The 57,671-nt window shown below is 47.4% G+C and carries 52 protein-coding genes and 1 other annotated feature (1 of these 53 running past the window's edge); of the genes, 37 read left to right on the top strand and 15 right to left on the bottom strand.

Annotated features, from left to right (window positions below; translation table 11 throughout):
- From RBB45_RS22985 to RBB45_RS22965, 5 genes are all read left to right on the top strand, one after another.
- Nucleotides 1-1,243: the 3' portion of a GntP family permease gene (locus RBB45_RS22985; protein WP_022544298.1), read on the top strand. Its footprint begins 77 nt before the window's first position; only the last 1,243 of its 1,320 coding nucleotides appear in the window; its start codon lies beyond the left edge, outside the window; the stop codon is at nucleotides 1,241-1,243.
- A 63-nt stretch (nucleotides 1,244-1,306) separates the two neighbouring features.
- Complete coding sequence (locus RBB45_RS22980) at nucleotides 1,307-2,083, top strand: 3-hydroxybutyrate dehydrogenase (protein WP_253618206.1); 777 nt, start codon at nucleotides 1,307-1,309, stop codon at nucleotides 2,081-2,083.
- A gap of 177 nt (nucleotides 2,084-2,260) precedes the next feature.
- Nucleotides 2,261-2,479: a binding site (T-box leader), on the top strand.
- A gap of 99 nt (nucleotides 2,480-2,578) precedes the next feature.
- Nucleotides 2,579-4,996, top strand: a complete 2,418-nt coding sequence (gene leuS / locus RBB45_RS22975) for a leucine--tRNA ligase (RefSeq protein WP_306010397.1) — start codon at nucleotides 2,579-2,581, stop codon at nucleotides 4,994-4,996.
- 163 nt (nucleotides 4,997-5,159) lie between these two features.
- Entirely contained in the window at nucleotides 5,160-5,465 is a 306-nt protein-coding gene (locus tag RBB45_RS22970; protein ID WP_009795252.1) for a rhodanese-like domain-containing protein, read from the top strand.
- Nucleotides 5,466-5,562: 97 nt separating this feature from the next.
- Nucleotides 5,563-5,745 carry a sporulation protein Cse60 gene (locus RBB45_RS22965; RefSeq protein WP_009795251.1) on the top strand — a complete coding sequence of 61 codons (183 nt, stop codon included), beginning with the start codon at nucleotides 5,563-5,565 and terminating at the stop codon, nucleotides 5,743-5,745.
- 17 nt (nucleotides 5,746-5,762) lie between these two features.
- Here the strand turns inward: RBB45_RS22965 and RBB45_RS22960 are convergent, their stop codons facing one another.
- The gene (locus RBB45_RS22960; RefSeq protein WP_306010396.1) at nucleotides 5,763-7,022 is read right to left on the bottom strand and encodes a BaiN/RdsA family NAD(P)/FAD-dependent oxidoreductase; all 1,260 of its coding nucleotides are present in this window, start codon (nucleotides 7,020-7,022) and stop codon (nucleotides 5,763-5,765) included.
- A gap of 285 nt (nucleotides 7,023-7,307) precedes the next feature.
- Between RBB45_RS22960 and RBB45_RS22955 the strand changes: the two genes are divergently transcribed.
- Nucleotides 7,308-8,924, top strand: coding sequence for a putative polysaccharide biosynthesis protein (locus RBB45_RS22955; protein WP_009795249.1), 1,617 nt, complete (start codon nucleotides 7,308-7,310; stop codon nucleotides 8,922-8,924).
- A 65-nt stretch (nucleotides 8,925-8,989) separates the two neighbouring features.
- On the opposite strand, the gene RBB45_RS22950 is transcribed toward RBB45_RS22955, so the two are convergent.
- Nucleotides 8,990-9,235, bottom strand: coding sequence for a hypothetical protein (locus tag RBB45_RS22950; RefSeq protein WP_022544295.1), 246 nt, complete (start codon nucleotides 9,233-9,235; stop codon nucleotides 8,990-8,992).
- A gap of 99 nt (nucleotides 9,236-9,334) precedes the next feature.
- Here RBB45_RS22950 and RBB45_RS22945 point away from each other — a divergent pair, with 99 nt between their 5' ends.
- Entirely contained in the window at nucleotides 9,335-10,054 is a 720-nt protein-coding gene (locus RBB45_RS22945) for a pseudouridine synthase (RefSeq protein ID WP_306010395.1), read from the top strand.
- A gap of 65 nt (nucleotides 10,055-10,119) precedes the next feature.
- On the opposite strand, the gene RBB45_RS22940 is transcribed toward RBB45_RS22945, so the two are convergent.
- Nucleotides 10,120-10,341: a DeoR family transcriptional regulator gene (locus RBB45_RS22940; protein ID WP_009795247.1), complete on the bottom strand. Its 222-nt coding sequence runs from the start codon at nucleotides 10,339-10,341 to the stop codon at nucleotides 10,120-10,122.
- A 433-nt stretch (nucleotides 10,342-10,774) separates the two neighbouring features.
- On the opposite strand from RBB45_RS22940, the gene RBB45_RS22935 reads away from it, so the two are divergent.
- From RBB45_RS22935 to dat, 6 genes are all read left to right on the top strand, one after another.
- On the top strand, nucleotides 10,775-12,070 hold the full coding sequence (locus tag RBB45_RS22935) for a M48 family metallopeptidase (protein WP_306010394.1): 1,296 nt from the start codon (nucleotides 10,775-10,777) through the stop codon (nucleotides 12,068-12,070).
- A gap of 134 nt (nucleotides 12,071-12,204) precedes the next feature.
- Complete coding sequence (locus RBB45_RS22930; protein WP_022544293.1) at nucleotides 12,205-12,933, top strand: MOSC domain-containing protein; 729 nt, start codon at nucleotides 12,205-12,207, stop codon at nucleotides 12,931-12,933.
- A 51-nt stretch (nucleotides 12,934-12,984) separates the two neighbouring features.
- The gene (locus tag RBB45_RS22925) at nucleotides 12,985-13,698 is read left to right on the top strand and encodes an ABC transporter ATP-binding protein (protein ID WP_009795244.1); all 714 of its coding nucleotides are present in this window, start codon (nucleotides 12,985-12,987) and stop codon (nucleotides 13,696-13,698) included.
- Nucleotides 13,691-14,878: an ABC transporter permease gene (locus RBB45_RS22920; RefSeq protein WP_224952400.1), complete on the top strand. Its 1,188-nt coding sequence runs from the start codon at nucleotides 13,691-13,693 to the stop codon at nucleotides 14,876-14,878. The genes RBB45_RS22925 and RBB45_RS22920 overlap by 8 nt, the downstream gene beginning before the upstream one ends.
- Nucleotides 14,879-14,982: 104 nt before the next feature.
- Nucleotides 14,983-16,401 (top strand): dipeptidase PepV, encoded by a 1,419-nt coding sequence (gene pepV, locus RBB45_RS22915; RefSeq protein WP_224952399.1) that lies wholly within the window; start codon nucleotides 14,983-14,985, stop codon nucleotides 16,399-16,401.
- 38 nt (nucleotides 16,402-16,439) lie between these two features.
- Nucleotides 16,440-17,315 (top strand): D-amino-acid transaminase, encoded by an 876-nt coding sequence (dat, locus tag RBB45_RS22910; RefSeq protein WP_101550551.1) that lies wholly within the window; start codon nucleotides 16,440-16,442, stop codon nucleotides 17,313-17,315.
- 79 nt (nucleotides 17,316-17,394) lie between these two features.
- Here dat and cysK read toward each other — a convergent pair whose 3' ends face one another.
- Nucleotides 17,395-18,327, bottom strand: coding sequence for a cysteine synthase A (gene cysK / locus RBB45_RS22905; RefSeq protein ID WP_009795240.1), 933 nt, complete (start codon nucleotides 18,325-18,327; stop codon nucleotides 17,395-17,397).
- Between the two features lie 229 nt (nucleotides 18,328-18,556).
- On the opposite strand from cysK, the gene thpR reads away from it, so the two are divergent.
- The 4 genes from thpR to RBB45_RS22885 all read left to right on the top strand — a co-directional run bounded on the left by thpR (nucleotide 18,557) and on the right by RBB45_RS22885 (nucleotide 23,582).
- Entirely contained in the window at nucleotides 18,557-19,114 is a 558-nt protein-coding gene (gene thpR / locus RBB45_RS22900) for an RNA 2',3'-cyclic phosphodiesterase (RefSeq protein WP_224952398.1), read from the top strand.
- 29 nt (nucleotides 19,115-19,143) lie between these two features.
- The gene (locus RBB45_RS22895; protein WP_306010393.1) at nucleotides 19,144-20,097 is read left to right on the top strand and encodes an NERD domain-containing protein; all 954 of its coding nucleotides are present in this window, start codon (nucleotides 19,144-19,146) and stop codon (nucleotides 20,095-20,097) included.
- Nucleotides 20,098-20,294: 197 nt separating this feature from the next.
- On the top strand, nucleotides 20,295-22,436 hold the full coding sequence (gene pulA / locus RBB45_RS22890; RefSeq protein WP_224952396.1) for a type I pullulanase: 2,142 nt from the start codon (nucleotides 20,295-20,297) through the stop codon (nucleotides 22,434-22,436).
- A gap of 366 nt (nucleotides 22,437-22,802) precedes the next feature.
- Nucleotides 22,803-23,582 carry a phosphotransferase family protein gene (locus RBB45_RS22885; RefSeq protein WP_009795234.1) on the top strand — a complete coding sequence of 260 codons (780 nt, stop codon included), beginning with the start codon at nucleotides 22,803-22,805 and terminating at the stop codon, nucleotides 23,580-23,582.
- On the opposite strand, the gene RBB45_RS22880 is transcribed toward RBB45_RS22885, so the two are convergent.
- Both RBB45_RS22880 and RBB45_RS22875 read right to left on the bottom strand, forming a co-directional pair.
- On the bottom strand, nucleotides 23,579-23,857 hold the full coding sequence (locus RBB45_RS22880; RefSeq protein WP_094769895.1) for a YtzH-like family protein: 279 nt from the start codon (nucleotides 23,855-23,857) through the stop codon (nucleotides 23,579-23,581). The genes RBB45_RS22885 and RBB45_RS22880 overlap by 4 nt on opposite strands.
- Before the next feature lie 112 nt (nucleotides 23,858-23,969).
- Complete coding sequence (locus tag RBB45_RS22875; protein WP_009795231.1) at nucleotides 23,970-24,149, bottom strand: hypothetical protein; 180 nt, start codon at nucleotides 24,147-24,149, stop codon at nucleotides 23,970-23,972.
- 283 nt (nucleotides 24,150-24,432) lie between these two features.
- Between RBB45_RS22875 and trmB the strand changes: the two genes are divergently transcribed.
- Together trmB and RBB45_RS22865 are read left to right on the top strand one after the other, a co-directional pair.
- Nucleotides 24,433-25,071, top strand: a complete 639-nt coding sequence (gene trmB / locus RBB45_RS22870) for a tRNA (guanosine(46)-N7)-methyltransferase TrmB (protein WP_022544290.1) — start codon at nucleotides 24,433-24,435, stop codon at nucleotides 25,069-25,071.
- A 458-nt stretch (nucleotides 25,072-25,529) separates the two neighbouring features.
- Nucleotides 25,530-26,369 carry a YtnP family quorum-quenching lactonase gene (locus RBB45_RS22865; protein ID WP_094766871.1) on the top strand — a complete coding sequence of 280 codons (840 nt, stop codon included), beginning with the start codon at nucleotides 25,530-25,532 and terminating at the stop codon, nucleotides 26,367-26,369.
- A gap of 49 nt (nucleotides 26,370-26,418) precedes the next feature.
- Here the strand turns inward: RBB45_RS22865 and RBB45_RS22860 are convergent, their stop codons facing one another.
- Nucleotides 26,419-26,733, bottom strand: coding sequence for a PepSY domain-containing protein (locus RBB45_RS22860; RefSeq protein ID WP_009795384.1), 315 nt, complete (start codon nucleotides 26,731-26,733; stop codon nucleotides 26,419-26,421).
- 212 nt (nucleotides 26,734-26,945) lie between these two features.
- On the opposite strand from RBB45_RS22860, the gene RBB45_RS22855 reads away from it, so the two are divergent.
- Together RBB45_RS22855 and RBB45_RS22850 are read left to right on the top strand one after the other, a co-directional pair.
- A complete protein-coding gene (locus tag RBB45_RS22855) occupies nucleotides 26,946-28,019 on the top strand; it encodes a M42 family metallopeptidase (RefSeq protein WP_009795383.1) in 1,074 nt (357 codons plus the stop codon).
- 95 nt (nucleotides 28,020-28,114) lie between these two features.
- Nucleotides 28,115-28,639: a DUF84 family protein gene (locus RBB45_RS22850; RefSeq protein ID WP_148951082.1), complete on the top strand. Its 525-nt coding sequence runs from the start codon at nucleotides 28,115-28,117 to the stop codon at nucleotides 28,637-28,639.
- A 41-nt stretch (nucleotides 28,640-28,680) separates the two neighbouring features.
- Here the strand turns inward: RBB45_RS22850 and RBB45_RS22845 are convergent, their stop codons facing one another.
- Nucleotides 28,681-29,127 carry a YtoQ family protein gene (locus tag RBB45_RS22845; protein WP_094766874.1) on the bottom strand — a complete coding sequence of 149 codons (447 nt, stop codon included), beginning with the start codon at nucleotides 29,125-29,127 and terminating at the stop codon, nucleotides 28,681-28,683.
- Between the two features lie 160 nt (nucleotides 29,128-29,287).
- Between RBB45_RS22845 and RBB45_RS22840 the strand changes: the two genes are divergently transcribed.
- The 8 genes from RBB45_RS22840 to murC all read left to right on the top strand — a co-directional run bounded on the left by RBB45_RS22840 (nucleotide 29,288) and on the right by murC (nucleotide 39,293).
- Entirely contained in the window at nucleotides 29,288-29,797 is a 510-nt protein-coding gene (locus RBB45_RS22840; RefSeq protein WP_094767241.1) for a hypothetical protein, read from the top strand.
- 201 nt (nucleotides 29,798-29,998) lie between these two features.
- Nucleotides 29,999-31,042, top strand: coding sequence for a PTS sugar transporter subunit IIC (locus RBB45_RS22835; RefSeq protein WP_148951081.1), 1,044 nt, complete (start codon nucleotides 29,999-30,001; stop codon nucleotides 31,040-31,042).
- Complete coding sequence (locus RBB45_RS22830) at nucleotides 31,029-31,346, top strand: thioredoxin family protein (RefSeq protein ID WP_009795378.1); 318 nt, start codon at nucleotides 31,029-31,031, stop codon at nucleotides 31,344-31,346. Before RBB45_RS22835 ends, RBB45_RS22830 begins: the two co-directional genes overlap by 14 nt.
- An 89-nt stretch (nucleotides 31,347-31,435) precedes the next feature.
- Nucleotides 31,436-32,236 (top strand): DUF1444 domain-containing protein, encoded by an 801-nt coding sequence (locus RBB45_RS22825; protein WP_009795377.1) that lies wholly within the window; start codon nucleotides 31,436-31,438, stop codon nucleotides 32,234-32,236.
- Nucleotides 32,237-32,585: 349 nt separating this feature from the next.
- A complete protein-coding gene (locus RBB45_RS22820) occupies nucleotides 32,586-35,906 on the top strand; it encodes a DNA translocase FtsK (RefSeq protein WP_224951680.1) in 3,321 nt (1,106 codons plus the stop codon).
- Nucleotides 35,907-35,986: 80 nt separating this feature from the next.
- Nucleotides 35,987-37,087, top strand: a complete 1,101-nt coding sequence (locus tag RBB45_RS22815; protein WP_009795375.1) for a nicotinate phosphoribosyltransferase — start codon at nucleotides 35,987-35,989, stop codon at nucleotides 37,085-37,087.
- 40 nt (nucleotides 37,088-37,127) lie between these two features.
- Entirely contained in the window at nucleotides 37,128-37,763 is a 636-nt protein-coding gene (locus tag RBB45_RS22810; protein ID WP_224951678.1) for a hypothetical protein, read from the top strand.
- Nucleotides 37,764-37,997: 234 nt separating this feature from the next.
- Complete coding sequence (murC, locus tag RBB45_RS22805) at nucleotides 37,998-39,293, top strand: UDP-N-acetylmuramate--L-alanine ligase (protein WP_009795373.1); 1,296 nt, start codon at nucleotides 37,998-38,000, stop codon at nucleotides 39,291-39,293.
- Nucleotides 39,294-39,618: 325 nt separating this feature from the next.
- Here the strand turns inward: murC and RBB45_RS22800 are convergent, their stop codons facing one another.
- Nucleotides 39,619-40,734, bottom strand: coding sequence for an aminopeptidase (locus tag RBB45_RS22800; protein WP_101550547.1), 1,116 nt, complete (start codon nucleotides 40,732-40,734; stop codon nucleotides 39,619-39,621).
- 418 nt (nucleotides 40,735-41,152) lie between these two features.
- Between RBB45_RS22800 and RBB45_RS22795 the strand changes: the two genes are divergently transcribed.
- The 3 genes from RBB45_RS22795 (at nucleotide 41,153) to ytxJ (ending at nucleotide 42,587) form a co-directional block, all read left to right on the top strand.
- On the top strand, nucleotides 41,153-41,668 hold the full coding sequence (locus RBB45_RS22795) for a DUF948 domain-containing protein (RefSeq protein ID WP_224951677.1): 516 nt from the start codon (nucleotides 41,153-41,155) through the stop codon (nucleotides 41,666-41,668).
- Between the two features lie 22 nt (nucleotides 41,669-41,690).
- The gene (locus tag RBB45_RS22790; protein WP_009795369.1) at nucleotides 41,691-42,191 is read left to right on the top strand and encodes a YtxH domain-containing protein; all 501 of its coding nucleotides are present in this window, start codon (nucleotides 41,691-41,693) and stop codon (nucleotides 42,189-42,191) included.
- Between the two features lie 66 nt (nucleotides 42,192-42,257).
- Nucleotides 42,258-42,587: a bacillithiol system redox-active protein YtxJ gene (gene ytxJ / locus RBB45_RS22785; RefSeq protein ID WP_009795368.1), complete on the top strand. Its 330-nt coding sequence runs from the start codon at nucleotides 42,258-42,260 to the stop codon at nucleotides 42,585-42,587.
- A gap of 40 nt (nucleotides 42,588-42,627) precedes the next feature.
- Here the strand turns inward: ytxJ and RBB45_RS22780 are convergent, their stop codons facing one another.
- On the bottom strand, nucleotides 42,628-44,787 hold the full coding sequence (locus tag RBB45_RS22780) for a cell division protein FtsA (RefSeq protein WP_306010392.1): 2,160 nt from the start codon (nucleotides 44,785-44,787) through the stop codon (nucleotides 42,628-42,630).
- Between the two features lie 245 nt (nucleotides 44,788-45,032).
- On the opposite strand from RBB45_RS22780, the gene RBB45_RS22775 reads away from it, so the two are divergent.
- From RBB45_RS22775 to motS, 4 genes are all read left to right on the top strand, one after another.
- Nucleotides 45,033-46,109 carry a bifunctional 3-deoxy-7-phosphoheptulonate synthase/chorismate mutase gene (locus RBB45_RS22775; RefSeq protein WP_224951687.1) on the top strand — a complete coding sequence of 359 codons (1,077 nt, stop codon included), beginning with the start codon at nucleotides 45,033-45,035 and terminating at the stop codon, nucleotides 46,107-46,109.
- 543 nt (nucleotides 46,110-46,652) lie between these two features.
- A complete protein-coding gene (gene ccpA / locus RBB45_RS22770) occupies nucleotides 46,653-47,651 on the top strand; it encodes a catabolite control protein A (RefSeq protein WP_009795364.1) in 999 nt (332 codons plus the stop codon).
- 106 nt (nucleotides 47,652-47,757) lie between these two features.
- On the top strand, nucleotides 47,758-48,576 hold the full coding sequence (motP, locus tag RBB45_RS22765) for a flagellar motor protein MotP (RefSeq protein WP_224951674.1): 819 nt from the start codon (nucleotides 47,758-47,760) through the stop codon (nucleotides 48,574-48,576).
- Nucleotides 48,566-49,306 carry a flagellar motor protein MotS gene (motS, locus tag RBB45_RS22760; protein WP_101550541.1) on the top strand — a complete coding sequence of 247 codons (741 nt, stop codon included), beginning with the start codon at nucleotides 48,566-48,568 and terminating at the stop codon, nucleotides 49,304-49,306. The genes motP and motS overlap by 11 nt, the downstream gene beginning before the upstream one ends.
- A 58-nt stretch (nucleotides 49,307-49,364) precedes the next feature.
- Here motS and RBB45_RS22755 read toward each other — a convergent pair whose 3' ends face one another.
- From RBB45_RS22755 to RBB45_RS22740, 4 genes are all read right to left on the bottom strand, one after another.
- Nucleotides 49,365-49,829, bottom strand: coding sequence for a hypothetical protein (locus tag RBB45_RS22755; RefSeq protein WP_371931656.1), 465 nt, complete (start codon nucleotides 49,827-49,829; stop codon nucleotides 49,365-49,367).
- Nucleotides 49,830-49,933: 104 nt separating this feature from the next.
- On the bottom strand, nucleotides 49,934-51,106 hold the full coding sequence (locus tag RBB45_RS22750) for an acetoin utilization protein AcuC (RefSeq protein WP_129613911.1): 1,173 nt from the start codon (nucleotides 51,104-51,106) through the stop codon (nucleotides 49,934-49,936).
- The gene (locus RBB45_RS22745; protein ID WP_009795359.1) at nucleotides 51,103-51,750 is read right to left on the bottom strand and encodes an acetoin utilization AcuB family protein; all 648 of its coding nucleotides are present in this window, start codon (nucleotides 51,748-51,750) and stop codon (nucleotides 51,103-51,105) included. The genes RBB45_RS22750 and RBB45_RS22745 overlap by 4 nt, the downstream gene beginning before the upstream one ends.
- Before the next feature lie 36 nt (nucleotides 51,751-51,786).
- Nucleotides 51,787-52,419: a GNAT family N-acetyltransferase gene (locus tag RBB45_RS22740; protein ID WP_094766884.1), complete on the bottom strand. Its 633-nt coding sequence runs from the start codon at nucleotides 52,417-52,419 to the stop codon at nucleotides 51,787-51,789.
- A 248-nt stretch (nucleotides 52,420-52,667) separates the two neighbouring features.
- Here RBB45_RS22740 and acsA point away from each other — a divergent pair, with 248 nt between their 5' ends.
- On the top strand, nucleotides 52,668-54,386 hold the full coding sequence (acsA, locus tag RBB45_RS22735) for an acetate--CoA ligase (RefSeq protein WP_224951673.1): 1,719 nt from the start codon (nucleotides 52,668-52,670) through the stop codon (nucleotides 54,384-54,386).
- Between the two features lie 40 nt (nucleotides 54,387-54,426).
- Here acsA and RBB45_RS22730 read toward each other — a convergent pair whose 3' ends face one another.
- Nucleotides 54,427-57,306, bottom strand: coding sequence for a transglycosylase domain-containing protein (locus RBB45_RS22730; protein WP_224951672.1), 2,880 nt, complete (start codon nucleotides 57,304-57,306; stop codon nucleotides 54,427-54,429).
- Nucleotides 57,307-57,671 lie beyond the last annotated feature (365 nt).

Raw genomic sequence — 57,671 nt, 5'->3', positions numbered from 1 at the left:
TGTCGGGCCGCTTTCAGCTCTGTTTGTTGCCGTGTTGAGCGGGATGCCATTATTTCCGCAGCTGGCGGGCGAGGGGGAGGCCAACCTGGTAGGAAATTATATGTCGGGCTTTTCAGGGTTTGTAACATCCTGGTATCTGATGTTCCTGCTTGGCGCCATTTTTGGAAAAGTCATGGAAGACAGCGGTGCAGCCGACAGTGTCGCTGAATTGATTGTTGGAAAGCTGGGAATGAAATACGCTGTCCTTGCAATAGTAGCTTCTTGTGCAGTTTTGACTTATGGTGGCGTGAGTTTGTTCGTTGTAGCTTTCTCCGTTTATCCGATGGCATTGAGCCTTTTTAAGCAGGCCAATCTTCCGCGCCGCTTCATTCCGGCCGCCCTTGCATTTGGGTCGGTCACCTTCACTATGACTTCTGCGGGATCTCCTGAAATCCAGAACTGGATCCCGATCGAACACTTGGGGACATCCCCGTATGCAGGCTGGGAGGTCAGCCTTATTGTCGCAGTCTTTATGATGATCTTCGGCTACTGGTGGCTGAAAAGGATCATTACAAAAGCCGTCAGCAAGGGTGAATCCTTTATTTCCAGGGAAACAGATCCGGTGGCCGAGAAAAAAGAACTTCCGCATCCTGTAATGGGAGTCCTGCCTTTGGCAGTCGTGCTGGTCATTGCCTTTATTTTTCATGACTCACTCGCACAATCCGCACTTATCATTGCTTTATTGGGAGGAGTCATCGCTACTTATCTGCTGAACAGGAAGTACTTCAGGAATTTCTGGAATGCTGTTTCCGAGGGGACGCTTGGAGCGCTTATTGCCATCGGCAATACCGCCGCGGTCGTAGGATTCGGCGGGGTGGCCAAGGCAGTGCCTGCGTTCCAGACTGCGGTCGACTTTATGACAGATATCCCCGGAAGCCCTTTGATCGGAGGAGCAATCGCGGTCAGTGTTATCGCCGGGATGACTGGCTCCGCATCCGGAGGCCAGGTAATCGCCCTGCCGCTGATTGCGCCGCACTATATGGATATGGGAGTCAACCCAGAAGCACTGCACCGTGTAGCGGCCATTTCATCAGGTGCTCTGGATTCCCTGCCGCATAACGGCTATGTGGTTACCACAGTCAGATCCATCTGCGGAGAGACCCACCAGGATGCGTATGGAGCTGTCGGCATTGTGACCGTCATCGTACCTCTGCTCGGCCTGGCATTGGCGATCCTCTTATTCTCGCTTGGACTGGGCATATAACATTTTTCGGAAAGGAAGAGATTTATCCAATCCCTTCCTTTCCTTTATGGAAGGAGAAAAGAAATGGTGCAAGGAAGAACAGTTCTTATCACCGGGGCTGCCCAGGGGATAGGGTATGAGATAGGAAAAAACTTTGCCAGGCAAGGAGCCAATCTTGTCCTGACAGATATTCAGGAAGAACAGGTTGAAAAAGCTGCAGAGCAGCTGAGGGCAGAAGGGTTCAGGGCAGTGGGCCTGAGATGCGATGTGACACTTGAAGAAGAAATCAAAAAGTCCATCCATTCTGCGGTTGAAGAATTTGGGGGATTAGATGTACTAATCAATAATGCGGGACTTCAGCATGTATCCATGATTGAAGATTTTCCGACAGAAACATTTGAGTTTATGCTTAAGGTCATGCTGACGGCTCCTTTCACTGCCATCAAACATAGTCTGCCGATTATGAAAAAACAGGGCTTTGGAAGGATCATCAATATGGCCTCGATCAATGGCCTGGTCGGGTTTGCAGGGAAGGCTGCCTACAACAGCGCCAAGCATGGGGTCATCGGGCTGACAAAAGTAGCTGCCCTTGAAGCTGCGCCCTATGGAATCACCGTGAACAGCATCTGCCCGGGCTATGTGGATACCCCGCTTGTCCGAAATCAGCTGAAGGACCTGGCAGTTACAAGAAAAGTCCCGCTGGAAAAGGTACTCGAAGAAGTACTTTATCCTCTGGTTCCCCAGAAAAGGCTTTTATCAGTAGAAGAAGTTGCCGCCTATGCCCTTTTCCTGGCAGGAAAAGATGCGAGAGGCATAACGGGGCAGGCCGTTGTTATTGACGGGGGATACACAGTGCAATGAAAAGATGCAGACAGCCGGGAAGGCTGCTGCGTCTTTTATTTGCCATCACAAAGAATAGTGAAGCTGTTTGCACGAGAGCACAGCCTTTGCATACATTGAAAAGTATAACTTTTCTAATTGAAGAGCATACTTGCATACAAAGGAGAATTTTAATACAATAGCTTTATATATTTTAAAGTAAAAACTATGATGAGGAATAGTAATGATGTAGTTCCGCTCATTAGAGAGCTGGCGGGAGGTGCAAGCCAGCCGGGACTGTCATGAACTCGCCTTGGAGTTGCAGGTGTGAACCACAGTAATGCCTGCCGTTTTCCGCGTTAAGGATGAATGAAGAGAGCGGCAATGCCGCTAATGTGGGTGGTACCGCGGGAGAATACATATCCTCTCGTCCCTGTTTTGGGATGAGGGGTTTTTTTATGGTCTTTTTCGCTGTAAAGCAGACCGGCAAAACCTTTCCCCAAAAGAAAAATTCATATTATGCAGGAGGAAAGCACAATGAGCTTCAATCACAGGGAGATTGAAAAGAAATGGCAAAAGTCTTGGGAAGCCAATAAAACATTTAAAATGGGCGAGGAAAAGGGAAAAAGCAATTTTTATGCGCTTGATATGTTCCCGTATCCTTCAGGCGCCGGACTTCATGTCGGGCATCCGGAAGGATATACAGCGACAGATATTCTGTCCCGTGTAAAAAGGATGCAGGGCTATAATGTACTCCATCCAATGGGCTGGGATGCTTTCGGGCTTCCGGCAGAACAATATGCCCTGGACACAGGCAATGATCCGGCAGAATTCACGAAGAAAAATATCGATACATTCCGCCGCCAGATCAAATCGCTTGGATTTTCATATGACTGGGACCGGGAACTCAGCACGACGGACCCGGAATATTATAAGTGGACACAATGGATTTTCACTAAGCTGTATGAAAAAGGGCTTGCCTATATTGACGAAGTGGCTGTCAACTGGTGCCCGGCACTTGGAACAGTCCTGGCTAATGAGGAAGTAATCGACGGCAAGAGTGAGCGCGGAGGGCACCCGGTAGAGCGCCGCCCGATGAAGCAGTGGATGCTGAAAATCACGGCTTACGGCGACAGGCTGCTTGAGGATCTGGAAGAGCTTGACTGGCCCGAAAGCCTGAAGGACATGCAAAGGAACTGGATCGGCCGTTCTGAAGGCGCAGAAGTGACCTTCAGCATTGAGAACCATGAAGGGACATTCACCGTCTTTACAACCCGTCCTGATACACTCTTTGGGGCGACTTATGCGGTGCTTGCACCAGAGCATTCACTTGTTGAAAGCATTACGGCTGAAGACCGGGTTGAGGCGGTCGAAGCATATTTAGAAAAAGTGAAGAGCAAAAGCGATCTGGAACGTACGGATCTGGCAAAAGAAAAAACAGGGGTCTTTACCGGCGCTTACGCCATCAACCCTGTAAACGGCGATAAAATGCCGATCTGGATTGCCGACTATGTGCTTGCAAGCTATGGAACCGGCGCCATCATGGCCGTTCCTGCGCATGATGAGCGCGACTATGAGTTTGCAAAAGAGTTCAGCCTGCCGATCAAGGAAGTTGTGGCAGGCGGAGATATCGAAAAAGAAGCGTATACAGGCGACGGGGAGCATGTGAACTCCGGATTCCTTGACGGCCTTCAGAAGGAAGAGGCCATTTCCAAAGCGATTGAGTGGCTTGAAGAAAAGGGGATCGGGACGAAGAAAGTAACTTACCGCCTCCGCGACTGGCTGTTCAGCCGCCAGCGCTATTGGGGAGAGCCGATTCCGATCATCCATTGGGAAGACGGCACAATGACTGCTGTACCGGAATCAGAGCTGCCACTGATGCTTCCGAAAACAACAGAAATCAGACCATCCGGAACAGGAGAATCACCGCTCGCCAATATTGATGAGTGGGTCAATGTGACAGATCCTGAAACAGGCAAAAAAGGGCGCCGCGAGACCAATACAATGCCGCAATGGGCGGGAAGCTGCTGGTATTATCTGCGCTATATCGATCCTAAAAACGAAAATGCGATCGCTGATGCCGACCTGCTGAAAGAATGGCTTCCGGTTGATATTTATATCGGCGGTGCCGAGCATGCGGTTCTGCACTTGCTGTATGCACGCTTCTGGCATAAGTTCCTGTATGATATCGGTGTGGTTTCTACCAAGGAGCCGTTCCAGAAGCTGTTCAACCAGGGGATGATCCTTGGAGAGAACAATGAAAAAATGAGCAAATCAAAAGGCAATGTAGTGAATCCGGATGAAATCGTCGAGTCACATGGGGCCGACACACTGCGCCTGTATGAAATGTTCATGGGGCCGCTCGAAGCCTCTGTTGCCTGGTCAACAAACGGTTTGGACGGAGCCCGCCGCTTCCTTGACCGTGTTTGGAGGCTGCTGATTGACACTGATGGAAACCTGCACAGCAGAATAAAGGATGCAGAGCCGGAATCAAGCCTTGAAAAAGCCTACCATCAGACAGTTAAAAAGGTAACAGAAGACTATGAGGGGCTGCGGTTCAATACAGCCATTTCACAGCTGATGGTATTCATCAATGAAGCTTATAAAGCAGAGACACTGCCGGTAAGCTATATTGAAGGTTTTGTTAAAATGCTGTCGCCGATTGCCCCTCATATCGCAGAAGAGCTTTGGGAGAAGCTTGGCCACAGCGGCACTATCTCTTATGAAGCTTGGCCTGCTTATGATGAAGCCAAGTTGGTCGATGATGAAGTTGAAATCGTCATCCAGGTCAACGGCAAGGTTAAAGCGAAGCTAATGGTGCCTGCTGATGCGGGACGTGAAGCCTTGGAGCAGATTGCGATGGATGATGATAAAATCCAGGAGCAGATTGATGGCAAAACAATCCGCAAGGTCATTGCCGTCCCAGGAAAGCTTGTTAATATTGTAGCCAACTAAAGCAAGGAATCCCCTGTTTCAGCGAGAAACGGGGGATTTTTTAAGGCAGGGAAGATGATTGCGATAGAAACTGTCATCAATGGAACCAGTTTTTTGCCTTATTTTACTTCCTTTGTTTATACTAATCATATTGGGTAGACGAATTAATGAGAGGGTGTCATAGATGGAAAATATTGAAATTATCACAACAGAAGAGCTGGAACAGTTGCTGAAGGAAGGCAAGAAGCTCGAGCTTGTAGACGTAAGGGAAGACGAAGAAGTGGAGCAGGGCATGATTCCCGGCGCCAAGCATATCAGGATGGGAGATATTCCTGCCAATATGGACTATTTTGATGATGAGAAAGAATATATTTTTATCTGCCGCTCCGGCCGCCGCAGTGAGAACGTCTGCTATTACATGCAGGACCAGGGCTATAAAGTCCGCAATATGGCTGGCGGAATGCTCGAATGGAAAGGCGAAACGAAGTAAAGAAGAAAGCTGCCTGTCGCAGGCAGCTTTTTATCATGGTTATAGTTTCTGAATATTTCGTCCATACTCTTAAAAAAGCAATTGAGGAGGGACAAAGTTGATTAAAGTGAAGCTCTTTGACCATGAGCATGAAAAAGATCTTGAAAAGGATATGAACCATTTCCTGGAACGGATTGATGAAAACAGGCTGATCGATATTAAATATAATGTTGCAGCCATCCAGGAAGAGGAAGAAGAACAAATTTACTGCTTTTCCGCCATGGTTGTTTACCGGTCCTGAACAGATGGGCCGTTTTTTTAATAGGACGCAGCTTCTGCTGCATTGGAACCGGCAAGCCTGCCTGTCACCAGCGCTGAGGTGATGTTATAGCCGCCGGTATAACCGTGGATATCCAGGATTTCACCGCAAAAGTAGAGGCCGGGCATCAGCTTGGAGGCCATTGTCTGCGGTTCGATTTCTTTTGTGGATACACCGCCGCCAGTGACGAATGCTTTTTCAATCGGAAGGGTGCCATCGGCTTTAAATTGAAATGCCTTGCAGCTTTTTACAAACAGGCGGATCTTTTCATGCGAAATGGTCCCGCCCTGAGCAGATGGATCGATTTCATTCCAATCGAGCAGGAACAGCAGGTAGCGTTCCGGCAAAAGTCCTTTCAGGATGTTTTTAATGCTCTTTTTTGGATCAGCCTTTATCATGGAGGACACTTCCTGGAATAACGGCTCTTCCTTCCGGTCCGGAACAGCATCAAGGCTTAATACGACTTGTTTAAGATCCCACTTCTTCATCGCTTTCACCACATACTGCGAACATCTCAGGACGGCAGGGCCGCTTACGCCGAAATGGGTGAAGAGCATGTCCATCTTATGGGTGATAAGGGGCTTGCCTTTAGGATTCAGGACACTTAGAGCTGCATCCCTGAGAGCGAGCCCCTGCAGAACTTTATTTTTTATAAATGGCTCAGAAGAAGTGACAGGCACCTCTGTTGGGAACAGATCGGTGATCGTGTGTCCGGCTTTTTCCGCCCATGCGTAGCCATCCCCTGTAGAACCGGTATGCGGGACTGACTTGCCTCCCACCGCAATAACCAGCGACCTGGCATCATACTTTGCTCCATTTTTCAGAAATACTGTATGCCCATTCTCCCCATAAGAAATATCCTCCACCGGTGAATTGGTTTTCACCTCGACACGGAGCTCCTTCATTTTTGAAAGGAGCGCATCAACGACCGACTGGGCCTTGTCTGTGACAGGGAACATCCTGCCATGGTCTTCCTCTTTCAGCTGGATGCCCATATCCTCGAAGAAGCTGATGATATCTTCGTTGCTGAAAATAGAAAATGCGCTGTATAAGAACCTGCCGTTGCCGGGAATATGCTTTATGATCTCATCGATGGGCAGGCGGTTCGTAACATTGCAGCGGCCTCCGCCTGAAATGGCGAGCTTTCTGCCAAGTTTGTTTCCCTTGTCGATAAGAAGGACTTTCATTCTCTTTTCTGCCGCCGCAATCGAAGCCATCAGGCCTGATGGACCGCCTCCAATTACAATTACATCGTACATTTTTTCACCAACTTTATTTACTTTTTGCTTTTTTAACATTAGTACAAACGGAAGGGAAAGGCAAATTTATTCAGGGGGAACACGTCTAATCTGGCGGGGCCTGCCCGATCTGCGTATTTTTCTGGTGGGACGCCCGGCAATCTAGTAGCTTTGGGGGCGAAAGAAGGGTAAACTACTAATAGTGTGTTTACATTTCGACAGAAACTGATAAAATTGGCGGTCTTGCGGCATGATGCCGGCCGCATGGATGAATGAAGCAAGATTTTCTTTTTAGGAAGGGATTATATGTCATCTAAGCTTTTAAGAGGTACCTTTATTTTAACCCTCGGAACCATTATTTCAAAGGTTCTGGGCCTGTTTTATGTGATACCGTTCTACCGGATTGTAGGGGACCATGGAAGTGCTTTATACCAGTACTCCTATGTTCCGTATACGATTTTTATCAGCATTGCTACAGCGGGGATCCCCCTTGCTGTTTCCAAGTTTATCGCCAAGTATAATGCCCTTGAAGAGTATGCTGTCGGCAGAAAGCTTTTTAAGTCCGGCCTTGTCGTCATGCTCTGCAGCGGGATTTTCTCATTTTTAATTCTTTATTTTTCGGCCCCGGTCCTTGCAGAATTATTCATTCCTGACTCTGATCTGGACTCCAGTGTCAGTGATGTTATTACTGTCATCAGGGCAGTAAGCTTTGCTTTGATTGTTGTCCCGTTCATGAGTTTAATCAGAGGATTCTTCCAGGGCCATCAATCGATGGGACCGTCTGCCGTGTCACAGGTTGTTGAACAGATTGTCCGCATTGTCTTTTTGCTTGCCGGTGCCTATATTGTCCTGAACTGGATGGGCGGAAGCCTGGTCAAAGCTGTCAGCGTGGCAACTTTTGCTGCATTCATAGGAGCAATTGGCAGCCTTGCGGTACTGTTCTGGTACTGGTATAAACGGAAATCCCATTTGGATGACCTCCTCCTTCAAGACAAAGGGACGATGGATATTTCCCTGAAGGATATGTATAAAGAAATTCTCATATATGCTGCACCATTTATCTTTGTCGGCCTTGCCAACCCCTTGTTTCAAATCATTGACCAGCTCACATTCAACAGGGCGATGGCAGAAATTGGCCTTGCCGGGCAGGCTGAGTCATCACTGGCGGTGCTGAACTTTCAGGCGCATAAGCTGGTGATCATCCCAGTGTCGCTGGCAACGGCCTTTTCACTGACGCTTGTCCCTGCCATAACGAAGGCGTTCACAGATAATGACCGTATGAGCCTGAACAAGCAGCTGAACCAGACATTCCAGGTGCTCCTTTTTCTTACATTGCCTGCCGCAGCGGGGCTTTCACTGCTGGCTGAGCCGGTTTTCACTGTCTTTTACGAGCATAAGGAATTGGGTACAGAGGTTTTGAGAACGTATGCCCCGGTGGCGATGCTGTTTTCCTTGTTCTCCGTTACAGCGGCGATCCTGCAGGGCATCAATGAACAGAGATTCACGATTCTGAGCCTGCTTGTCGGTCTGCTCGTCAAGCTGAGCCTGAATATTCCGCTCATCAAGCTGATGGAAACACAGGGAGCAGTATTGGCTACAACCCTTGGATACACTGCAGCCATACTGATCAATTTATATGTCATCAGGACCTATGCAGAATATCCATTCCGCCTGGTCGTCAGAAGGAGCCTGCTGATCATCCTGTTCACGGCATTCATGTTTGCAGGAACTGCAGTATCCTATAAACTGCTGACATTATTCCTGTCTCCGGCTTCTACCATCCAGTCGCTGATCATCATTTTCATTTGTGCAGGCATTGGAGCAGCCATCTATTTTTACTTGGCCTTCAGAACAAGGCTTGTTTATTTCCTATTTGGACAAAGAGTGGAGAAAATCAAACAGAAGCTCCGCCTCCGCTTTTAATAAAGCCAAACGAAAGGCCGCCGCAGCACGAAGCGGGGCCTTTCATTTTTTTCCGTGAAGGGGTGCTAGAGCTCCGGATTATAGTAGATTGGGGCGGATCCGCCGAGCCCGAGCCTGCGCTCAATGCGGTTCAGCCTCCTGTTGAACCGGCTGCATTGTTTGTTAAGCTGCTCGACGGTGCGTTCAAGCTCGATGACGCGCTGCAGAATCTGGGCATCTCCCTGGGATAAAAAAGAAGGAGATGTACGGAAGACAGGGTGCAGGGGATAAGGGCAGACGGGAAAATAGTGAATAAGAAGCGCTCCTTTCATTTTGTAAAAAGTTCTACTATACTCAGGTAAATAACCAGATAGTGCAGTCTATGATAAAAGCAGTGGTCCCGGGACTGAAATTTTTAAGGAGGAAGAAGGATGAGAATTGATAAAGTGCTGGCCAATCTTGGATACGGCAGCAGGAAAGAGGTAAAAAAGCTGCTTAAGGACGGTTCGGTGACCGTCAATGATGAAAAGATCAAAGATGCCAAGCAGCATGTCGATCCTGAAAAAGATCTGATCCGTATAAACGGAGAAACCGTCGAATACAGGGAATTTATTTATTTGATGATGAACAAGCCGCCGGGCGTCATTTCAGCAACAGAAGATAACAGAGATGAAACGGTCATTGATCTCCTTGAGGCAGAGGATCTGATCTTTGAACCTTTTCCGGTCGGAAGGCTTGATAAGGATACGGAGGGTCTGCTTTTGATTACGAATGATGGCCAGCTGGCCCACCGCCTGCTCTCCCCAAAGAAGCATGTGCCGAAAACGTATTTTGCAGTCATAGACCAGGAAGTGACGGAAGAAGATGTCACTGCCTTCCGCAAAGGAGTCATCCTGGATGACGGCTATGCGACAAAGCCGGGAGAGCTCAATATCCTGAAGTCCGGAGAACGGTCTGATATCAAATTGACGATCACAGAGGGAAAGTTTCACCAAGTCAAAAGAATGTTTGAAGCTGTAGGGAAGAAAGTAGTATATCTGCAGAGGCTTTCGATGGGGCCGCTGCGGCTTGATGAGACGCTCGAGCTTGGTGAGTACAGGGAGCTGACAGAGGAAGAGCTGCAGTCTCTGATGGAATATGAAGTGAAGTAACAAAAAAATCGCCTGATAAGGGCGATTTTTTTGTTTATGGATCCCCCGAGCCCGGGAGACTGTATTTACGATGATAATTTAACTTTTCTTTGCGTCGTCGTCCATTTTCCTCTGCTCGGACTGATGACTAAATCATTATAGGCCAGGACATTCAAATCTCGTTGTATGGTGCGAGGAGTAATACCAAATTCCTCTACAAGCTCCTGAGTTGTTACAGTTCCGCGCTTACAAATAAACATGTAGACGGCTTTAATGCGGTTTAACATCCGGTTAGTCGAAGGTTTCAAAGAACCACTCCCTATCCTTTTTTCAAACCTTTGGCAAATTCCTGCAACCGACAGCTTCGATGAAGAAACATGTCTTCAAGGTATGTAGTTTTCTTTTCCCCAGACAACTCCTTTTCTAATCATTAAAGAATGTTCTAGATGTCATACTTCTACAATAATTGTACTCTTTCTTGCTTGATAATGCTACTTTAATACTTGAATTTACAAAAGATTAACACATTTTGGTTGGAATTGGCTCCATTTCCATACTGGTGCCTGCCTGATCAGAAACTTGCATGATGCCTGGCTCTCTTTACATCTCTATGCATTTAAGTATCTGCATATGTGTTTACCAGCTTTTTTTTAATGGGCCTATTTACCTGTATTCCCAAATGGGGAAATTCATTATAATCAATGAGTAATTTATGCAGATAACCGAAGGGGATGGAATTATTTGAATCATTCGTTGCGTGAACAGCTCGTACACAGAAAAGAAAGTCTCTATTTTGCTTTTGTCATTTTATTCGGCATCCTTACGTATTTGCTATTATCTATAACTATTATTGGCATTATCATGCTGGCCATTTTGCTGACTGCCACCATCATTCTCCACGGGCTGATGATGGCCGGAATCCGCAGGAACGGTGTAAAGCTTGGGAAAAAGCAATTCCCAGAGCTGTATGGAAAGGCGGTTTCAGTGGCCGGGCAGATGGGGCTTGCGAAAGTCCCGGATATTTATATTGTGGAATCCGAAGGGGTTCTCAATGCTTTTGCAGCCAGGTTTTTCAGAAAAAATATGGTGGTGCTGTATTCTGGTATTTTTGAATTGATTGAGCAGAAAGCGGAGAAGGAGGTATTGTTTGTACTGGCACACGAGTTTGCCCATCTGAAACGAAGGCATGTGATAGTCAGCTTCCTCCTGCTGCCTGCTCTGTGGGTGCCATTTTTGGGAAATGCGTATTTAAGAGCTTGCGAGTATACCTGTGACCGCTATGCTGCCTACTATACTGAGTCTTATGAAGCTTCCAGGAATGCGCTGACAATGCTTGCCATCGGGAAAGAATTATATAAGAAGGTCGACCAGGAAACCTATATGGAACAGATCGAGTCGGAGCAGGGCATTTTCATATGGCTGAATGAGAAGCTTTCCACTCATCCGCATCTTCCGAAAAGGCTGCATGCACTGGCACAGTTTTTTGCCCCGGAAACGGCACTGGTGCTTAAAGAGAAGCGAAGTACTGTCTGGATTGGTTCTATCGCAGCTGTGCTCTTTCTGGCCCTTGCCGGAACAGGGCTATGGTTTGGCTTAAAAGGAATCGAAAATCTTGATATGCTCTCAGATATGCCAATTGATGGACCAGTAGAAGAAGTGGAAGGAATTACGCCTCTGATGGAGGCTGCAGAGACAAGTGACCTCGCCTCTATTGAAAACCAGATTGGGAATGGAGCTGACATTAATGCTGCTGACAGTGAAGGCTCAACTGCCCTGCACTGGGCCGTGTACAGCGGACAGGCCGATGCCGCCCGGCTCCTGGCAGAACACGGAGCTGATCCAAATACAGTGGATGCCTATGACACAACGCCTTTAATGAGCGCGGTTTTTGCAGATGATGCCAGTATGGCTGAATTGCTTCTGGAATATGGGGCAGATCCGTTATATACAGATGCAGAGGGCCTTACAGCCTATGATTACGCTCAGGAATACGGAAACCCTGAAGTATTGGAAGTGCTTAAGCCTTATTATGAATAAGAAATGAACGCTGCTGAAGAGTTCAGCAGCGTTTTTTGGTGCTTACCATGAGTTTATCGAGTAAGCGTTGTCTGCCGTCTGAACAAACACCGTGCTATAATATGGAAAAAAACAGCGGGAAAGGGGAGAGAGATATGAAGGTGGGAACGATTAAAGAAATCATCAGGCACCCTGTCAAATCCTTTGGCGGTGAAAGTGTGGCAGAGACGCGGCTGATGTCTTACGGATTATATGGAGACAGGAGCCATGCTTTCCTGGACACGTCGAGGCCCGGGAAATTTCTGACCATTACCCAGGCTCCCGAGATGGCCACATTTTCAGCGCGTTTTGCAGGAAAGGAACAGGATAACATGTTTCCGGCAGTCATCATCAGAATGCCTGACGGAAGTAGCGCCAAATGGGGCGATCCCCGCGTAGCAGGTTATTTAGAAAGCCTCACAGGCAAAAAAACTGAGCAGATTCAATACTCGCCAAAGAGTATACCTTTAGGTCCAATAGAAGAGGAGCATCTGCAGCTCGTTTCCGCCGCTTCATTGAGAAAGCTCGGTGAAATGCGGGGCAGAGAAGTTGATCACCGGCGCTTCCGGGCCAATATTATCCTTGATATTGAAGGATCTGTTCCCTTTGCAGAAGAAAGCTGGTTTGGGAAAAAGCTGATCATCGGCAGCGGAGGATCCGCTATCATGATTAAGCGTCATTGTGAAAGATGCCAGATCATCACAGTCGATCCGGAGGATGCCGGTAAGGATGCCGCCCTTCTGAAAATGGTTGCCAAAGAAAGGAGCAATCATTTCGGCGTCTATGCTTCAGTGGTGCGTACAGGTCCGATCCGAACAGGTGATGCAATCTATCTTGCAGATTGACCAAGGAAACTTTTTCCTTCTCTTCGCCGTATATATATCGGGGGGAAAACAATGAAACTATTAACAGCGCAAATAAAACAGGCGGGATACAGCAAAGAGGCTCCATATCTGCAGGATATTCAATTTGAAGTCCATTCAGGAGAGCTGATCGGCCTGATCGGGGCGAATGGTGCGGGAAAGAGCACTACGATCAAAACGATCCTTGGCCTGATGGATTATACAGAAGGAGAAACCGTTTTTAAAGAGGGGATCAAATATTCTTATGTTCCCGAGCGGCCCATCTTTTATGACGAGCTTACATTATGGGAGCATCTCGACTTCATCGCTGCAGTAGAAGGGCTCAGCGATCAGGAATACAGGAAGCAGGCGGAAGAGCTGCTGGAGCTGTATAAGCTGGCAGACTATGCACATGATTATCCCCATACATATTCAAAAGGGATGCAGCAGAAGGCCATGCTGGTCCTCTCTCTGATCATCAACCCTTCTGTATATATCATTGATGAGCCTTTCATCGGCCTGGATCCGAATGCAACAAGGCTTTTCCTGGAATCAGTCGAAAAGGAGCGCCAAAAGGGTGCAGGCATTTTGATGTCGACCCATGTTCTGGACACTGCCGAAAAGGTTTGCGACAGGTTTATAATCATTAATAAAGGCAGGGTCGCGGCATCAGGGACCATGGATGAAATCAGGCAGCAATGCGGCCTGCCGGGCGGGTCGCTGTTCGATTGCTTCCACATGTATTCAGAGGAGCATGTAAATGATTAGCAGCAGGCTCCTTTTTAAAAGGCTTTCGGCAGAATGGAAATATCAGTACAGCGTCTTCAGATCAATTGCGGACTGGACCATCATCCTTTATCTGGCGGTTCCTGCAGCAGTCATCTCCTTTTTCATATACAGATCCTGGTGGACAGAAATGCCCGGGTGGATTTTAATGGTGCCGGCAGCTTTCCTGTTCCTTCCAGGCTATATTGCCTCATGGGGCGGCCATTACCGAACCTTTATCCAGGAGGCAGATAAGGTATTTCTAATTAAAAACCGGAAGCTTTATTTCGGTCTTAAAAAAGGAGCTTTTTTCTATTCTCTTCTGGCTGGAGCATGCCAGGCAGCCTTCATAGCCATTCTGCTGCTTCCCTTTTTAATAGGGCACTACGGCTTTACAATGCTATATGCCGTTTCTTATTTCCTGTTTTTCTTTTCCTGCAGAGTATTTATTATGTGGCTGAAGCAAAATCTGAGGAAGATAGAAGGGAAGCTTTTAAGGATACTATTCAGTCTTGCAAGCTTTGTGCTGTTAAGCTGGATGGTCCAGCTGGTTTTTGCCCTGTGGCTCGGGGGAAATCTGCTGGCCTTTAATATGTCGGCTATTCTGCTGCTTGCCCTGGGAAGCTTCCTATACAATAGGAATCTGTCCAAAACACATACCTTTGATACTGAAGCGGCATTTGAGAGGGAGGAACGAGTCAAATATACAGGCTTAATTTTCCAGCTTTCCTATGAGGTAGAGATGCCTTCGCCTTCCGCAGTAAGAAAAAAGCCTTTTTTGTTCAGGCAATCAAAAAGGATCTTTAAAAAAAGGACGGTCTCTGCCGGATTTCTGGAAGTTTTCATTAAAGTATTCCTGCGCAACCCGTCTTATTGGGGAAACTATTTAAAAATCATATCACCTGCAGTGGCAGCGATCGTCATCATTCCGCCTATCTGGTTAAAAACACTTATAGCCATCGGCTTCCTCATCATGATGTTTTCCTGGCTGCAGATGGTTTGGGGAAAAATCACGATCTCCCACCCCCTCACAAAAAAATACGGTGAAAGAGATGCGTATTTTTCGGCAAGGACCAAAGCGGTATGGGCTCTCTTTCTTCTGTCCATCATTCTTGTTATACTGGCGGCAGCGGGAGGACTTTGGCTGACAGGCCAGATGCCTGCTGGCAGCCTTTCTCTTTGATTTAAGGTTTTCCATTGAAATGATTTATAATGGAAGAGCGAAATTGGTTTAATTATTCCGGATGCAGCCGGTCTGCTTTTGGAATGTACATAAGGAGGATTTGTATGAAAAACATTGATTGGCAGAAAGAAATAGAAGAACGTGAGCAGGCTTTCCTGGCTGATACCCAGAAGCTTCTGCAAATCAGGAGCATTCTTGATGAAGAGAATGCGACTGAAGATGCCCCTCTGGGAAAAGAAGTCAAAGAAGCACTTGATTTTATGCTGGAGCTGGGCAGCAAGGACGGATTCTCCGTGAAAAACACCGGCAATCTTGCTGGACATATTGAGTTTGGGAGTGGAGAAGAAATCGTCGGGATTCTTTGCCACGTCGATGTTGTTCCTGAAGGTGACGGATGGACAAGCGATCCTTTTGCTGCAGAAATAAGGGATGGAAAGATTTTTGCACGCGGGGCGCTGGATGATAAAGGGCCTACAATGGCCGCTTATTATGCTATGAAAATAGTCAAGGAGCTTGGGCTGCCGCTGAGCAAAAAAGTGCGGATGATCGTCGGGACGGACGAAGAGAGCAACTGGCGCTGTGTGGACCATTATTTCAAGCACGAGCAGATGCCTGATATCGGCTTCGCCCCAGATGCTGATTTTCCGATCATCTATGCAGAAAAAGGAATTTCCGACTTTGACCTTGTTCAGGAAAGCACAGCAGAAAATCAGGATGGCGATGTCAAGGCAGAAGTTGCTTCATTCCAGTCCGGCCGAAGATACAACATGGTCCCTGACTATGCCAAAGCATCCCTGCTTGTCCATCATGAACAGACAGAGGTGCTGCAGCGTTTTGTAGATTTCCAGAAGCAGCATGACCTGAAAGGCAGCTATCATGTGGATAATGGTGAGTTGATTCTTGAGGTTGAAGGAATTTCTGCACATGGGATGGAGCCTGATAACGGGAAGAATGCAGGCTTATATTTAGCTAAATTCCTGTCAGAGCTTTCAATCGATTCAAAGGCAGCCCAATTTTTCAGCTTTGCTGACCGCTATTTCTTCAAGGATTCCCGCGGCAGGCAGCTGGGCGCGGCCTACTCTGACGATATCACAGGCGACCTGACCATCAATCTTGGAAAGATAAGCTATTCACAGGCAGAAGGCGGACGGCTTGGATTGAATCTCCGCTACCCTGTCACCAATGATATGGCTTTAACCAAGGAAACGGTCATGGCTGCTGCTGGAAAAGAAGGGTTCCGCCTCGAAAACTTTACAGATTCCAAGCCCCATCATGTGGATGAGGATACTTTCCTGATCCAGACGCTGAAAAAAGTGTATGAGGAGCAGACTGGAGATGAGGCCAAGCTCATCTCGATCGGGGGAGGAACGTATGCCCGTTCCCTGAAGGCCGGTGTCGCTTTTGGCCCATTATTCCCTGACAGGGAGGACATTGCCCACCAGAAGGATGAATATATGTTTATTGAGGACCTTGTAAAAGCTGCAGCCATCTATGCACAGGCTATTTATGAGCTGGCAAAATAAAAGAAACAGGCTGAATATTGTATAGGGGAGGAACGAAAGTGGAATATGCAATCCTGAATGGGGAATTGATTGAACGCAAAGATGCCAAGGTTGACATTGAAGACAGAGGCTATCAGTTTGGCGATGGTGTCTATGAAGTAATCCGGGTATATAACGGCAAAATGTTTACAGCTGAGGAACACCTGAACAGGCTGTCTGAAAGCTGTGAAAAGATCGGACTGAACCCTGGTTTTACAAAGGAAGAGCTAAAAACGAAACTGGAACAGCTGATCGGGAAGAACAAAATTGGTTTCGGAACAGTCTACCTTCAGTATTCAAGGGGCATTTCGCCAAGGAATCACGCCTTTCCGGGCAGTGAAGTCCCTGCCGCTTTCGTAGCCTATACCCGTGAAGCTGCGCGGCCGGAGGAGAATATGAAATCGGGGATCAAGGCAATACTGACTGAAGATATCCGCTGGCTCCGCTGCGATATTAAAAGCCTTAACCTGCTTGGCAATTTGCTGGCCAAGCAGAAGGCAGCCCAGTCTGGGTGCTTTGAAGCCATCCAGCATCGGGGCCATACAGTGACCGAGGGCAGCTCATCTAATATCTTCATCGTAAGCGGCGATAAACTGGTGACACATCCGGCTGACCATTTCATTCTTAATGGGATATCACGGCAAAAAGTGCTCGAGATTTCCCGTGAGAATGATATTCCGTTTGAGGAAAAAGCATTCACGATTGATGAGCTCCTTGGTGCAGATGAAATCTTCATTTCCAGCACAACAGCTGAAGTGATGCCGGTCATCGGGATTGACGGCAGTCCTGTGAAGAACGGTAAGCCAGGAGAGCTGACGCAGAAGCTGCAAGGCCTATTCCTCGAAAAAATTGAAAAGGAATGCGGAAGCATTCAAACAGGTGCGTTGAACAGCTGAAAAAAACCGGCCAGGCACTCCAGATCAGGAGGCATGGCCGGTTTTTTCATATAAAGCTGTTTCCGTCATTTATACTATCTTACTCAAAGCGGAACAGGTCGCTGGAAAGGTATCTTTCCCCTGTATCACACACAATGAAGACGACTGCATCTTCGGGTGTGAGCTTTTTGGCGACTTCGATGGCCGCAAAGCAGGCTGCCCCTGAGGAAGGGCCGACAAGGATGCCTTCCTCCCTGGCGAGCCTCCTTGTTGTGTCATAAGCCTCTTCGTCCTTGATCTGGTGGATTTCATCATAAACATCCTGATTAAGGATTTCAGGGATAAAACCGGGGCTGGTGCCTACAAGCTTATGCTTGCCGGGCTTGCCTCCTGAAAGGACTGGAGAGCCCTTCGGTTCAACAACGTGGACCTCAAGACCCGGATATTTCTCTTTCAGCACCTCTCCGGTTCCGGTGATCGTTCCGCCTGTGCCTGCAGTCGCGACGAAAGCAGACAGGGGCTTTCCGATCTGTTCCATCCCATCAATGATTTCAAGTGCGGTTGATTTTCTGTGGGCATCGGGATTTGCTTCATTATCAAACTGCATCGGGACAAAGCTGTCCGGGATTTCCTCTGCAAGCTCCAGCGCTTTTTTGATTGATCCGGGCATCTTTTCATCACCTGGTGTGAGGACCACTTCCGCCCCATACGCTTTCAGCAGATTGATCCGTTCAAGAGTCATTGTGTCAGGCATAACAAGAATGGCCTTATAGCCGCGTGCAGCAGCATTCATCGCAAGGCCGATCCCGGTATTCCCGCTTGTAGGCTCAATGATGGTTGACCCTTTTTTCAGCCTTCCTTCTTCCTCTGCTTTAATGATCATATTAAAAGCTGCCCGATCTTTGACGCTTTTGCTCGGATTGTAAAATTCGAGCTTTGCATAAATGGCTGCCCCATTCTCTGGGGCCAGCCTGTTCAGCTTCACGAGCGGCGTGTCGCCAATCAAGTCAGACAGGTTGTCTACAACCTTCATAAAACTCTTCCTTTCTAAAAATAATAATAAAGCTATTTTGCATTCCTTCAGCAAATCTCATGCAAAAGGAGGGAAAACTAAATGATTTTCATTTAATGCTCTGCTCCATAATCATACCTAAAAGGTGGGAAGGCTATCAAATCTTAAGGATTTTCCGGCAGCTTTTTGTTCCCGGCTGTGCAAATTTTGTTAAAATAAATAGAAATGTCGTGGAAAGGGCGTTTTATTGATGCAAACACATTATTTTTTTGCTGTGCGGCTTCCTGACGATGCCAAAGAAAAGCTGAAGCTGAAATGCGAAGCGGCAGCAGGAATGCTTGAATTTCAAAAATGGGTCCATTATCAGGATTATCATATTACGCTGGCCTTTCTGGGAAATGCAGGGAAGGATCAGCTGCAGCATGCAACCAGGCTTGTCAGGAAGGCACTTGAGGAAGAGGAAGCTTTCAGCCTATCCACCTCAAGGTTTGGCGTCTTCGGAAAGCCGGATCAGCCCAGGATCTTTTGGTCGGACACAGCAGCCCAGCCCAGGCTTGGCGAGGTAAGGAAGAAAGTTTTTGATGCCTGTAAGGAAGCAGGCTTTCAGCTGGAGACCCGGCCATTTAAGCCGCATATCACTCTGGCAAGGAAGTGGGCAGGCAGCAGCCCTTTTGAGCCGGACCTTTTGGAAAATGAATCTGTTTTAACAGAGACAATCTCATTTCCTGCCGCAGAAGTGGTTTTATATCAGACGCATATGGATAGAAGTCCTAAATACGAAGCAATCGAGGTTTATACACTGAAATAAAATACAAGGAAACAAGGAAGGCAGAGGGAATGGGACAGTTAATAAAGCTACAGGATTATATTTCACGCTATGAACAGGATATCTTTTTATATCCTTCCAGATATGTCCGACTGAAGAAGCAGCGGTGGGCACAGCTTTTGGACGCATGGGAAAATAACGATGGTCGGTTTTTCGGCCCTCAACCGGGACAAGCAGCGGATGATTGGAAGCTCGAAGAGAAACAGCCCCTGTCAGAGAGGATTAAGGGAATATTCAGCCTGAAGAGGAAGTCAGAGGACGCTGAGCCAGTTCCGGAAAAGGCAGTGGAAGAGAAGCTCGATTTTGATCCGCAGTTTGCCTCAAGGCCGGATACGGCAGATGAATTGAAGCAGCAATTCCTGGATCAGCTTTTTAGATTTCAAATGAAGTGGGCGAGCTCGACCATCATGGAAAAATCATTTGTTCAGAGATCCTTTTTCTATGACCCCGAGCTCCGCTTCCTCCTTCAGCGTTTTCCGGACACCTATCTGCTTCTTTATAAGCCTGTATTCCGTTTGAAAAAAGCGCCTGTAGAGGCAGAATCGGTCTTTATTACGCCGACTGGGGCCTATTGCCTTTCCTTTATGGAAGAAGATGAGCAGGCTGTTTTCATCGGTTCCAAGGAGCATTTCTGGTTAAAAAGGACAGGGAAGGAAGAAAAGAAAATACTGAATCCGCTCATCGCCCTGGACCGGACAGAAAAAATTGTAAAGAGCATTTTTCAAATGTATGAAATCGATTTCCCGGTACATAAAGTATTAGTAAGCCGGAAAGGCTATTTTGATTATCCGAATGTACCATATGGGGTGGAGCTGATTGAGAAGCGCGGATTCGAGGAGTGGTTTGAAGCTATGAGGAAAAACACGTCCCCCATCAAGCATATCCAGCTTAAAAGCGCGCAGATCCTCCTGCAATATTGCCAGACAACCTGTGTGAAACGCCCGGAATGGGGAGAAGTTGAATAAGGCACATGATCTTAAATACATGTCTGGGCAATTATCAAAAGGTCTTGTAGTAATTCATCCTGATTTTGGGCTCGTTCGTATGAATAGCTGTTAAGACACCCTTTAAAAAATGCCCTGGGCAAGGTTTGGGGCAGCCTGTATTACAGGTAATAAGGAAGTACTCGGAGGAAAGCCGAGAATAGAAGCGGAGTGAGACGATGATCACAGTGGAACGGATGTACCATGCATACCTTGATGAATTGAATATCATTGCCATCCTGCTTCCCCGTTCTTATTACAATGGCAGCTGTTCTGAATTTGCTCTTTCAGGCCAGGAAGGGAAGAAGGAGCTCTTTATTAAAGAACAGCAGGAACTGGAAGAGGAGATTAAATATATTTGCACCTTCGAAGGTGATCTGGATCTCGGAACAACCTGCTGGATCCATGATGAACATGGGGGGAAGACAGACCTTCAGATTGGATCTGTCATCCGGACAGAGGCATTTGATGAAAAATATTATTATAGCGGGAGCCTGGGGTGCTTTTATACAGAAGAACAGACAGTGTTCAAGCTATGGGCCCCTACCGCCACTCAAGCCAGGCTGTCGTTAGAAGAGCCAGGGAAGGGTATCACGGAATATGCAATGGAAAGAGGAGATTACGGTGTCTGGTCCTATTGTGCCGAGGGAGATCTTGAACTTCATGCCTATTCTTACAAGGTATGCATCGATCTTGAGTGGCGGGAGGCTGCAGACCCATATGCTGCCGCGCTTACAGCCAATGGGGAGAAAGCCGTCGTTGCCAGCCCCGGGAAAATAAAGATGCCTGAGCTTGAGCTTCCGGAGCTGGAACATGATACAGATGCGGTTATATACGAAACCCATATCAGGGACTTTACCATCCATCCCGGGAGCGGCGCGGATAAAAAAGGCACATACCGCGGTGCGGCAGAGCTGGGTACAAAGGGGCCGGAGGGCTGTTCGACCGGCCTTTCCTACGTAAAGGAGCTGGGGGCGACCCATATCGAGTTCCTCCCCTTCCACGACTTTGCGGGGGTGGATGAGCTTGGGGGAAAATCGGATTATAACTGGGGCTATAACCCGCTCCACTTCAACGCACCTGATGGCAGCTACTCCGAGGATCCTTCAGACCCGTATTTGCGGATCCGTGAGCTGAAGGACTTGATTTCAGCTGTCCATTCCCAGGGCCTGCGGGTCATAATGGACGCTGTGTACAACCATGTCTATATAAGGGAATCATCCGATTTTGAAAAGCTTGTACCAGGCTATTACTTCCGGCACGATGAGTTCGGGATGCCATCAAATGGAACCGGGGTAGGCAATGACTTTGCCTCTGAGAGGAAGATGGCAGGGAAGTTCATCGTCGATTCCGTGAAGTTCTGGCTGCATGAATATAAAATTGACGGGCTGCGCTTTGATCTGATGGGAATCCTGGATGTCGGGACGATGCAGGAGGTCAGGAAAGCTGCAGATGAAGCCGGCAGGCATATTCTCATCATTGGGGAGGGGTGGGACCTTAACACTCCTCTCCCGCAGGAACAAAAGGCCAATCTGCGCAACCAGGCCAAGCTCAAGAGGATCGGCCAGTTCAATGACTGGTTCAGGGATTCTATTAAGGGAAGCACATTCAATATTTATGATAAAGGATATGCACTGGGAAATGCACATTACCGCGAGGATGCGAAACAGGTTCTTGCCGGAAGCATCGGAATGGGGAAAAAGGCTAAGCCTCTCTTCCGTTCTCCGGGGCAGTCTGTGAACTATGCCGAATCGCATGATAACCATACACTATGGGATAAGCTTGGCGCATGTTTCCCTGAAGAGAGAGAGGAATTCAAGGAGAAGCACCACCGGCTTGCGACGGCAATGGTCATCCTTGCACAGGGAATTCCTTTCCTTCACAGCGGACAGGAGTTCTTCAGGACAAAAAATGGGGACGGCAACAGCTATCGGTCCCCAAATGAGGTCAACTGGCTTGATTGGGAGCGCCGGCTTCACTATCAGGATAATGTGGACTATATAAAAGGGCTGATTAGCATAAGGAAGAACATCAAAGCTTTCCGTTTTCACAGCACAGACCTGATCAGGAGGCATATGCAGTTCATCCAGGCAGAAGAGCCGATGATTGCATTCGAGCTGCAGGATATCAGGGAATTCGGGGGCTATGATTCCATCAGGGTATGTTTCAATCCTTCCCGGGAAGAGCGGAAGTTCCCTGCTGATGGAGAATGGGAAGTTTTGGCGGACGGAGACAGGGCGGGTGCAGAACCGGTAAATACTGTGAATTCGGGCGCTGCAATAATTGCCCCATGCAGCCTGCTGATCCTTGCCAGAAGGTGAAAGAAGCTGCGCTTTTGCCCGCCCGAAGCTGAATCGGGATCAAACCATAAAAATTGAAAAAGAAATCATTATAATAAAATACTGTTTTTATCTCTGATTGACTTGACTAGAAAACACGCTAAGAGATAAAATTTATAAGATAGCTATTGCAGGACATTTGCTTCAATAGCTTTTTTTTATTTTACTTTGCTTTTCTATACAATAGTCCTTTAATCAATTAGCGGCGGAATGGACAGGAGCGGGCTTTGCTTTCTTTGCAGTTCCGCATATATAGATAGGAGACTGTAAAAGGCCTGGCTGAGATGCGGGCCTTGCACTTTCCTTACTCGCATTTAATTTGCAGAAAAACATTGTAGGTGAACAATTTTGGAACATTTATTCGGACAAGATTGGGAGATAGTTCCTGCCGGAGGAGCGACAGGTGAAGCGTTTTTTGCCCAGCATGAAGAGCAGCAATTATTCTTGAAGCGGAATTCATCGCCTTTTCTCGCTGTTTTGTCAGCAGAAGGAATTGTTCCAAAGCTTGTGTGGACAAAAAGGCTTGAAAATGGGGACGTCATAACAGCCCAGCAATGGCTTGCCGGAAGGGAATTGAAGCCGGGGGATATGGAAGATGAGCGGGTAGCCAGGCTTCTCAAGAAAATCCATGACTCCAGGCCGCTCCTTGGGATGCTTAGCAGGCTGGGAAAATCTCCCCTGAAGCCAGAGGCAATACTGAACGCGGTCACAGAAGAGCTGGATGAAGAAATCCGCAGACTGGATGCTGTCAGGAAAGCCCTCGGGTTCCTTGAAAAGGAGAAGGGGAATATCTTCTGTGAAGATATGGTCGTCTGCCACTGCGATGTCAATCATAACAACTGGCTGCTCACAGAGAACGACCAGCTGTATCTGATTGATTGGGATGGGGCAATGATTGCCGACCCTGCCATTGATCTCGGGATGCTCTTATACTGGTACATCCCCCGTGATAAATGGCATTCCTGGCTGAAGCGGTATGGAATGGAATTAACATCCTCCCTTGCCCTTCGCATGAAATGGTATGTGGCTGCCCAGACTTTGACATCGATTCAATGGCATAAAAGCAAGGGGAGATATGAAGAAATGGATAAGTGGATCCAGTTCATCAAGGAGCTTGACCTGGGCTAGGAAAGCTGGTCAATGCTCTCTACCCACTGGGAGAGCTCCTGCTGGTGCAGCTCTATATGGCCGTCGAGATTGGAAGAGCCGGCGCCGTTTTGGCTGTAGCTGTAAATCTGCTCCAGTACTGCCCTTACCTCCTGGCCGATATTTGCATTGACCATGAGGGATTTTACCAAGCGCTCCAATTGTTCACACTCTGAAACCGATCCGCAGCAGTCTGTCTGATGGCTGCTTAATATATCCCTCAGCAGGGTTAGTTGATCTGTATGGCACAGCGGCATATGATTCAGCATCCTTTCTATTTGTACATGAATGGGATTGAGGCACCAACAAAAAAAGGAATTCACATTTATCATGTGAATTCCTTTTTTTTATTATTCATCAGCTTATCTTTTATAGATGGTTGACAGGCTTTCCGATATAAAGGCTCTGTCTCTTTGATCTGACTTTCTGAGTCCATTTTCTGTTCCTAAGCTTCTCATACGGATAGACAGTCACACTGTAGCCAAGGAACATGATGCCTATAACTAAAAGGACGGCCATTTCCAATCCTGTCTCAATCAATTTTCCCATGTATATTTCCAGCTCCTTTTGATGCCTGAAGGAAAAGCATTTCAGGCTCGGGTTTTTCCGTTCGAGTACACTCTTAAAACCTTAACAAAACATCATATAAATGAAAAACGCGGTTTCGATTGATATACAGGAGATATTTCCGGTAACATAAGATGAACGCGCTTTAACAGACAGTGCCCTTACATATGCGGCCGGATGCTCCCCGATCCTTCCTGAACGAGGGTTGCATCGATAGGGAAGGCATGGTATTGTTTGAACGATATTATTATTTAGGGGTGTCCTCATGAGACAAAGAAACAAGCCTTGGGCTAAAGATAAATTAATGCAGCATCCGCAGTATGTCATCCTGGAGCCGATTCAGCATAAAGGAAAATGGGCTGAAGTATTTGAAGAAGACCAGCCGCTCCATATAGAAATTGGAACAGGGAAAGGCCGATTCATCACAGGGATGGCAAAGGCCAATCCTCATATCAACTATATCGGCATAGAATTGGCAGAAAGCGTCATCGTGACTGCCCTTGATAAGCTTATTGAAGAAGAGCTTCCAAACCTTAAGCTGATGAATGCCAATGCCAAGAACCTGGCTGAGTATTTCGATAAAGGGGACGTAGACAGGGTTTACCTTAATTTCTCAGACCCTTGGCCAAAGACCCGTCATGAAAAAAGAAGGCTCACTTTCAAAAGTTTCCTTGATGTCTACAAAAGCATCCTTGTCGATAAAGGAGAAATCCATTTCAAGACTGACAACCAGGGGCTGTTCGAATATTCACTTACAAGCTTCTCCGAATACGGACTCCTCCTCACTTACGTCAGCCTCGACCTTCACAACAGCGACTATGAAGGCAATATCATGACCGAATACGAAGAAAAATTCTCCGGCAGAGGCAGCAGAATCTACCGCTCTGAAGTGAGATATCAATAAAATTGCATAAAGCTGCTCGTGAGCGGCATTGGTATAGAAAAAAGGAGTACGGACATTTCGTACTCCTTCTTTGGTTATGTTTTTTAAGATTTATTGTGAAAGGCCACAACAATTGTTCATTTGTTTAGCTTTTTAAATGGGCTGTTAATTTCCGTTCCAGGCACTTCGTTTTCCGCAGGGCGACGCTGAGCCTCCTCTTCGCTACGCTCATGCGGGGTCTCAGCCTTGCCGCTACTTCCCGCAGGAGTCTGCGTGCCTTCCACTCCAATTAACAGGTTCAATAACCTTGGGAATGCAACTGAGTTTTTTAAAGATAAAACCAAAAATCTTCCTAATTTCAATACATTTCAATAATTCTGTTGTATCTTATTTTATGCTGAGCAAATATTCCACCAACTCCCCTCTTAATGATAAACTAACAAGTATACATACAATCTGCTGAAAAAGGGAGTGTCCAAATGGAAACCTTAAAATTAAAAACAGTCAAGCTCACGTGGCTCAACGGCGGGGTCACACATCTGGATGGCGGCGCCATGTTCGGCGTTGTCCCAAAAGCTCTGTGGGAAAAGAAATATCCCTGCAATGAAAAGAACCAGATCGAGCTTAGAACAGATCCAATCCTTGTGGAAGCTAACGGGAAAAAGATGCTCATAGAAACAGGCATTGGCTCAGGCAAGCTTAACGAAAAGCAAAAGCGGAACTACGGAGTGACAGAAGAATCCAGTCTTGAAAAATCCCTCGGAGAGCTTAGCCTCAGCCCGGAGGATATCGACTATGTACTGATGACCCATCTGCATTTCGACCACGCATGCGGCCTTACCAGACTTGAAGGAGAAGAATTTGTATCAGTGTTCACCAATGCAAAAATCATTGTATCGGAAACCGAGTGGGAAGAGATGCGCAATCCGAACATCCGGTCCAGGAATACATACTGGAAAGAAAATTGGAGCGGGATAGAGGACCAGGTGATCACATTCAAAGATGAATGGAGCTTCGGTCCAGTGAGAATGGTCCACACAGGCGGTCACAGCGATGGACATGCCATTATTCTCATCGAGGAAGAAGGGGAAACAATCGTTCATATGGCAGACATCATGCCGACACATGCCCACCAGAATGTTCTATGGGTTCTTGCCTTTGACGATTATCCGATGGATTCAATCGCTGCGAAGCAGAAATGGCTTGAGTACGGAATCAGCAGGGATGCATGGTTTACGTTTTACCATGATGCCTATTTCCGGGCGGTGAAATGGGACGGGGATAAACAGCTGAAGGAAGAGCTGAAACGCACCAGATAAAGGCAAGCTAAAGGCCGGATAAAAGAATCCGGCCTTTAGCTTGCAATCTTTAAGACAGCGGATAGGCATCCAAAATCGTTCCGGTGCGGCTGTCTGCGACAAACTCATATTGAGATACCTCTCCATCAGCTGTCCTTGAAATGCCGCCTTTATAGACATTATAGCTAAGCCCATGCTTCTCATAAGGTTCAGGCTGCATATGTATCCATGATCCGCTGATCGGGCCATTTTTCTTGAAAGCGGCTTTAGCCTGGTCAAGTGCTTTCTCTGGAGAAACCGCGGTTTTATCTGCCATTAATTCCTTCACAGCCAAGCCGCCTGCTGCTCCGACTCCAACACCAAGCAAAAATGATTTCCAGTTCATGATCTGCCCCTCCGTCTTTTTCCATCATTGTTGTTCTTTATTCCATTCTACCAAATGTAACCGGATATATTAAAGGAATTCACATAAAGTGAAGGAACATGGAACCATATCTGGGGGACGGCTAGGAGGAAAAGGTGGTAAGAGGTAAGAAAGTTCTGTAAAATAACTGTATACATAATAATGATATAAATCCCATTAAAGGAGCAGGTACAATGAACAATAAAACATTGCAGCTTTTTAAAACACTTACAGAATTGCCGGGAGCGCCGGGGAATGAACATTTAGTCCGCAAGTTTATGCGAGAGCAGCTTGGCCAGTATTCTGATGAAGTGGTCCAGGACAAGCTTGGGGGAGTATTTGGAGTGAAAAGGGGAGATGAGGAAGGCCCGACTGTGATGGTAGCAGGCCATATGGATGAGGTTGGCTTCATGGTTACCTCCATCACCGATAACGGCATGATCCGCTTCCAGACCCTTGGCGGCTGGTGGAGCCAGGTCCTGCTTGCCCAGAGGGTGCAGGTCATGACCAATAATGGCCCGGTCACAGGCGTCATCGGTTCCATCCCTCCGCACCTGCTGGATGAAGCCAAGCGCAGCAAGCCAATGGATATTAAAAATATGCTGATTGACATCGGTGCAGATGACCGTGCGGATGCAGAGAAGATCGGCATTAAGCCCGGCCAGCAGATCATCCCTATCTGTCCGTTTACGCCAATGGCAAATGAAAAGAAAATCATGGCGAAGGCCTGGGATAACCGTTATGGATGCGGGCTTGCGGTCGAACTTCTGGAAGAAGTGAAAGACGAAAAGCTGCCGAACATCCTTTATTCCGGGGCGACAGTCCAGGAAGAAGTCGGGCTGAGAGGTGCGCAGACAGCCGCCAATATGATCAAGCCTGATATTTTCTTTGCATTGGATGCAAGCCCTGCGAATGACATGACAGGCGACAAAAGGGAATTCGGCCAGCTTGGGAAAGGTGCGCTGCTTCGCATTCTGGACCGCTCCATGGTTACGCACCGAGGCATGAGGGAATTCGTGCTGGATACAGCTGAGAAGAATAATGTGCCTTACCAGTATTTTGTTTCCCAGGGCGGAACAGATGCAGGGCGTGTCCACACTTCAAATGAAGGAGTCCCAAGTGCGGTAGTCGGCATTTGCTCCCGTTATATTCATACTCACGCTTCCATTATCCATGTGGATGATTATGCGGCAGCAAAAGAGCTTCTGGTCAAGCTTGTTAAATCCTGCGACAAAGCCACTGTCGCATCCATCCGCGAGAACGCGTAAAAACAACAGCCCGGAGGCAGCAGCAGTGCTGCCTCTTTTCAATGGGTCATAATGGGGCAATATAGATTGCAGCAATGAAAAAGGAGAACAGCTTTATGAAAATTATAATAGGTTCTAAAAATCCGGCGAAAATAGGTGCTGTGGAAGCCATTTTCAATGAAAGCGGCTTTGAAGTCGATTCTGTGGATGTACCTTCCGGTGTGAGTGACCAGCCTTTTACAGATGATGAAACGATTAAAGGGGCTGTACAAAGAGCGGAGCTTGCACTGAAAGAAGGAGATGGCGATATAGGAATCGGTCTGGAAGGAGGGGTTCAGAACACAGCTGCAGGTTTGTTTCTCTGCAATTGGGGGGCGCTTGCGCAAAAAGGCAAAGAAACAATTGTCGCTGGAGGGGCCAGAATTCCCCTTCCGCAGGAAATTGCCGAAGAGCTGCTCGCAGGCCGTGAGCTTGGGCCTGTCATGGATGAATATGCCCAAAAAGAAAACATCCGGAAAAAAGAAGGCGCCATCGGTGTGTTCACAAATGGCAGGGTCGACAGGGCCGAAATGTTCGCGCATGTTGTCAGGCTGCTCGCCGGGCAGCTGGAGTACCGGAACAGAAATAGGGAGAGGCGTTGACGCCTCTCCCCAGCTTGTATTAAGCAAGCCGCTTCCGCATTTCAGTTTTCTTCAAAGACATATGAAAGAATTTTGATTGCCTGATTAACGGTTTCGACTGTTGCGTTTGCTTTTTGTGAGAGTTCTTTAAGCGGGTGGTGCAGTTTTTCAGGCCTGATCAGGATCAGCGGCTTTTTCAGTGCGGCGGCAGTGCTGGCATCCATGCTCGTGTTCCATTGCTTATACTGCTCGCCGAACAGCGCAATGACCAGGTCGGATTTTTCCATCAGCAGCTGGGTCCGCAGATTGTTGATGCTTGAAGAAGCCTGGTCGAGGTAAACAGGGCCCGGCTGTTCCCCAAGTATTTCTTCCCCAATCTTATCAGAGCGCTCGTGGTTTTCCATCGGTCCGACAAAATGGACCGGAAGCTGAAGGGCTTTTGCTTTTTCCTTCAGCTCTCCCCTCCAGTCTGTATGAATCTCGCCTGCCAGATAAACTGTCAATTCCATCATACTTCCTCCTCTTTGGTAGATATCTTACATTTTACCACTTCTGTTAATAACAAACCGTCCGCAGGCCTGAAAAACCGGCAGGAGGGGTTGTCAGATAATTAAAAAGACGGTTATGATAGAAAAGGACGATGTTTTTTCCAGTAGGGAGGAAAATAGTATGAAAAAAATCAGCATCGCCGCCTTGCTAATGATATGCTCCGTTCTGTTCCTGAGCGCCTGTTCTGCATCCTTCCAAGAGGAGCAGAAAGCAGCGAAGAAGGCAGCGGAGACAGCTTTCACCCAAAAGCCCAAGGATGCAAATAATGAAAATGAAGAGATAGATTATTATTTGCCTTTTGGTGTCGAGGTTGAAGAAGAGAGCCCAAACAATCTAATCTTAAAAAATGGAAGCAAAACATATATCCTGTTTTATAACCAGAATGAGGGCAAAGGCAGCAAGGTGGTTTATGAGTCTGCGAAACTTCAGAACGAAAGCTATGAGGTGGATGAAACCTTCCAATATGATGGCAGATTCGGATTTATTCTAATTAAAAAGCTGGATGATGACAGAAGCGAATTGATTGTCGGAGCTGATGGGGTCAAGATCACAACGGAAACAAAGACCTCCAGCCTGAAAGCAGATGCTTCAATGATGATTGATATCGTAAATTCTGTCCGGATGAAATAGGCAGGCAAAGGGGTGTCCCTTTGCTTTTTTTTGTGTTTTTTCTAAGGACAAAAGGAAAATCTGGTTTCTCATAACAGAAAGCGCCCATACTAGGAAGGTTCCGGGTATATTTTTCTTCCTTTTTACATTGTACATGCTTACAATATAGGTTGTAACATCTGTCTTGACACATGACAATGAAGAGTGAACGGGGGATTTTAAATGAGAGAGTTTGTGAAGAGAAAAGGGGTCAGCCTGTCTGCGAGGGTTTACTTTATAGATGCATTGAGCAGCATGGCATTAGGCCTGTTTTCTTCTCTGATTATAGGTCTGATCATTAAGACGGTGGGAGAACAGCTGCCGGCAGGATATGGCGGGAGTTTTTTCATAGAAATGGGGACGCTCGCGATGGGGCTTATGGGGCCGGCAATCGGCGTTGCTGTTGCTTATGGGCTGAATGCGCCGCCGCTGGTACTGTTCGCTGCGATTGCAAGCGGGGCAGCAGGGGCCGCGCTGGGCGGACCAGCCGGGAGCTTTGCAGCTGCCCTGATATCTGTGGAGATCGGAAAGCTTGTCAGCAAGGAGACGAAAATCGATATTATTGTTACGCCTTTTGTTACGATATTGGCTGGCTATGGAACGGCAGCGCTGATCGGACCCGGAATAAGCTTCCTGTTAAAGGGTCTTGGAAGCATGATCATGTGGGGGACGGAGCAAAGGCCGATCTTAATGGGAATCATTGTGGCAGTGCTGATGGGCCTCGCCCTTACAGCACCTATCTCCAGTGCAGCCATTGCGCTGATGCTTGATCTGCACGGGCTTGCAGCAGGGGCGGCAACAATTGGATGTGCAGCCCAAATGGTCGGTTTTGCAGTCAGCAGCTACAGGGAAAATAAAGTAGGCGGCCTCATTGCCCAGGGACTTGGAACTTCAATGCTGCAGGTGCCGAATATCATCAGGAATCCGATGATCCTTCTCCCGCCGACCATTGCGGGGGCAGTTCTTGCACCGCTTGGTACCACTTTATTTGTTCTCGAGAACAATGCGGCAGGTGCGGGAATGGGGACAGCCGGCCTTGTCGGGCAGATCATGACTGTGACAGCAATGGGATTCAGCTCGGCTGTCTTCCTGAAAATAGTCATGTTGCATTTTGTTGGACCAGCCGCAATAAGCTTGTTATTATCTGAGTATATGAGGAAAAAAGGCTGGATCAAACATGACGATATGCTGATCCGGACAGGAGGAAAAAGAAATGAAAAAGCTTGAATCAATGGAACAGTTTGAGCAAATGAAAAATGAGGGGCAGCATATTTTTATGTTTTCAGCAGACTGGTGCCCTGACTGCCGCATCATCGAACCGATCCTTCCAGAGGTAGAAGAAAAGTTCAGCGATTATACCTTTGTATATGTAGACCGGGATGAATATATTGATCTGTGCGGGCAGCTCGATATCTTCGGCATCCCGAGCTTCATTGCCTTCAGGGATGGAGAAGAATCAGGCCGCTTTGTCAGCAAGGATAGGAAAACACAGGAAGAAATCGAGAATTTCATCGCCGGCCTCAGCCGCTGATATCTTTTGCCCTCCGTCTTCTTTGAGATGGAGGGCTTTCTATTGTACAATGGAAACTGCAGAAATTTCCCGTTAAGGAGGGAAAAAGGATGAAAATGGACAGCAGGAAAATGAAGGATGAATTAATGAAGAGGCTGGATGCTGATAACCGGTCTTTCGAATTTGATAAAAAAAAGGATACCCTCCGGATTGAAAATAAAGGGACTGGCAAAGGGATCACCATTTCGCTGCCTGGCATCATTGCTAAATGGCAGGAGCAGAAGGACAAGGCGATTGAAGAGGTGGCCTATTATGTGGAAGAAGGACTCAGGGCCATGTCGGGAGAATCCGGGCTTGAAGGCCATGAAAAAAATATCTTCCCTGTCATCAGGTCAACTTCTTTTCCGCAGGAATCTGAAGAAGGAATCTTGTTCCTGTTTGACGAACATACAGCAGAAACGAGGATCTATTATGCCCTTGACCAGGGCAAAACCTACAGGCTCATTGATTCAGCGCTCATGGAAAAAGAGGGCTGGACAGCTGAAAGGATCAGGGAGATTGCCTTATTTAATGTCAGGTCCCTGTCAACCGGGATTAAAAAGGACGAAGTGGCCGGCAATATCTTTTATTTTTTGAACGCAAATGACGGCTATGATGCGAGCCGCATCCTCAATGAAGCTTTTCTGAAGAGCATGGAGCAGCAGATAACCGGTGAGATGGCACTTGCCGTTCCCCATCAGGACGTCCTGATCATAGCGGATGTGCGGAATAATACAGGCTATGATATCCTCGCCCAGATGAACATGAGCTTCTTTGCAAGCGGCAGGGTACCGATTACGGCATTATCATTTCTTTATGAAAACGGGGAACTTGAGCCGATTTTCATTCTCGGCAAAAATAAGAAAAAGTGACAGGGGAAGGATCACGAAATGTGGTCCTTTTTTATATCTGATAGACAGGGAAAAGCCTGCAGGTTACACTGCCTGTAACAGTTGTAAACCCGATGTTAAACTGGTTATGCCAAAAGTATAAGCATGATGAGGGAAACTGTGGCAATTTTACCCATAAAGCCTATAAAAAGGCTCATTCTCTCTTTTTAACTCGAATTTTTATGAATAGCTGATAAAATAAAAGGGTAGGAAGAATAAGCTGCCCTTTTCATAGAATCTTAAGGGTTATTCTGCTTTTGTACCAGAAATTTGAGCATCCCCATACACCGACAGCTTTGCCTAAACAGCCTTTAAGAAAGAGTGATTGATATTGAGTTGGATAAAAAAACTATTCCGAGTGTTTAATAATGAAGACGAGTATAAAGAAACGGAAGAAGAGCAGCCGTACATAGAACCGGCAAAACCGAAAAAAGACAGAGACGGACGTGAGATGGAGGCCAGGATCCTCTACCAGTACCCTAAGGGTCAGTTCAGATTTCCGCTTATTCCTGATGAAGGCTCACCGGTAAAGGAAAGGAGACCCAGAGAAAAGCCGGAAAATCCTGGACATAATCCGCGAAGAAGCCAAAGGGAGCAGCCGGCGGCAGAAACCTGGAAGCATGGGCGGGGAAAGGCCGGCCCGCTGAATGATAGTCAAGAAAAAAGAAATAAACGGCAGCCGGAGCAGCATGAATCTTATTCGAAGCCTTCCCAAAAAAGCAAGAGCGAGCCGCCGATAGACAACCGCCACCGGCGCCCCTTCAGGCCAACGGAAATTCCTTCCCCGATATACGGGTTCGAACGGCCGAAGAAAAAGGAAGAATCAGTAGTCTATGAGATGAATAGCTTTGACCAGGTGAAAAACGCGCCACTTTTCGATGATATTGATTTTCTGAAGAAAACGGTCCTTGATGGAGGCCGGGAAAAAGAAAGCAATACTGTGAATAATCCGCCAGAGCCAGTGCCTGGAGAACAGCCGGAAGGCATCTCTGACCTGAAAGGAACCATCAGCCCTGATTTAAGGGTAGGATACGAAGAAGCTTCTGCCGTGCCAGGCAGTGCAGAAGAGAGTCCTGCTAAAGTAACGGATGCTGACACCTATACGGGCGGCCTCTCCAATCCAGCTGCTGAAAAAGCTTTTTCTGAAAAAGCGGACGAAGACGAACTTGCCGTGACAACAGAAGCAGGGCAGGAGAGGGAGATGCTTGAAAGTGGCGATTCATATGCAGAGCTGCCTGCCGGCAGAATTGAAGCTGACAGCAGCATCAAACCTTTCGACGGTACCCCGCCGCTGGATGGCATGACTGAAGGGATCACCAGCAGTAACCCTGAAGTAATGGACAGCAGCACTCCTGAGGCCGGATATAGTACTGCCCCGGCCACCAAATTAGACTTTGAGCCCGATGAGGCGGAAGATGAAAATGCAGGTGAAGCGCTGGTTAACAGCAGCGATACAATCCTGCATGAAGACGCTGAGCCAAATAGAATAGATACTGAAGAATATAACAGGGATATCCCATATAACCCGTCGGGAACCGGGCCGGCTCCACTTAATTTTGAAGCAGTGCCGGAACCTGCGGACGATCCTGCAGATTTGCCGGATAAGAATGAAATTGATAAAGAAACAGAAGCAGCAGTACTATCCGGAGACCATGCTGAAAAAAATGCTGAACTCCAGGCAGGATCTGTCAAAGGTGAACAGTGTACTCAGATAACCGGCCAGCATGAAGCAGCGTCTGCCCTGCTGCTGGATGAGGCGGAGCCGGAAACTGTAGAGGGAAGGGCCGGGGAAACCCGTGAGGACATTCCTCCCCGCGCAGAAGAAGAGCCGAAGCCGAAGCCAAGATCACCGCTGCCTTTCAATGTGATTATGCTGAAGCAGGACAGAAGGATTGCAGAGCAGAAGAAAAAAGAACAAAATACCGCTGTGAAGCAAATGCCTGTCACCCGGGAAAATACAGAAGAAGCAACGCCGCCGGCTGTCTCAGCTGAAGTGATCGGGAATGAAGCGCCTGCAAATACAAATGTACAGGGACGCGGCGAGGATAATGCCCGCGCTTCTGATTATAATTATGCTCCACAGCCAAATGAAACTGCAGCAGCGGCAGAACCAGCACAATTCCATCAGCAGGCTGAAGAGCCAGCTGAACAGACACAAGCAGGGACGCGACAGGAACTGGACGGATTCCATCAGTATGGCCAGCCGGCAGAAGATCCGAAATACAAGGCCTATGAATTTCCGGCAAAAAGCCTGCTTGCCCCTCCAGTCATTCCTGAGGACAATGAGGAGTGGCTGCTGGAGCAGGAAGAGTTCCTTAATCTGACACTGAAGAATTTCAATGTCAGGGCAAAGGTTGTTAATGTAACCCAGGGGCCTTCTGTTACCCGATTTGAGGTTCAGCCGGAGCCCGGAGTTAAAGTAAATAAAATCACGAACCTGACTGATGATATTAAGCTCAGCCTGGCCGCCAGGGATATCCGTATGGAAGCGCCGATCCCGGGCAAGCATACCATCGGAATTGAGGTGCCGAACCAGAAGAGCAGGCCGGTATTGATCAGCGAGATCATCAATACGCCTGTGTTCAGGGACGGAGAATCGCCGCTGACTGCAGTCCTTGGGCTGGACATCTCGGGAAGCCCGATCGTCACTGATCTGCGGAAGATGCCCCACGGACTGATTGCCGGTGCAACCGGATCCGGAAAAAGCGTCTGCATCAACTCAATCCTTGTCAGCCTTCTTTATAAGGCATCGCCTGATGAGCTGAAGCTTCTGCTGATCGATCCGAAAATGGTCGAGCTTGCTCCATACAACCAGATACCTCATCTTGTCAGCCCGGTCATTACAGATGTGAAGGCCGCCACTGCAGCACTGAAATGGGCGGTGGAAGAGATGGAGCGGCGCTATGAGCTGTTTGCACACGCAGGTGTCAGGGATATCAACCGTTTCAATCAGCTGGCTGAACAGCATAAACGCTATTCTGACAAGCTTCCGTTCATTGTCATTGTCATTGATGAGCTTGCTGACCTGATGATGATGTCCCCGGCAGATGTTGAGGAAGCAATCTGCCGGATCGCCCAAAAGGCGAGGGCATGCGGCATTCATTTGATCATCGCCACACAAAGGCCGTCTGTCGATGTCATCACTGGCCTGATTAAAGCCAATGTCCCGACAAGGGTGGCATTCTCTGTATCCTCCCAGGTGGATTCACGAACCATCATCGACATCAGCGGTGCCGAAAAGCTCTTGGGCAGAGGGGATATGCTCTTCCTGGAAAATGGCTCATCCAAGCCGGTCAGGCTTCAGGGAACTTATGTTTCCGATGCAGAAATTGATGAAGTCGTCGCCCATGCGAGGAGCCAGCGCAAGCCGGATTATTTATTTGAACAGGAAGAGCTCCTGAAAAAAGCACAGGCAACCGAGGAGGAAGATGAGCTTTTCTATGAGGCGTGCGAGTATGTTGTCGATCAGGGCAGCGCATCGACATCAAGTGTCCAGAGGCGCTTTAAGATCGGCTATAACCGTGCTGCAAGGCTGATCGGCATGATGGAGGACTGCGGCTATATCTCTGAGGCAAAAGGAAGCAAGCCGCGTGATGTGCTGATCACGGAAACAGACCTCGAGGCCATGCAAGACACTAGTACAATGCTATAATACGTGGTATTCTTTACATGCATGTAAAGAATACTAAAAATAACGGTAGTTATAACTGATTTGGTATGAGGAGCTTTAGGATGAAAGAAATTGAGCTAAAGATTCAAGGCAAGATCAAGCGGCTTACAAATAAGACCTTTAAATTTGATGAAAGAGTAAGAGACGGCTGGTTTTCAGCTGTCTATTTCTTAAAAACGCGGGAGATTGTCAAGAAATATCACAAAGACAATATCGTGACCATGCAATTCTTCCAGAAAAATCATGCTGTCCTTTGCGGGACCGATGAAGTGATTGCATTGATCCATACATTCGCCGAAAATCCGGATGAGCTGGAAATCTTTTCTTTGAAAGATGGAGATAAAATCAGCCCATTCGAAACGGTCATGACGATTACCGGGCCCTATCAGAGCTTCGGCTATCTTGAGGGGATCATTGACGGCATCCTTGCGAGGAGAACGTCAGTTGCCACTAATGTGTATAACACGGTCAAGGCAGCAGGAACGTCAGGCAGGCAAAAACAGGTCATCTTCATGGGTGACCGGGATGACCATTATATCACCCAGGCCGGAGACGGCTATGCCGCCCATATAGGCGGAGCGACTGCCCAGGCTACCCATGCCATGAACGAATGGTGGGGCAAGCAGGGGATGGGAACAATGCCGCATGCCCTTATCCAGATGTTTGACGGGGACCTGGTGGCAGCAACCAAGGCATATCAGGAGACATACCCTGAGGATGCCCTGATTGCGCTTGTTGATTATAATAATGATGCTATAACAGATTCCCTGAAAGTTGCGAGGGAATTCGGCGATGAGCTGAAGGGTGTCCGTGTTGATACCTCCAGGACAATGATCGACCAATATTTCCTGAGGAATCAGCATCTTCTCGGGACCTTTGATCCACGGGGCGTTAATGCGGAGCTGATTTTTGCATTAAGGAAGGCGCTGGATGACGAAGGGTATAATCATGTGAAAATTGTTGTCAGCGGCGGCTTTAATGAAATGAGAATCCAGGAATTTGAAGAAAACGGTGTGCCAGTCGATACTTACGGCATAGGCAACAGCCTGCTGAAGATCAATATCGGCTTCACCGGAGATAATGTTCTGATCAATGGTAAGCATGCTGCAAAAGCAGGAAGGCGCTACAGGCCGAATCCGCGGCTGGAAAAAGTAGAGTTTTAATTCATTTTCGGCCCTGGGGAATTGGAGGGAGCACCCGGATATGGAGAATACAATTAAAGACTTGGAAGCCTACCGCAAACAGAAGCAGGCTAAGGGTGAAGAGAGCGCGCTGGCCCTTTACCGGAAAGCACAGAAGGATTCTGCGGTGAATGCGAACATAAGAGAAAAGGTCCGTGCCCGCCATATTTTCCGGGAAGCAGCCGGCCTGCCGGGCGGAATCCCATTCAGCAGTGAACAGGAAGAAGTGTTTGAGGACTGGTTCTTATTCGATTATATAAGCATCAGGGGCTTTACGATGTTTAACCTTTTCCTCCGCCGGAATACCGGGCAATTAGCCGAGGCAGATCTCATTCAGGGAGCGCTTTTCCTCAGCTCTGTCCTCCAGCCTGTAAAGATTGAAAGGGCAGAAGGAGAAATACTTGCTGCCTGTGATATTCTGACCGGGGAAAAGCTTCAGCTGAAAGCCGCGGAAAGCATCAGCCTTGAGGAGGGACGCTCCTATTTCATCAGGTGCATACCCGTTTTCTCCCGGACCTTCTGTTTTGGCCCTGCTTTTCCAATGGACAATACAGACGCTGTTGTGGAGAGTTACAATGAGGCTGTTCGGGAAGGTATGGCCTATAGGCCTTTTCTAAAAAAGACTGCCGTGGCCTTCCTGTTCATTGGTGATATGTGAGTTTATTCACGCTGATTTTTGCCAATTTTAGCCATGCAATCCCGGCCGAACCCCGTTCAGGCCGCCCCTGCCGCCAGCCGGAGTGTGGTGCTACATAGTTTTTGTGCTTGAAAGATGATATAATACTTTAATCTGCTTATGCAGGAAACGTTTGTCCGTAATGAATATATGAGCAATTTATAGTCAGATATCATATACTGTGTTACAGATAGACGACAGTTGGAGGTTCTTTATATGACTATTTACCATTTTGTAGGTATAAAAGGGTCTGGAATGAGCGCCTTGGCTCAAGTCCTTCATGATATGAATTATCATGTTCAGGGATCTGATGTAGAAAAGCGTTTTTTTACACAGATTTCGCTTGAACAGTCAGGAATAAAGATCCTTCCTTTCCAAAAGGAAAACATACAGCCTGGAATGACCGTTATAGCAGGCAATGCGTACCCGGATACGCATGAAGAAATTCAGGAAGCCATGAAGCTGGGCCTTCCGATCGTCCGCTACCACCGCTTCCTTGGGGACTTTATGAAGAAGTTCACCAGTGTAGCTGTTACTGGGGCGCATGGCAAGACCTCCACTACAGGGCTGCTGGCCCATGTTATGAAGGGAGCAAAACCGACTTCTTTCCTTATTGGGGACGGAACGGGCAGAGGGGATGCCGATGCTGAATATTTCGTTTTTGAAGCTTGCGAATATAGAAGGCATTTTCTTTCATATTTCCCTGATTATGCAATCATGACGAATATAGATTTTGACCACCCTGATTATTTCGCCAATATTGATGATGTGTTCTCTGCATTCCAGGAGATGTCATGGCAGGTGAATAAGGGTATTTTTGCATGCGGCGATGATGAGCAGCTGCAAAAGATTCAGGCAAAGGTTCCTGTCCTGTTTTACGGATTTGGGGAGGAGAATGACTTCCAGGCACGCAATGTCATCAAGAGCACGGAAGGAACAACCTTTGATGTTTTTGTGCGCAACACCTTTTATGATACTTTCTCAATCCCTCAGTTCGGCGACCATAACGTACTGAATTCATTGGCCGTTATTGCACTTTGCCATTATGAGGAAATTGATTCTGAAATCGTCAAAGATCTCCTGCTGACATTTGAGGGAGTGAAAAGAAGATTTTCGGAGAAGAAAGTGGCAAGCCAGGTTATCATTGACGACTATGCTCATCACCCGACGGAGATTCGCGCGACGGTCGAGGCAGCCAGGCAGAAATATCCGGAAAAAGAAATAGTGGCTGTATTCCAGCCTCATACCTTTACCCGGACACAGACATTCCTGGATGACTTTGCCGAAAGCCTTAATAAAGCTGATAAAGTTTATCTTTGCGATATTTTCGGTTCAGCCAGGGAGAACCATGGAAAGCTGACCATTACAGATCTTCAGGACAGGATCCCAAGCTCGGAAATCATGAAAGAAGAAGATACAAGTGCGCTGAAACAGCACGAAAACAGTGTCATCCTCTTTATGGGAGCGGGAGACATCCAGAAATTCCAGGAAGCATATGAGGGCACTTTATAAGTTCCGTGCAGAAGCGTTGGGCAGGCTGTCTCCTGGCGCTCTCCGGAAAGGCCTTTTGGCTACATAAGAAAAAGGATGCAGGCTCATGCTGCATCCTTTTTTGCTGTTAAGGAATTTATAAATTGTAAGACTTGTGTATAATTTTCAATTCTTGATCCACGTCCAGCAGCTGCGCCCAGGTCACTAGCCAAACCTCCCAAAAAGGTTTCCGGGAGGTTCGTCTTGAGGGCTCCAGCATGGGAGTCATGCAGACGTTGCCACAGGACGTGGCGTTCTTAGTCTGCGTTTCTTAAGGTGATCAAGGAGCTTGCGCTTTTATTCCTGTTTATTTAAGATTTTCAGGGTTCAGCGCATCGAGTTCAGGGATGACGAATCTTCCATCCTTCCGGATCAGGACATCGTCAAAGTAGATTTCCCCTCCGCCATAGTCCGGACGCTGGATATTGACCATATCCCAGTGGATATTGGATGAATTGCCATTGTAGGCTTCATCATAGCATTGCCCTGGCGTGAAGTGGAAACTGCCATCAATTTTCTCATCGAAAAGAATGTCCTGCATCGGATGGAGGATATAAGGGTTCACGCCGATGGCGAATTCCCCGATATAGCGGGCGCCTTCATCTGTATCAAAGATCTTGTTGATTCTGTCTGTATCATTTGCTGACGCCTCAACAATCTTTCCATCCTTAAAGGTAAGCTTGACATTCTCAAAAGTAAATCCGTGATAAGGAGATGGAGTATTATATGTAATCACGCCGTTAACAGAATCTTTCACAGGGGCCGTATAGACTTCGCCGTCAGGAATATTCATCTGTCCAGAGCATTTGATTGCCGGAATATCCTTAATGGAGAAGGTCAAATCTGTCCCGGGGCCTGTCAGCCTTACTTTGTCTGTTTTGTCCATAAGCTCCACAAGGCTGTCCATCGCTTTGTCCATCTTGCCGTAATCCAGATTGCAGACATTAAAATAGAAATCCTCGAACGCCTCTGTGCTCATTTTCGCAAGCTGTGCCATTGAAGAGTTAGGATATCTCAGTACAACCCATTTTGTTTTTGGCACGCGGATTTCCCTGTGGACTTTCTTACCGATCGTGCTGCCGTGGATTTTCATTTTATCATCCGGCACATCGGCATGTTCATTGATGTTATCTCCAGATCTAAGGCCAATATAAGCATCCATCTTGCCCATCACGTTTGCTTCAAAGTCAGCCATCATATCGAACTGCTCATCCTGCGCGCCGAGCAGGAGCGCCCTGTCGACCTGCTGGTCCTTCAGCAGCACGAACGGGAAGCCGCCCGCTGCATAGGCTTCAGCGACAAGTGCAGTAACCAGTTCGCGCTGAAGTCCAAAGTTTTCAATTAAAACTTTCTCACCTTTTTGAAGGCGCACTGAATAATTAATTAAATTTTTTGCCAATGTTTGAATCCGGGGATCTTTCATCCTGATTCCTCCTTCATTTCTTCGTACAGCTATTATTGTACCCGAAAAAGCTTTTTTCTGCTTTAAATGATTATACTGGCACTTGTGCCTGTGGGGATTTGCAAAAGCTCCATGGTGATGGATATAATATTTTCGTACATAGTCAATCTGCAATCAGCTTTATTAGTTCATGCTGATTTTTGGCTCATTGTGAAACTCATCTGTTTTACAAGCGCCTTTTAGCCATGAAGAACATCTGGCTGAATGATCCCCAATATCAGCCGCAATGTTTAACACAGCCTGCAATTATAATGCTAAATGCCGCAAAAAGCAGGAGATTCAGGCCGGCTGATGGAATTACTTACAAGGACGGCCCTGGTTTAGGGTGCCTATCCCCGGGTAATAGAATAAATATATAACAATCATGGAGGTGCTTCTTTTGGAAATTATTCTATATTTGAGCGTGGCTTTAATAGCAGTAGCCTTTTTAGTGCTCGTCATTTTCCTATCCCGAACATTGAAATCCCTGGCGACAACATTGGATAGTGTGTCAACTACCTTAGATGGGCTTGAACAGCAGCTGGACGGTGTAACCCGTGAGACCACTGTTCTGCTTCATAAGACGAATGCCCTTGCGAGCGACATTCAGCAGAAGTCGGAAAGCCTTAATGGAGTGGTCAATGCGGTGAGGGATGTCGGAGATTCTGTCAGAAAGTTCAATGGGACGATTCAATCCATTTCTTCATCGGTCAATACGCAGGTTGAACAGAATAAGGATAAAATCTCCCAGGTGGTTCAATGGAGCAATGTATTCCTTGAGCTGAAAGATAAGTGGAAGATTCGCAAACAGCAGTCTTCTCCGCTCCAGAACCATATTGAGGATATACCGCCCGCAGAAAGAGCAGTAGAAAGAGCGGCTGCGAGAGCCCGGGAAAGAGAAAGAGCAAAATATTAAAGGAAGTGTAGGAGGATCCCACATGGCTTACAATGAAAGAATGACTACGCAGGCAAACGAGACAAGGCAGGAAGATAATATTAATTCCAAGGATTTTCTGATTGGTGCCCTGGTCGGCGGAATGGTGGGTGCTGCGGCAGCATTATTCCTTGCCCCTAAGACAGGGAAAGAGCTGAGGACAGACCTGAATGAGCAGGCTGCGGTGCTGAAGGAGAAAACTGGCCATCTTAAAGAGACAGCTGTGACAAAAGGTTCTGAATTGGCATCAGCAGCCAAAGAAAAGACCAGCACACTTACTCAGAGCGTTTCAAAGCAGTCTTCAGGCCTGGTTGAAAAGGTAAAGGGCATGTCAGGAAAGGCCGGCAGCCAATCTGAGGATTCCAGCGAAGAAGAGGAGGCGTTCACTGAAACAGTGCCTTCCGGCTCAGCTGCAATGCTTTCAGAAGAGGATGGGGAAAGCATACAGCAGAAGCTGGAGGAAACAAAGAACGCTTTTGATGAAACAGAAATGAAATACCGATAATTAGGAAATCAGGCGGTGGAGTGTTAAAATGACTCTGCCGCATTCTTTATTTCAGGAGGAAATAAGATGAAACAAATACATTCAATCGAAGAATTTAATAGCATTTTAGAAGAAAAGAGCCCGGCATTTCTACTGAAGCACAGCACCACCTGCCCTGTAAGCCAGGCGGCTTATGAAGAGTATGAAAGCTTCACGTCTTCTAACAGCAGCGTTCCTGCCTATTTTTTAACTGTACAGGATGCCCGCCCTGTCTCCAATCATGTGGCTGAGGAATATCATATTAAGCATGAATCCCCTCAGGCGATTCTTTTCTTGAACAAAGATGTTGTATGGCATGCATCACACTGGAAAATAACGGAAGATTCACTGGCGAAGGCTGTAAGTGAAAACAGCTGACACCAAAAGGCCGTTCCGGTAAAGGGACGGCCTTTTTAATTTATTTTACTTTAATGTGCTCAGGCCAGTGGATATGGAGGGTGTCCCCAGCATTTACCGGTTCATGGAAGGAGCATTTCCTTCCATTCCTCATTAGTTCAAAGCTGCCGGCTGCATGAGCGGGCGGCTTTACTTCAACATAGGTGAAAAGATCCTGGAAAATAAAAGGTTCTTCAGGGAGGTTCCTGATCTGGATTGAATCCCCGCTCCTGATTATACTCTCAGCTTTCAGCTTCACATCTTCGCGCCAAACCTCGGCTGCATCCCTTGTCAGGGTAATGCGCTCGCCGTTAAAGAATACAGGCAATGTCCGCGTAAGTGTCAGCTGCTTCTTTTCAGCCAGCTCGGCCACTGTCGCCTGGTGTTTTCCCGCGGCTTCAATCACATCCCCACCTTCACAGCCGCTTGAAGGTTTGGCATCAATCCCATTTCGGGTCAGCCTTCCAGAAAGAGAGGGAATGTATGTTTCTTTTCCGTTAATCCTCAGATGGAAGGGCTTTATGCTTTTTAATAAGTCTCCCAGGTTAAGAGTCTTTAAGACCGATTCAATGCTGTCAGCACTTCTGCACTCAATTTTATCGCGGTCCTCCACAGAATCTTCCGAAGACGCTGCTATACCGTTTTTGGAAATGATTGCTTTGACACTATAGTCCTTCCCATTGACGATCACGTTTTTATCCGGAATGGTATCGACCAGGTCCTTAATTTTAAGAAAAGATGCTCTTCCGTCAGCGCCCCTGGCAACTGTCAGCATATCTCCATCCTTGACTCCGTCATCCAAAGAACAGGCAGAGCCATTTTGCAGCAGAACAGGCGGATTGCCGTGCTCTCCAGGTATCGTGATGCTTAGGCCATTCAAGGATATAATCTTGGCCATGCCGGGCTTTCCATAAAGCTTGCTCATTTTGATCCCGGCAGCAAGGAGGCAGTCGCCCACAGTCAATTTTTTCACTTCAAAAAGGCGGACAGGCAGATCATTTACATAAACGGTCCTGTATTGGACAGGAGACTGCAAGGCCGCTATCGCTATCCCAACCGGCGTAACAAGATCAGGGCCTTTTAATATATGGTCGGCGAAGGCCAGGGAAGCGACTGCATCAATCCCCCTGATGGCAACCCGGTTCTCCGGGAGTTCCAGGCGGGCTGCAACCATTTGGGGCAGGCGCGGCGTAAGGCTCCCGCCCCCCACAAGCATGACGGCCTTGGGAGATTTATGATTATTGAGCTGCAGAATTTCATTACAAATCGAATCTGCAAGCTTTTCGATTGCCGGTTCAATTTGTGAAATAATATCTTCACTGTCCCAGTCTGTTTCAAAGCCGAGAATATCTGTCGTTTTAATCGTATTGTGATCAAGCAGTTTCCGTTTTGCTTCTTCAGCCAAAGGGAAATCGAGAAGAAGCTGATCGCTGAGTGACTCAGTGATCTCATCCCCTGCAACAGGGACCATACCATATGCAATAACGGTTCCGGAATCTGTAAGGGCAATATCAGAAGTACCCGCCCCAATGTCGACAAGCGCAACGTTCAGCCTCCTCATGGACGGCGGTATGAGGACATTGATGGCGGCAATAGGCTCGAGTGTAAGAGCCTGCATTTCAAGGCCGGCACGGTGGAGGGCAGAAATCAGCGACTCAACGACCACTCTGGGAAGGAATGTTGCAATAATATCGACTGAAGCTTCTTCTCCCTGCTGGTCAATGAGATTGCCAATTTCTTCACCATCCAGCCTGTAATGCAGCACAGAGTATCCGACACAATAATAATAATGGCTTTTATCCGACTTCTGCTCTTCCGCTACTTCTGCCTGCGCCTGCTGAACCGCGCTCAGCTCAAGATGGAGGATATCATCCTTCTGGATTATTGGCTTGCCGGTGATATTGACGGATGCCTGGGCCCTTTTAGTTTTGAGGGCCCTTCCGGCAGCTGCGACGCAGACCTTTTTTAAGGGGCCATGGGCTGCTTCAAGGTCTTCCTTAATCTCAGCGATGATTTTGGATACAGAGATGACGTTGTGGATCTGTCCATCAAGCATGGCTCGTTCTTTATGTTCTTTCGTGTGGATATCTATTACTTTGAACTGCCCGTCCTGTTCTTCCAGGATGATTCCGACCACTGAACGGGTGCCGATATCAAGGGCGAATATTTTATTTTTAAGCAAGGGATGCACCTTCTTTTACAGGATAGAGGAAACTTAAGCCTATCTCCATAGGTAAATTTCTTTAATGCTTAAAAGCGTTTAATTAATAAAGAAAAAATACGTGACATTGGCAGTTAATTCATATATAATAATCCCTAATTATAAAAAATGTATCATATTTTAACAGGCCGATAAAGAAGAACCGTTGCGGATGCTAATTTAGGGCGCAATACTTCGGTTCAGCCAAAGAGAAGGGACGGGACATGATGAGCAATAAAGAATTAGATCAGCTGCGCGAACGAGTAGAGGAAATCAATCTTCAGCTGTTATCATTGATCAGCGAGAGGGCAAGCCTTGTTCAGGAAATTGGAAGGGTTAAGGAAACTCAGGGTGTTAACCGCTATGATCCTGTCCGTGAAAGAAAAATGCTGGATTCCATTAAAGAACATAACGAGGGGCCGTTTGAAAACTCAACGATCGAGCACCTGTTCAAGGAAATCTTTAAGGCAGGGCTTGAACTGCAGAAAGATGACCACCGCAAAGCGCTCCTTGTTTCCCGGAAGAAAAAGCCAGAAAATACCGTTGTCGATTTAAGAGGCGAAAAAATCGGCGACGGCAACCCGCATTTTGTCTTTGGGCCATGTGCTGTCGAGTCCTATGAACAAGTGGCTACAGTTGCGGCAGCAGTAAAGGCCAAGGGCATGAAGCTTCTCCGCGGCGGTGCCTATAAGCCTAGAACCTCTCCTTATGATTTCCAGGGGCTGGGACTTGAAGGCCTGAAAATCCTGAAGAGAGTCGCAGATGAATATGACCTTGCTGTTATCAGTGAAATAGTCAATCCTGCTGATATTGAAACAGCTTCAGAATACCTGGATGTCATTCAGATCGGTGCAAGGAATATGCAGAACTTTGAGCTCCTGAAAGCAGCGGGTGCAGCCAATAAACCGGTATTGCTTAAGAGGGGCCTTGCGGCTACCATTGAAGAATTCATCAATGCCGCTGAATATATCATGGCTCAGGGCAATGGGCAGATCATCCTCTGCGAGAGGGGCATCCGCACATACGAACGTGCAACACGCAATACGCTTGATATTTCTGCCGTTCCAATCTTGAAGCAGGAAACGCATCTTCCTGTTATGGTCGATGTCACCCACTCTACCGGAAGAAGGGATTTGCTTCTTCCAACTGCCAAAGCAGCACTGGCAATCGGTGCAGACGGCGTCATGGCCGAAGTCCACCCTGATCCTGCGGTTGCTCTCTCGGATTCAGCACAGCAGATGGACCTGAATCAGTTTGACGATTTCATGGCACAGCTTAAGGCTTCTTCCTTTGTAAAAGTATAAGGCAGAGCATACAGGGATATTCCTTTGCCGGCTATATAAAAAGGGCTCTTCTGATTTTTTCAGGAGAGCCCTTTTCTTTGATGGGAAGGTCATTTGCATAAAATATAAAGAGGTTTTGGCATTTACGGAGTTATGTCTTTGAATAAATCGCCGCTTTTTTGTAAAATAAAAGGGCTTTACATTGCGGCAAACGCCTGTCTGTCGTATGATTAAAGACATAATTAGACAAGTTTAGTTATTCACAAACAGGAAAATTGCGTTACTGTTTGGGATATCAGGACAACATAAGTAATGAACTTAAAAAATGCATGGCCAAATCAATTTATATTTTTCTTTTTATTAGGCTGTGTTAGTGTACCTTGTTGATTTCGGGCTCATGCGTGCGAAACTTTGTTTCACACGATTTCAGCACAGTTGAAATGATCCTAAAATTTAACAGCAATGTTTAACAAAGCCTTTTATTAATAAAGCTGATTGGCAAAGGATACTGGCTAAGACAGTGTGGTAAAAGAGGAATGTTCAAGTGAAAAAGGAGTGTTTTAAATGAATGTAACAATCTATGATGTTGCCCGTGAAGCAAATGTTTCAATGGCAACGGTTTCCCGTGTAGTAAACGGAAACCCGAACGTAAAACCTGCAACAAGGAAAAAAGTGCTTGAGGTCATCGAGAGGCTTGGATACCGTCCAAATGCCGTTGCCAGGGGACTTGCCAGCAAGAAAACGACCACTGTAGGCGTCATCATCCCGGATATTTCCAGCACCTTCTTTGCAGAGCTGGCAAGGGGCATCGAGGATATTGCAACGATGTATAAGTACAATATTATCCTGAGCAATTCTGATCAGAATAAAGATAAAGAGCTTCACCTGCTGAATACTATGCTGGGCAAGCAAGTGGACGGGATCGTATTCATGGGCGGAAATATTACAGCTGAACATGTGGATGAGTTCGAAAAATCCCCAGTACCGATCGTTCTGGCCGGTTCCATTGAGGAATCAGAGAAAATTCCTTCTGTTAATATCAATTACGAGCAGGCCGCTTATGATGCGGTACAGACTTTCATTGAAAAAGGCCATAAGGAGATCGGCATTGCCATCGGGCCGCTGCATGAACCGATCAATGAAGCGAAAAAGCTTGCCGGCTACAAAAGGGCACTCAGTGAAGCAGGCATTGAATATAGGGAAGAGCTGGTTGCAGAAGGAGATTATACGTATGATTCCGGAATCGAAGCGTTTGAAAAGCTGATGGAGGCATCTGTAAAGCCGACAGCCATCTTTGCCGGGTCTGATGAAATGGCCCTGGGTGTTGTCCATGGTGCAGAGGACAAAGGCTTTTCTGTACCTAACGACGTTGAAGTCATCAGCTCAGACAACACACGCCTTGCTTTGATGGTAAGGCCGCAGCTTACGAGCGTCGTCCAGCCGCTTTATGATATCGGGGCGGTTGCCATGCGCCTCCTGACCAAATATATGAACAAAGAGAAAGTAACGGAAAACATTGTCGTCCTGCCTCACCGGATTGAATATCGAGACTCAACAAAATAATAATAATGCCGATATAAAAAGAGAGCGGGCAGAATCCTTCATGCCAGGATCAGGGGATTCTGCTCTCAGGTGTTATTGGATTATAAGCTAACCAGGGAGAGGAATTATGAGAAAGCTCGATACTCTTACACCGATTGGCTTGTTTATCGGTTTTGCAATGCTGGTTTTTGGAATTATGACAAACGGGGGCTTCAGCGGCTTCCTGTCTTTTGTGGATCCCGCTTCTATGCTGATTGTCCTTGGCGGACTGAGTTCCGGCCTGCTGGTCAGCTTTCCATTGAGGGACATCAAGCATTCCTTTACAGTGGTCCGCCAATCTTTTTCAAATGATGAAAAGAATTTGGCCGAGATCATCGATGTATTTGTCAAGCTATCGGACAAGGCCCGCCGGGAAGGACTGCTGTCCCTTGAAACCGAGATAGAACAGATGGAAGATCCTTTTATCAGGAAGGGTGTCCTGCTGGCGGTCGACGGGCTCGAGCCGGATGTGATCAATGATATTATGAATGCCGAGATTGCGGCCATGGAGGAAAGGCACCGGAAGGGAAGGAGCATCCTTGAAAAAGCGGGAGAATATGCTCCTGCCTGGGGGATGATCGGGACTCTCATCGGGCTTGTACTGATGCTGAAGAATCTGAATGATCCTGCAAGCCTTGGGCCGAACATGGCAATTGCCCTCCTCACGACCTTATATGGTTCGCTGTTGGCCAATCTTGTTTTTTTGCCGATGGCAGCCAAGCTTCTGCTGAAAACTGAGAAGGAAGTATTTCTGAAACAAATTGTCATTGAAGGCGTTCTCGGTGTACAGGCAGGGCAGAACCCGAGGCTGCTGGAAGAAAAGCTGGGCGCTTTCCTTTCTGCCCAGGAAAGAAAAGAGAAGTATGAGGCTCAAGCATCAGCGGAGGGCCTAGAATATGGCGATTAACAGACGACCGAGAACAGAGCCGAAGGGTGCGCCAAAGTGGATGGTGACATTTTCTGATCTTGTCACTCTTATCCTCGTATTCTTCATTTTGTTATTTTCTATGTCGCAGATTGATATTGTCAAATTCAAGGCCGTTTCTGAATCGTTCCAGGACAAGCAGTTCATGGATTTTTATCCTTCAATCATTCCATTTGAAAATCCTTCGGAAAATGACAAGAATGTTGTGAACCAGGGGCCGGATTCGGACAGGCAGGAAGAGGAGAGACTGGAGAACCTTCTGCAGGAAGTGGAAGGCTATCTTGAAAAGAACGGCCTTGAGGATGTTATTGTGGCCAACCGGACAGAGCGAGGTGTGGTGCTGGTCCTTCAAGAGCAGGTGCTTTTTGAATCAGGTGAAGCCGAAATCATCGACAGGAACAGCGGGTTTCTGGATAAGGTGGGGTCACTGCTTGCCGGTATGCCGAACCTAGTCAAGGTAGAGGGGCACACGGACAACAGGCCGATTGCCACCTACCGATATCCGTCAAATTGGGAGCTTTCTGCCGCGCGGGCAAGCAGTGTCATCAGGTATCTGGCAGGCACAGGCGTTGACAGCAAACGCTTTATTGCTGTTGGCTACGGAGACACCCGGCCGCTCGTCCCGAATGATTCGGCGGAAAATCTTGAAAAGAACCGGCGTGTTGAAGTTATCATTTCAGATCCCCGCTATGAGGAAAATACAGATTCATAGGAATAGGAAAAAGGCTGTATCTCTTTCTTGAGAAACAGCCTTTTTTCTATTCCATTTGTTATTTCTTGTCCAGAAAGTTCTTTCCAAACTCCGAGAGCAGCCATGGCCAGGGCAAGGATTCTAAATTGAACTCAAATTTGCCATCATCATTCCCGCCTATTGGCGTAAGCTGCTGGTGAAGAACTGTGTTTCCTTCCTGGGCAGCAAGGCTGGCATTCCTGCCAAAGCAATTCGCTATAACTTCATCGCCGCCGATAATCCGGATTTCATAGAAAAGTACACCAGCAAGATTTGTATACATGACCGCCAGCTTCTCAGATTCCAGCTTATGCGGGAACATCACCGCATTATTCTTCCCAATCAGGACGGGAAGCTTTGCCGGTTTTGAATAGGACGACCAGTTCCATACTTCCACAGTCACTTCCTGCACGCTTTGCCCTGTATTGGCCAGATTGATAACCGCAGCCACTGTCCCTGGCTCTTTGCGCAGGACACCTGTGGAGAGAGTCCTCATTTTCCCCAATTTGCATATCTCCTTTCATAGAAAGCATCGCAGCATATTGTATGCAAACTGAAAGGATGAGCTTGGACAAAGGGCATGGCTGGCAGGATTTTTTGCCGGAAAGACTAGAGGGATTCAGAATGTGTCTTATTCCGGATAGGATACAGAGCCTTGGCTGCTGTATTGGCATTTTTCTCAGTTATTTCAGGTTTTCGCGGGATGGGCGGATACAGATTGTCAGGATCATCCCACTCTTCCGGCAGCTCTACCGGAGCCTGATCTTTCCAAGTCTTAATCCATCCCTCCGGCAATCTCCCATAGCAATTGGGGTTTCCCGTCATCTCCATCCAGATCAGGGCCCAGGCCCTTGGCACAACCCGCCAGATATCATAGCCGCCTCCGCCGACGGCAATCCATCTTCCATCACAATATTGGTGGGCTATTTCATGGGCCAGCTTAGGAATTTCGCGATAGATTTTCATGGTCGCAGATAAATGTGTAAGCGGATCCAAATAATGAGAGTCGGCGCCATTCTGTGTCACAATGACGTCAGGGCGGAAAAAGTCGGCGATCTCTCTTACTGAATCGCGGTAAGCCTGAAGCCATGATTCATCTTCCGTAAAAGCGTCCACCGGGATATTAAAAGAATAGCCATACCCTTTCCCCTGCCCTCTTTCATTGACATTGCCGGTCCCTGGAAAAAGATAGCGGCCTGTTTCATGGATAGACAGGGTGCACACATCAGGATCATCATAGAACGCCCATTGAACACCGTCACCGTGGTGTGCATCAGTGTCGATATACAGGACACGGGCTTTATATTTTTCCTGAAGATATTTTATGGCAACAGAGCTGTCATTATAAATGCAGAATCCCGAAGCTTTGCCGCGGAAACCGTGGTGAAGGCCTCCGCCGAGATGGAGGGCATGCTGCGCTTTGCCCTCCATTACATAATCTGCCGCAGTCAGGCTTCCCCCGACAAGCAGGGAGCTTGCTTCATGCATATCAGCAAATATCGGAGTATCCTCTGTACCAATTCCATAGCTTTCGGCCATTTCTGCCGGAAGCTTGCCCTGGCCTGCCAGCTTCACCGCCTGTACATAATTGGGATCATGGATAAGGCATATTTCCTCATCGGAAGCAGGTCTGGGCGGAATGATGCTGCCGGCATCAATTGCTCCGGCCTGCTGAAGAAGATCAAGTGTAAGTTTTAATCTCAGCTGGTTAAAAGGATGCTGGGGATTGAACTTATAGTTCAGCAGCTCCTCTGAAAAAATAAAAATGCTGTCGCGGGTCATGGCAGCATCCCCTGGCCATTCGGCCACAGCACATGATGTCCGGCCTTTTTCAGGTCTGATATCAAGGTTTGCGGATTCATGGTCCTGACCCGGAGCACAATGATTTTAAATTGTTCATCCTGCTTGTCAGGGTAGACGAGGACACTTTGGATATTGACCTTGCGATCTTTGAAAACCTCTGTCAGGTCTGACAGAACGCCGGCCCTGTTCGGAACCCTCACTTCTATTTGGGAACCTGGCTGGTTGGCGCCTGTCAGCTCCACCAGGGTATAAAGCAGATCCGTTTCCGTTACAATGCCGACCAGTGTCCCTTCCTTCACGATTGGGACGCAGCCAATATTATGTTCATATAGCACTGCTGCAATTTCCTCCGCAAAATCAAGCGGATGGCCGGTGATGATATCTGTTTTCATGATTGCCTTCAGCGGCTTGCCCAGCTCGCTCCTGTCGGCATCCAGCTGGAAAATGGAAGGAGCTGCATCGCGGATATCCCTGTCAGAAATGATGCCGACTAACCGGCGCTCCGAATCTATGATCGGAAGATGGCGGATTTTCCTGTCATTCATAAGCCGGAGGGCTTCTGCAATAGAATGGTCAGGAGAGAGTGCGGCAACATCGACTTTCATTATGTCTTCTACAATCATGGAGATTTTCCCCCTTAACTAGAGAAATAGAAAAGGCTAGTACATAAATCGGTTCATAAAGCGGAGCTGGTCAAATCTCTGGATGGATTCAGGGTCCACCCTTTTGCCGATCCTTGCCATCAGGCAGTTGGCCGGATGGGAACTGATTTCAGGATCATCCGTGGCATACCATTCGAGCCCGCCTGCATTCATCATTTTTTCCATTACCTTGCGATATTCCCACACATTCAGTCCTGTCCCTTTAAGGTCCCAATGCCAGTAATATTCTGTCGTTATGATAATATAATTTTCCATATAATCATCCATCATGGACACCTGCAAAAGGCTTTTTCCTGTGCCTGCACCCCTGAACTTCGGGATCACCTCAATGGCTCCCAGCTCTATCAGGTTTTTCATATTGCCTTCCGACCATCTTTCGAGGGGATCGGGGTACAGATAGGTCACATAGCCGACAATCGTCATCCCGTCCCGGGCGATGATGATCCTGCCTTCCGGAAGGGACGCGATTTCAATCAGGGCCTTATGCTGCTGCTGCGGAGGGCGGAATGCGACCAGGTCCTCGTGAAACTCATACTGTGCCAATTTTTCTGACGGGACGGGACCCTCGATGATCAGGCTCCCTTTAACTGTCTTCAATTCTTTCGCATTATAAGTCATTGTATGTTCCATCGATTCACCACCAAAAAATCATTGCATTTCAGTTGTACTCCTATTATACATAAAAAACAGCAGTAAAAGCGCTTCCAAACTATTTTATCAATAAATTGCAAATATTTAATCTTGAAGTTTCGTATATTTCCTGTATGACAAAAGTATTAAATCGGCTGACCGCAATCGCTTGCAATATTTTAAAAATTGAGAAAAGAAATGTTTTGTACTATAATAATGACAAACATTGTAAAAGGGGGAGCATGCAAATGAAAGTGGAAGCGCTGCCAGCAGTCCAGGGAAATTTCAATCTGGCAAACTATGACGAACTGTACAGTCAATTTGACTGGAAGGAAGCAGAAAAAGAGTTTTCGTGGAGCGAGACCGGGAAAGTCAATATGGCTTATGAAGCCATAGACCGACATGCAGAATCTTTCCGGAAAAACAAAGTGGCATTATATTACCGGGACGGCCAAAGAAAAGAGAAGTATACCTTCAAGGAAATGAAGGATCTTTCCAACAAGGCCGGCAATGTTTTAAAAAATTATGGTGATGTCGAGAAAGGGGATCGCGTCTTTATTTTTATGCCGCGTTCGCCTGAATTGTATTTCTCTGTCCTTGGAGCCATTAAGCTCGGGGCTATTGTAGGGCCTTTATTCGAAGCGTTCATGGAAGGAGCAGTCCGCGACCGCCTTGAAGACTCGGGGGCGAAAGTTCTGGTCACAACGCCAGAGCTGCTTGGCCGGGTGCCGGTGGATGAGCTTCCAGATTTGAAGACTGTATTCCTGGTTGGGGATCGAATAGAAGAAGATGGCCCGTTTATCGACTTTAATAAAAGATTCGCCGAGGCCGGCACAAAACTGGGGATAGAGTGGGTGGAACGCACAGATGGGCTGATCCTTCATTATACATCCGGCTCCACAGGGAAGCCAAAAGGAGTCCTGCATGTACATAACGCTATGATCCAGCATTACCAGACAGCCAAATGGGTGCTGGATCTGCAGGAAGAGGATGTCTACTGGTGTACGGCTGATCCTGGATGGGTGACAGGGACTTCCTATGGAATCTTTGCTCCATGGCTTTCTGGTGCGTCGAATGTTATTGTCGGCGGGCGATTCAATCCTGAAACATGGTATAAAATGATCGAGGAATATGGAGTGACGGTCTGGTACAGTGCGCCAACAGCCTTCCGTATGCTGATGGGTGCAGGAGACGAAGTGGTGAAGAACTTCGACCTGGGCAGCCTGCGCCATATTTTAAGTGTCGGGGAGCCTCTGAATCCTGAAGTTGTCAGATGGGGAATGAAGGTCTTCCATTTGAGGATCCATGATACATGGTGGATGACTGAAACCGGTGCACAGCTGATCTGTAATTATCCTTGCATGGAGATCAAGCCGGGATCCATGGGCAAGCCGATACCAGGCGTAGAAGCCGCCATTGTGGATGATCAGGGAAATATCCTTCCGCCTCACAGGATGGGGAATCTGGCCATCAAAAAAGGCTGGCCGTCCATGATGCAGACGATCTGGAATAACGAACCGAAATATCAATCCTATTTCATGCCTGGAGACTGGTATGTTTCCGGTGACTCAGCTTATATGGATGAAGACGGCTATTTCTGGTTCCAGGGGCGAATTGATGATGTCATCATGACCTCCGGAGAGCGGGTAGGGCCATTCGAAGTAGAGAGCAAGCTTGTTGAACACCCGGCTGTCGCTGAAGCTGGGGTCATTGGCAAACCGGACCCTGTCCGCGGGGAAATCATCAAGGCTTTCATTGCACTGAGAGATGGCTATGAAGCGTCTGACGAATTGATTGAAGATATCCGCCAGTTTGTCAAAAAAGGCCTGGCCGCTCATGCAGCGCCGCGCGAAATCGAATTCCGCGACAAGCTTCCAAAAACACGGAGCGGAAAAATCATGCGCCGGGTCCTTAAAGCATGGGAACTGGATCTGCCTACAGGCGATTTATCGACAATGGAAGATTAACACAAAGGGAGAAGCCATATTGGCTTCTCCCTTTGTTATATTATTCACTGCCGCTTTCATCCTGACCTCCATCATCTGGGTTTGGTTCATTTTCAGCAGGCTTTTCTTCATCCGGTTTGTCTTCCGGCTTTTCCTCTGGTTTATTTCCAGGAGGATCGGACGGCTTCGTTTCCTTCGGCTTATCCGTCACCGGCGGAGCGGCCTGGCCGATCTGAATCGTGTTTGATGCACCTGATTCCCTGCCGGCAATATCGACGGCCGTGACATAATAGGAACCATTGCCGCCGCTGAATGAAAGGCCAGAGCCAGCTCTCACGCTGCCGACTTTGGCTCCGCCGCTGTAGACCCTGTAGCCGATCACATCTGATTCAGGATGCTGCCCCCATACAATGGAGCTTCCTGAAGCTTTGATTGATGGAGCGGAAGGTGTTTTGCCGTTATCCTCGATTTTATCCTGGGGAACGAGAACTTTAGACCATCTGTCCTTCTGCGGGATCAGCTGGCCAGGATCCACATTCACGCCAAATAGCTTTTCAATATAATCAGGGTTAAGGATAAGCCCTGATTCAGCAAATTCGGCTGGCGTTGAATCAAGCGCCAGATATTTTCTGTCGCCAATGCGGACGAATTTACCATTCACAAGGCTGTCATCCGTTTTGGTTGGCACATACTTGCTGTTAAACAGGTCTGTCTCCACCAGGCCGGCCTGTGAGCAGGCTTCTGATGGGAGAAGGCCGGATACACCGCAGAAGGATCTTCTGACAATCCCGCCTGGCATCTTGATGCTTTCGCTCGGATCAACGAGATCCGGGGCAACATCGTAGGCTGCATTCATCAAATCTGCCCAAAGATAAATATTCCTCATGCTGTAGCTCATGCCGCCTGTTTTTAATGACTTGGGCGTGTCATATCCTGTCCAGATGCCGAAAGAAACATTCGGGTTCGTCGCTACAAACCATGCATCATGGAACATATTGCCTGTACCGGTTTTCCCGGCCCAGTCAGAACTGAATTTCAGTCTGTTTTTCAAAGAAGTGGCTGTACCGCTGTTAATGACATCCCGCATCATATCATAAGTAAGATATGCCGTCTGCGGGCTGAAGACCTCAACAGGCTCAGGTTTATGCTGGTAAACGATATTCCCGTCTCTGTCAGTGATTTTATCAATTATATAGGCATCAACGAATTTGCCGCTGTTGGCAAATGTCCCGAATGCATTAGTGTTCTCTTCAACGGTCACACCGTTTTCAAGAGATCCGATAGCAGTGGACAGGTTCGTATAATCCGGTTCAATCAGCGAGGTAAAGCCCATTTTTTTCAGGTATTCTGCCGGCCTTTGGCCGACAATATCCTTGTATAGCTTGACGGCAGGTACGTTATAAGATTTCGCAAGAGCATATCTTGCCGTTACAAGTCCGGTATAGCGCAAATCATAGTTATTTGGCCATGGCCTATTCAAGCCAGGTGCAAGCATCAGCGGCACATCTGGAAGTATGGTGCCCGGAGATGCTTTTCCAAGCTCAAAGGCAGGTGCGTAAACCAGAAGCGGCTTCATGGTAGAGCCGTTCTGCCTGACCGCATGTGTGGCGTGATTCAGCTTTTCTTTCTTATAGTCACGGCCGCCCACAAAGCTGATGATCTTTCCGGTAGAATTCTCGATGAGGACAGCACCGACCTCGACCGGTTCCATGATGCTTACCTCTTCTCCGGTATCTGGATCAGTCATCTTCTGGGCTTTATCAGGACCGTAATGCTGATACTGATTTTTTACCTGCTGCATTCTATCGTAGATTTCCTTATTGATGGTTGAATGGATCTTGTAGCCGTTTTGGCGCAGATTCTTATCAGCCAGAGCGAGGTATCGCTGCTTGGTTTCTTCGTCACTGTTGTACTGCTCCATTGCGCCGTCTTTTTCAGCCAGCACCTTGGACATGACTTCGGCTGCACGCTCCTCAATTTCAAATGTGACCCAAGGATATTTTTCTACCGCACTTGAGCCTGCAGGAACGAAATCTTTGGTAATATCATAAGCAAGAGCTTCTTGATATTCTTTATCGGAAATCTTTCCGTCGTCATACATCCGTTTCAGAACGGTCTTCATTCTTGACAATCCAGGTTCCAGATCCTCTTTGACGGTCCCTTTGTTTGTAAAAGGGGTATATCCGAAAGGGCTCTGCGGAAGACCGGCGATAAAAGCGGACTGGGCAATATTCAGGTCTTTGGCAGGAACCCCGAAAATTCCCTTTGCTGCTGCCTGTACGCCGCCGATATTCCGGCCGGATGAATTGCGCCCGAATGTTGACACATTCAGGTAGGCTTCAAGGATTTCTTTTTTATCAAAGAATTTTTCGAGCCGGAGCGCGAGCAGGATTTCTTTTGCCTTCCTCTCGAATGACACTTCATTTGTCAGAATCTGATTCTTGATCAGCTGCTGTGTCAGGGTGCTTCCGCCGCTTTGTACAGCGCTGTTTGATACTTCCTGGTAGAGTGCGCGCAGAATTGCTTTTGGCACAACACCATCATGCTCATAAAAATATTCATCCTCTGTCGCAATGACTGCGTCCTTCAGATATTCTGATACATCCTCAAGCTTTACTTCCTCCCGCTCAAGGTCTGTGCGGAGCTTTCCGAGGTAGACATTATCGGCAAAATAAAGCTCTGATGTTTCTTCATAATTGTATATATCTTTCTTCATGCTCTCATAGGAACGGATCGGCTCATCTTTCACCAGGGAGGCAAAATACCCGGCACCCACTCCTCCTGCAAAAGCTCCTCCGAGAACAACGAGTATAATGAACAGAAGAGTTAAATTCCACACGACTTGATAGGTAATAGAAGCGCCTTTTACTGTCTTTTTATTTGTAAAAAGGCTTAGCCAGGACCTGAATTTATTGTTCAAATTATGTTTTTCCCCCTTCATTTTATAAACCCCCAAAACCACATACATTATAGCACAAACCCAGGCGCCATTTGACAAGCACTGACATTTTTCTGAAATTTCCTTTTTTATGCGGGCGTGGAATCTGTGCGGTGTTTAATCGGGTGAGGGGAAGGCTGAAGTAGGGCAGACGCAAATATATGGGGGAACTCGCAAATAAAATGACAAACTCGCAAATATATCAGAAATGTCGCAAATATATTGAAAAACCCGCAAATATAGTTGAAAACTCGCAAATATCTGCAGTTCAGGGTGCCCTGGTTAGGGGGTTAGCCCCTCGAGTCATAAGCCAATCAGGCCAGAAGGTTAAAGAACAACCTTCCGTCCTGATCGTCTTATGCTTGTCG

This window comes from Bacillus sp. MMSF_3328 (genome assembly GCF_030733525.1).
GTDB classification, from domain to species: domain Bacteria; phylum Bacillota; class Bacilli; order Bacillales; family Cytobacillaceae; genus Bacillus_AB; species Bacillus_AB infantis.
This window is presented reverse-complemented; position numbering and strand designations above follow the sequence as displayed.

Coding starts and splice junctions, on each gene's coding strand:
- RBB45_RS22930 (WP_022544293.1), top strand. CDS start 12,205: ATGAAGGTGGGAACGATTAAAGAAATCATCAGGCACCCTGTCAAATCC.
- RBB45_RS22850 (WP_148951082.1), top strand. CDS start 28,115: ATGAAAATTATAATAGGTTCTAAAAATCCGGCGAAAATAGGTGCTGTG.
- RBB45_RS22740 (WP_094766884.1), bottom strand. CDS start 52,419: ATGGAACATACAATGACTTATAATGCGAAAGAATTGAAGACAGTTAAA.
- RBB45_RS22835 (WP_148951081.1), top strand. CDS start 29,999: ATGAGAGAGTTTGTGAAGAGAAAAGGGGTCAGCCTGTCTGCGAGGGTT.
- ccpA (WP_009795364.1), top strand. CDS start 46,653: ATGAATGTAACAATCTATGATGTTGCCCGTGAAGCAAATGTTTCAATG.
- RBB45_RS22980 (WP_253618206.1), top strand. CDS start 1,307: ATGGTGCAAGGAAGAACAGTTCTTATCACCGGGGCTGCCCAGGGGATA.
- motP (WP_224951674.1), top strand. CDS start 47,758: ATGAGAAAGCTCGATACTCTTACACCGATTGGCTTGTTTATCGGTTTT.
- RBB45_RS22955 (WP_009795249.1), top strand. CDS start 7,308: ATGTCATCTAAGCTTTTAAGAGGTACCTTTATTTTAACCCTCGGAACC.
- leuS (WP_306010397.1), top strand. CDS start 2,579: ATGAGCTTCAATCACAGGGAGATTGAAAAGAAATGGCAAAAGTCTTGG.
- RBB45_RS22860 (WP_009795384.1), bottom strand. CDS start 26,733: ATGAACTGGAAATCATTTTTGCTTGGTGTTGGAGTCGGAGCAGCAGGC.
- thpR (WP_224952398.1), top strand. CDS start 18,557: ATGCAAACACATTATTTTTTTGCTGTGCGGCTTCCTGACGATGCCAAA.
- RBB45_RS22970 (WP_009795252.1), top strand. CDS start 5,160: ATGGAAAATATTGAAATTATCACAACAGAAGAGCTGGAACAGTTGCTG.
- RBB45_RS22865 (WP_094766871.1), top strand. CDS start 25,530: ATGGAAACCTTAAAATTAAAAACAGTCAAGCTCACGTGGCTCAACGGC.
- RBB45_RS22790 (WP_009795369.1), top strand. CDS start 41,691: ATGGCTTACAATGAAAGAATGACTACGCAGGCAAACGAGACAAGGCAG.
- RBB45_RS22925 (WP_009795244.1), top strand. CDS start 12,985: ATGAAACTATTAACAGCGCAAATAAAACAGGCGGGATACAGCAAAGAG.
- RBB45_RS22875 (WP_009795231.1), bottom strand. CDS start 24,149: ATGGGAAAATTGATTGAGACAGGATTGGAAATGGCCGTCCTTTTAGTT.
- RBB45_RS22730 (WP_224951672.1), bottom strand. CDS start 57,306: ATGAAGGGGGAAAAACATAATTTGAACAATAAATTCAGGTCCTGGCTA.
- RBB45_RS22920 (WP_224952400.1), top strand. CDS start 13,691: ATGATTAGCAGCAGGCTCCTTTTTAAAAGGCTTTCGGCAGAATGGAAA.
- RBB45_RS22800 (WP_101550547.1), bottom strand. CDS start 40,734: ATGAAAGATCCCCGGATTCAAACATTGGCAAAAAATTTAATTAATTAT.
- trmB (WP_022544290.1), top strand. CDS start 24,433: ATGAGACAAAGAAACAAGCCTTGGGCTAAAGATAAATTAATGCAGCAT.
- acsA (WP_224951673.1), top strand. CDS start 52,668: ATGAAAGTGGAAGCGCTGCCAGCAGTCCAGGGAAATTTCAATCTGGCA.
- ytxJ (WP_009795368.1), top strand. CDS start 42,258: ATGAAACAAATACATTCAATCGAAGAATTTAATAGCATTTTAGAAGAA.
- RBB45_RS22855 (WP_009795383.1), top strand. CDS start 26,946: ATGAACAATAAAACATTGCAGCTTTTTAAAACACTTACAGAATTGCCG.
- murC (WP_009795373.1), top strand. CDS start 37,998: ATGACTATTTACCATTTTGTAGGTATAAAAGGGTCTGGAATGAGCGCC.
- RBB45_RS22880 (WP_094769895.1), bottom strand. CDS start 23,857: ATGCCGCTGTGCCATACAGATCAACTAACCCTGCTGAGGGATATATTA.
- RBB45_RS22750 (WP_129613911.1), bottom strand. CDS start 51,106: ATGACCCGCGACAGCATTTTTATTTTTTCAGAGGAGCTGCTGAACTAT.
- RBB45_RS22840 (WP_094767241.1), top strand. CDS start 29,288: ATGAAAAAAATCAGCATCGCCGCCTTGCTAATGATATGCTCCGTTCTG.
- RBB45_RS22745 (WP_009795359.1), bottom strand. CDS start 51,750: ATGATTGTAGAAGACATAATGAAAGTCGATGTTGCCGCACTCTCTCCT.
- pepV (WP_224952399.1), top strand. CDS start 14,983: ATGAAAAACATTGATTGGCAGAAAGAAATAGAAGAACGTGAGCAGGCT.
- RBB45_RS22950 (WP_022544295.1), bottom strand. CDS start 9,235: ATGAAAGGAGCGCTTCTTATTCACTATTTTCCCGTCTGCCCTTATCCC.
- RBB45_RS22945 (WP_306010395.1), top strand. CDS start 9,335: ATGAGAATTGATAAAGTGCTGGCCAATCTTGGATACGGCAGCAGGAAA.
- RBB45_RS22825 (WP_009795377.1), top strand. CDS start 31,436: ATGAAAATGGACAGCAGGAAAATGAAGGATGAATTAATGAAGAGGCTG.
- pulA (WP_224952396.1), top strand. CDS start 20,295: ATGATCACAGTGGAACGGATGTACCATGCATACCTTGATGAATTGAAT.
- RBB45_RS22810 (WP_224951678.1), top strand. CDS start 37,128: ATGGAGAATACAATTAAAGACTTGGAAGCCTACCGCAAACAGAAGCAG.
- cysK (WP_009795240.1), bottom strand. CDS start 18,327: ATGAAGGTTGTAGACAACCTGTCTGACTTGATTGGCGACACGCCGCTC.
- RBB45_RS22830 (WP_009795378.1), top strand. CDS start 31,029: ATGAAAAAGCTTGAATCAATGGAACAGTTTGAGCAAATGAAAAATGAG.
- RBB45_RS22775 (WP_224951687.1), top strand. CDS start 45,033: ATGAGCAATAAAGAATTAGATCAGCTGCGCGAACGAGTAGAGGAAATC.
- RBB45_RS22845 (WP_094766874.1), bottom strand. CDS start 29,127: ATGGAATTGACAGTTTATCTGGCAGGCGAGATTCATACAGACTGGAGG.
- RBB45_RS22960 (WP_306010396.1), bottom strand. CDS start 7,022: ATGTACGATGTAATTGTAATTGGAGGCGGTCCATCAGGCCTGATGGCT.
- motS (WP_101550541.1), top strand. CDS start 48,566: ATGGCGATTAACAGACGACCGAGAACAGAGCCGAAGGGTGCGCCAAAG.
- RBB45_RS22895 (WP_306010393.1), top strand. CDS start 19,144: ATGGGACAGTTAATAAAGCTACAGGATTATATTTCACGCTATGAACAG.
- RBB45_RS22815 (WP_009795375.1), top strand. CDS start 35,987: ATGAAAGAAATTGAGCTAAAGATTCAAGGCAAGATCAAGCGGCTTACA.